We start from the raw sequence: 57,671 nt of genomic DNA on the forward strand, positions 1-57,671 counted from the left end.
CTGTCACTCTCCCGCTCGCGCTGTCGAGTTCCGGTGAAGATCAGGAAAAGAACCAGGACGCAGTTGCGGACTATGTTGTTGCTAATGTTGATCACGAAACGGATCAAGAAGCGCACTCAGACGAGCATGCGATCACTGATGAGATAAATCAGAAGCAAAATCATCATCAAAAAACAGAGCAAGCGCTAGAAAAAGAGCCAGCCATAGAGGAAGACTTAGCTGCAGAGCCAGAGCCAGAGCCAGAGCCCAAAGTTGGCTTTTTTGCCCGCTTAAAGCAGGGCTTATCTAAAACACGGCAAAATTTAGGTGGTGGGCTTTTCAGTTTATTTAGCGGTAAAAAAATTGATGAAGCGTTATTTGAAGAACTCGAAACCCATTTGTTGCTAGCCGATGTAGGTGTTGAAACCACGACAAAAATTATTACAGCGTTAACAGAGTCTGCATCGCGTCAGCAACTAAAAAATGCCGAAGCTTTATATGATTTATTAAAAGCTGAGCTGAAAAAAATTATTGAACCTGTTACCCAGCCCCTAGTGATCCCGTCATCTAATAGCCCTTATGTTATTTTAATGGTCGGCGTTAACGGGGTAGGTAAAACCACCACTATTGGTAAATTAGCTAAGCAATTTCAGGCCGAAGGTAAGTCGGTTATGTTGGCAGCAGGAGACACTTTCCGTGCTGCGGCCGTTGAACAATTACAAGTATGGGGTGATCGAAATGATGTGCCTGTCATTGCTCAACATACAGGTGCTGATAGTGCTTCGGTTATTTTTGATGCTATCAGTTCAGCTAAAGCGCGTGGTGTTGACGTGTTAATAGCCGACACAGCTGGGCGCTTACAAAATAAAAGCCATTTGATGGAAGAGCTGAAAAAAGTGGTACGAGTCATGAAAAAACTCGATGTTAATGCTCCCCATGAGGTAATGTTAACCCTAGATGCGGGTACCGGACAAAATGCCTTAAGCCAAACTAAACTTTTTAACGAAGCTGTGGGTTTAACTGGATTAGTATTAACAAAACTTGATGGTACTGCAAAGGGTGGTGTTGTTTTTGCTGTGGCAGATAAGCATGCTATTCCCATTCGCTATTTAGGTGTTGGTGAAAGTATTGATGATTTACGGCCATTTAATGGTAATGACTTTATTGACGCCTTGTTCACACGCGAAACACAAGAGTAATAAGACTTGATATGATCCGATTTAATAACGTTAGTAAAACCTACCCAGGAGGATTTTTAGCACTTAAAAAAGTGAGTTTCACTATTGCTCCTGGGGAAATGGCGTTTTTAACGGGTCACTCTGGCGCTGGTAAGAGTACTTTATTAAAACTCATGAGTGTGATGGAAAAGCCGACGGTTGGCAGTATTGAGATCAATGGTACTGAATTGTCTACCATTAAGTATGCACAAGTCCCTTATGTACGTCGCGGTATTGGTATGATTTTTCAGAGCCATAATTTGTTACCCGACCGCACTGTCTTTGATAACGTTGCGCTGCCTTTGATTATTGAAGGCTATAGCCACAAAGAAACTCGTAAGCGTGTTGAAGCGGCACTTGATAAAGTGCATTTAACCAGTAAATTAAAGTGCTTTCCTAATATGCTTTCGGGTGGTGAACAGCAACGTGTCGGCATTGCTCGGGCGATTGTTAATAAGCCACCCATATTACTAGCAGATGAACCTACGGGTAATTTAGACCCTAAGCTTTCATTAGATATTATTCGATTATTTGAAGAGTTTAATGATATGGGCATCAGTGTGTTAATTGCGACTCATGATTTAGGGTTAATTGCCCGCATGAGGTATCGCACACTGACTTTAAAGCAAGGTCATATGATCACCGACGGTATTGTTGATGGTTTACAAACGATAAGTGAACGTAATGGCAGCTAATGATACTCGCCACAATAATAGCCAGCATTTAAACTGGACTGGACGTATTACTGCCAGAGTTTTACGGCATTTACAGCAAGCCATAGGGAGCTTAGGTGACTTGTGGCGCACACCCTTTACTTCGGTGATGACCGTACTTGTTTTAGGTATTAGTTTAACCTTGCCTGCCACCTTACATTTGTTTGTAAAAAACACCCAAACGGTGACCGAACAATGGAATTCTGCCTCAGAAATCACCTTGTTTTTGCAGCTATCAACCTCGGACAAAGTCGCACAAAACCTTGTGCAACGTATTCAGCTTTACCCTGAAGTAGCCAATGTTGTTTATATTTCGGCTGAACAAGCGTTAACTGAGTTTAAAGTGAGTTCTGGTTTTGGCCAAGCATTGGAATATTTAGATGAAAACCCATTACCGGCAACCTTATTGGTAACGCCAATTAAACGTTTTAGCCAGGCACAAGCTGCCCATGAGTTATTACTTAAATTAGAACAAGAGCGCGCTGTTGATCAAGGTAAACTGGATTTGGAATGGCTGACTCGATTACAGGCCATAGCAGCTCTGATAGAAGACGTTGTTATCGGTATCGCCATATTATTGTGTTTATCCGTAGTCTTAATTATTGGCAATACCATTCGATTGGCCATACTTAACCAAAAAGATGCGATTGCTGTGATGAAATTAGTCGGCGCGACAGATGATTTTATTCAGCGGCCATTTTTATATGCGGGCATTTGGTACGGGTTACTCGGTGGTTTTGTCGCGAGTATTTGTGTCGCTATTTTAGCCAGCTATATTTCTGGCGCTTTACGCCAGTTAACCGATCTGTATCAAAGCCAATTCGTTTTGTCAGGCTTATCATTTAACGAATTAGCGATATTACAACTCACGGCAATTGGCTTAGGTTTATTAGGCAGTTTCATTTCTGTACGCCAACATATCCGAGCAATTGAGCCAACCGCAGATTAATGTCCTCTGTTTGTAGTTGCCTTTTTTACTCACCATCACCTTGTAACTTATACTAATTTTTATCTTGGTGACAAAGTTTAACAAATTATTCATGAAAAAATTGAAAGAGAGTATTGTTTCACTCTGTCTTCTAAGCTAGTGTTAGTTCATTAAAATCATGTTGATCTTTCATGCACCCTGCGCCGTATTATTTTCATTTACCACTAAAATGAGGATCTTGAGGTGGTTTGGGTATTTATGTTATTATCATCGACCAGATTAGATAGAGGAGTTATTAAATGAGTGAAGCAATGCAATCAATGGCGTTAACTGTGCCCAAAAGTGGCAGCATTGAAGCATACGTGCAATCAGCATATAGCATTCCGATGCTAACAGCTGAAAAGGAACGTGAATTAGCAACTCGTTTATATTCTGAAAATGATTTAAAAGCGGCGCAAGAGTTAATTATGTCGCACCTTCGTTTTGTTATTCATGTTGCTAAAGGCTATGCCGGCTACGGTTTACCACAAGCTGACTTGATTCAGGAAGGTAACATAGGTTTAATGAAAGCCGTTAAACGCTTTAATCCAGAAGTGGGTGTGCGCCTAGTATCATTTGCTGTGCATTGGATCAAAGCTGAAATTCATGAATTTGTGCTAAAAAATTGGCGTATCGTTAAAGTTGCCACGACCAAGGCACAACGAAAATTATTTTTTAACCTACGCAAAAATAAAAAGCGTTTAGGTTGGTTTAGTCACGATGAAGTCCATAATGTTGCTGAAACCTTAGGTGTAACCCCCAAAGATGTTTTGGAAATGGAATCTCGGATGAGTAATCAAGATCAAGCCTTCGAATTATCAACTGATGATGATGATAATGCTAGCGCCAGTACTTATTCTCCAGCGCAATATTTAGAAGATAAACAATCTGATCTTGCTACTGAAGTAGAAGATTCGAATTGGGAGCAGCACGCCAATAAAAGGTTAAGTAATGCTTTAGTCGGTCTTGACGAACGAAGCCAAGATATTATTCGTACTCGTTGGTTACATGACGAGAAAACTACCTTACAAGAGTTAGCGAATAAATATGAAATATCAGCAGAGCGCGTTCGACAATTAGAGAAAAATGCCTTAGCAAAGTTAAAAGGTGCCATGGCAGCCTAGTGCTAAAAAACATAATTTAAACCGGCTTTCTGCCGGTTTTTTTATGTGCAAAATAAACTGCCTGTCTTGGTTACATGGCTGTAAAGCATGATAATAGAAAACTCTTTATAGCGAAAACAAAATTATTGTGATTATAAAACAAACACTTAAATCTAGGTTAAGGGTGAGTTTTTAACATAAAGTAACATGATCGAAATAAAAGTTACAAAACTCTAACGTTACATTACAACTCTTCAACATTAAATAACAAACCTCACTGAACTTTTGTCGCAAAATTGCTCTAGGCGATAAAACGCCGCTTTATAAAAAAGCTAATCATCGATGTTTGGAGAATTTAATGTATTCGGAAAAATTTTTAAGCCATGCTATTCGCGTTGCTTTACTCGCAGGTACAACCAGCTCTTTAGTTGTTGCTGGTCAGGTCAGTGCTGCAGAAGAGCAAATGGCAAGTGTTGAACGTATCCAGGTAACAGGCTCACGTATTAACCGTACTGATATTGAAACAGCCAGCCCAATAACAGTAATATCGTCAGAATTTATTGCCCAAAGTGGTTACACCTCAGTAGCAGAAATATTATCAGCACAGCCTACTGCTGCAGGCATGAGTTTAGGTGCTACCACTAATAACGGCTCAGGCGGCACGGCAACAGTAAATTTACGTGGTATGGGTGTTGAACGCACTTTAGTACTATTAAATGGTCGCCGTATGGTGTCATCAGGCACAGGTGCTGATGCAGCCGTAGACTTGAATACCATACCCGTTGCCATGATCAAAAATATTGAAATTCTTAAAGATGGTGCGTCTGCTGTTTATGGTTCTGATGCCATTGCCGGTGTAGTTAATATTATTACTAAAAAAAACTTCGTTGGTACTGAGTTAACTGTTGAAGGCAGCCAAACTGATAAAGGTGACGCTACCAGTAAAGGTATTAGTATTTTACATGGCGTAGAGCTAGCTAACAGTAATTTAGTTTTAGGTTTACAGTATTCTGACCGTGGTGAAATTATTCAATCTGACCGTGACTTTGTTGAACCGGGTGCATCGTCATTTATTCCGCAAGGTTCTTTAGCGGGTCTAGTTGCAGATGCATCAGGTGGTTTTAAGTCAAGAGACACCTCATACGACTATACTGTTGATAGTTACGCACAAACACCTAATGAACTATTAAGCTTTTTTACAGCTTACAATACTGAGCTAGATTCAGATACTGAGCTCAATGTTGATTTAATGTATACACGCCGTGAATCTAATCAGCAATTAGCACCACAGCCAGCGAACTTAGATTTAGTCACCAATAAGTTGAATTCTATACATATTGACAACATTCAAGATGTTTTTGATGAACTTAATTCAGCTATCGATGATCCCGATGATCACCATATTATTGATGATAAAGTAAATTACCGACGTCGTATGATTGACGCGGGTCCACGTATTTACTCACAAAAAACTGATACTTATCGCGCGTCAATTGGCCTTAAAGGCTATTTAGAAAATGATGCTATGTGGGATGTTTCGGCAACATACGGTCGAAATGACTCGAAAGACAGTGTTCAAAATTCGATTCATGCCGGTAATATGGCAACCAGTATCTACCAAGACCAAAGCACTTGGTTCAGTGGCGAAGCATTTGATAAAAGTGTCTTAGTGTCTGAAGGCATTATATACAATGAGGAAAACGAAGGCGGCAATGAGCAATTCACTTTAGCTGCCGGTTATAGCGGCGTAACTGAAAGCGATATTGGTTATGCGCTGGGTTTTGAAACCCGTCATGAAAGTGGTTACTATACTCCTGATGAAGTCACTCAAAAAGGTGAAAGTACCGCAGCACAGCAATTTGCTACTGACGGTAACTATTCTGTGCAATCAGTTTACGGTGAAGTCTCAGTGCCAGTCACAGACGAGTTAACCTTTGAAGCCGCTTCGCGTTACGACCAGTATTCTACTTTTGGTGGTGAGATAACGTGGAAACTAGGTGCTACGTACCGAGTGAATGATTCTTTTATGGTGCGTTCAGTAGCCGCTACAGGATTTAGAGCACCGAGTGTAAGTGAATTATACGGTGGTGACAGCGGCTCTTATGACTACTTGAGTGACCCATGGGATAATGAGTTAGATCCACAAATTAAAGTCAATTACACCAGTGATGAAGACTTACAGCCGGAAGAAAGTGAGTCATTTACTTTTGGTGCTGTGTTGGAGTTAGCTGACAACCTTTCTACGACGATAGATTACTGGGCATTTGATATTACCAATGCCATTAGCCGCGTTGATGTTCAGCAAGAATTGAATGCCTGCTTTAATGGTGCTCAAGCTTCATGTACAGCGGTAAATATTACGGCTGGTGGTGATTTATCTGACCTAAGCGCTCAATTAACCAATATTGGCTCGCAAAAAACTTCAGGTGTTGATTGGAATGTCAGCTATAGCCATGACTTGTTTAAAGTTACTTTTGATACCACGTACTTAATTGAATTTGAACAAGACGACATAGACTACACCGGCACTATCGATGGCAATATTGGTGGTTATGCTGATATTAAGTCTAACTTATCGGTTTCTGGCTATGTCACTGAAGATTTAACCGTACTTTATAGTGCGCAGTTTATTCGTGGCATGGATGGTGAATATTACGGTGAGCAATTTGCCACTGATAATATTATCTACCATAACGTTTCTGCCTCATACTATATTAATGACCAATGGGCTGTTAATGGCGGCGTTAAAAACCTTTTTGATACTGAACCTGAGACAGTACTTGGCGGTAATGATATGGGCACAGTACCCAGTATCTATGATGTGGTAGGTCGAAACATGTTCATCAGTACCTCTTATAACTTTTAACTAACTCAAAGCCTAGGTTAATGATTTGGGTTATCTTAAAAAAGCGATGGCATAACCATCGCTTTTTTTATGTTATAGCTGATCAAGTAGTCTTCAATATTTTGGATCTATTTATGCTGGTTTATTAATAGCAGGCTTAAAAATAACGCTCACGATCAACAAAGATTTAAGGTTATCTGCTTAGTTATTACGGATAGTCAATCTGGCTATTCTTTATTTTTATTATCTAGGATAACTACTGCCACTAAACAGTCTACAATAACCGGTTTTTTAGTTTCAATATTAGGTCAGCAAAGTGGCATTTCTACCCTTAACAATCATTTCAAAAAACTTTGAATTCCAAAAGTCATAGTTGACTTTATTAAGTTGACAACCCCATACTTTGCTAAAGGTAACGAAGGAATACCCATAATGGAAACTTCACCGCAAAGTTATGAAATTATAGTTGATGGTAACATCGTTAATGTTAAAACTTTTGGCCCTTTTAACCAAGATAGTGCACAGACTTATCAACACGATATGCAAAATGTAATCAAACAGCTAAAAGGTAAATCCTGGGCAACCTTAGTTACCTATCAAGATAGTGGTATTTTTACCTCAGAAGCTGAAATAGTACTAACGGAATTAACCGTGTACAGGGCTAAGTTTGGCATGGTTGCCAACGCAAGTGTATTTTACAATAGTAAAGTTACCGATATACAACAGATGCAATTGTCACGGATTTATGAAGCAGCAAAAATACCTTTTCATGTTTTCAGTGAAATCGATAGTGCAAAAAATTGGTTAAACTATTTTTTGGAACACAGCGCACTAAAAAAATGGTAAAGGTCTAGCAATCAACACCTAGCGTGATTAATGGATTCGATTACTCCAGTCAAGAGATATTAAGCTGGTGTTTGAGTAGTTATCGATACAAAAACCAAACCCAATTCAAATCTGGTTAGTAGATGCTAATGTTCGCAGTGTGCCAAAAATGAATGTTCAGATACGAGTCGCCAGCGGCAGCAATAAGCTGTGAGCTGACATTAGCCAGAAATACTTACTAATGTCGTCTATGTACTTTTCTGACGTTTTTCATCTTGCTCTATATTTTACTTTTCAGTAAAAAAGCACAGGAAATAGACAGTAAATTCCAAAGTCAGCTTCAAATACTCACAGAATATGCACAGGAGCGAATGATACCAAGGGCAGTTTGTAGTTTAGAAAAAGGCTGAAAGTCTTGCTTTGAAGGGGAAGAGAATGGGGTGGCTAAAGGGACTTGAACCCTCGACAACCGGAATCACAATCCGGGGCTCTACCAACTGAGCTATAGCCACCACTGATATTACTGAAAGCGCCTAGTGGTAAGGCGCGAGGATTGTATTGCATTTTATAGTGACATGACAAGCAAAATATTGCCTTTCGACTCACTTTTGTTGAATTTTATGGTGCGGGTAAACAATTATCAGTTAGTATGATTGCTATTGAGTGCATTAGCGAAAAATTACGCTAGCGTCTAATGATTTTAGACGCGGTAAATAAGCGAATAGCGACACTTACTTATGTGGCTATTTTAAGTTTTACTGTTAACTTGCTACCATTAGGTAAGTCAGTAATTAGGATAACTATTATGTCATTAGAAAAAATTTCTGCCCAAATTTCAGATTCACAACCGGGTAGTGTGAAAAAAATGCCACCGGTTGAATTATGGGATCCTCCTTTTTGTGGTGATATTGATTTAGAAATAAAGTCAGATGGCAGTTGGTTTTACAACGGCACGGTATTTAAACGTTTGTCTTTGGTTAAGCTCTTTGCCTCAGTATTAAAAAAAGAAGATGAACGCTATTTTTTAGTCACGCCTGTCGAAAAGGTCGGCATCGTGGTTGCTGATGCGCCATTTATTTTAACGCAATGGCAATGGTTAGATGAGCAGAAAACAAGTATGCAAGTGACGACCAATTTAGACGACAGCTTTATTTTAAATGCTGAACATCCACTAGAAATTACCGAAGAGGGTAGTTTATATGTCACGGTCAGACGAAATTTGCAGGCAAAGGTGCATCGTAATGTTTATTATCAGTGGGTAGATTTAGCCCGTGAAGATAACGATGGTCACGGCGCAGAATTAGTGTTTTTCAGCGCCGAACATCGATTTAGTTTAGGCCAACTAGAGAGCTAACTTAAATCACCCGTGAAAAGCGCTGTTGGTTTAGATTTTGCTTCATATAGGCATCAAAAGTCATACAAATATTACGTATTAGCAACCTGGCTTTTTGCTCAACTCGAATTTCATTAAGAGTAATAATGACTAACCCGTCATTAATGAAGGTTTGCAGCAAGGGTAAGTCTTCAGCAAAATATTCATCAAAATTAATAGCAAACTGCTGGCTAATTTTATTTTTATCGATATAAAGATTACACATCAACTCGCGAATAACTTCTCCACGAATAATATCGTCTTGAGATAAGCTGACACCTTTTACCTGAGCGTGTGCTTGAGTTTCTATGGCTTGGTAATAGTGTTTTAGCACTTTGGTGTTTTGACTAAAGCTGTGGCCAATAGCACTAATTGACGACACCCCTAAACCGAGTAAGTCACAACCGCCTTTGGTGGTATAACCTTGAAAGTTTCGGTGTAGAGCACCGGACTTTTGGGCAATTGACAGCTCATCTTCAGGCTTAGCGAAGTGGTCCATACCGATGAAATCGTAGCCAAAATTACACAGCTTTTCAATGGCTAGCTTCATCAAAGAAAATTTTTCATCTGCGCTAGGCAACCATTCATCTTTGAGTTTACGTTGGGCGGCAAAGCGAGAGGGAATATGAGCGTAACTAAATAATGAAATACGGTCGACATCCATTTCATGGGCTTTGTTTAGCGTCCGAGTGAAGGTCTCTATAGTTTGATGGGGTAGGCCGTAGATCAAATCGATATTAATGGCTTTGAAGCCAACTTGTTTGGCATGGGCAATAAATTTTTCAATAAACTCGGTTGATTGTACGCGATTAATGCTTTGTTGAACTTTGTCATCTATGTCTTGCACGCCAATACTTAAACGATTGAAGCCTAAACTATAAAGGTGCTCAGCTAAGTTCATTTCAATTTCACGTGGGTCAATTTCAATACTCATTTCAACTTGCGCTGCAAAGGTAAACTGCGCTTTTAATTCAGCCACTAGTTGGCTAATTTGCTCGTGTCGTAAAAAGCTAGGTGTGCCACCGCCCCAATGTAATTGCTTAACGGTATAGTCTTTAAATAACGGTGCTCTAGAGGCAATTTCTTGTGCAAGAAACTCAAGATAGGTGTTGGCTTTATCGCGATGACGGGTGACAACTTTATTACAACCACAGTAATAGCAAAGGCTATGACAAAAAGGAATGTGTACATACAAAGACAATTCACGGTTCGGTGATGCGACTATCGCTTGTACTAAATTTTCATGGCTAAATTGCTCACGAAATTCCAATGCGGTTGGATATGAAGTATATCGAGGGCCATTAGTGTTATATTTTTTTAAGAGTGTGCTATCAAAAAATTGAGCTGCTTGCATCAGCATTCCAGTTTATCTATTTGGCGCTATTATAGATAAACTAGCCGCGCAAACATTGATCAAGCTCAACGCTGACGGCTTCATTGTCACTTAGGGTTATTTATCACGGGTTTGATTAATTGCTACCCTGGCTTAACGGTGCAATTTTAACGGTGCAAGTTTAGCGGTTAGTGGCAAGCTAACCGTTTTATTATTTGAAGCTAAGTTTGATAAAAGCTAAATTAAACCTAGGACTGGCTTAGCATGCTATTTCGTTCATTAGCATATTGGTGCAGTAGCTCGATATCTTGGCGAATATCTTCCGCCATTTCTGCCTCAAGTTTCATGCGTTCTAAGTCAAGTCTCATGCGAGACTGTTTATCAAGTTTTTTACGTGCCGCTAAAATAGGCATATGTTTTATCGCTTCATAAAACTTGAATACAGCTGGAAATTGTACATTTAAGTCTTGGCTTAACTTTAATGAATCTAGCAATACACTTAAGCGCCAGCAACCTTCTCCCATGTCGCATTGTTCTTCTTTCATCGCGCGCACAATAATAATAACACTGGCGATGATTTTTTTATCGTGCTGTTGCAGGGCTTGTTGCTGCTCTACTTTTTTCTGCTCTTGCTCAAGCTTTTGTTGTTTTAATTGGCGTAGCAGCCTAGTGGCTACTGCTGCTAATACACCAATAATAACGATGGCTAATAAAGCTAGGTATATCCAAGGGTTGGATAGCATTAAATACTCCTATTCAAATTTTGATAAATCACTCTTATCGAACTTGTCCCATAAGTCATCTTCAGAGTCTGACTTTTTAGAGGGTGCTACAATTTCATCTTCATCATCAAGACCTAGTGCTTGACTAATTTTTTCATGCTGCTCCATTAGCGTATTGAAATAGCTAATATCTTCTGATGTTAGTTCTAGGTCATCATCTTGCTTTTCAAGTATTTCAAGCAATCTAGGGTCTTGTTCAATACGGCTTAATTGCTCGGCTAATGACTCACTAGCTTCAACGACACGAATTGCGGCAATAGGTGAGTTGTCTTGAACCTTTTTAATGGCTTTAGTTTTGATCGGTGCAGTCACTTGTTTGCCTAAATCAATAGGTGTTTTGCTACCAATGCGGGGATCTTTGTTTTTGGCAGAGTTCTGACCATGAGCCATGACAGGGCTAGCCTCTTTTTGGCGATTACCCGGCTCTTTACCGTTTGTTTTCTTTGCTCTGCGAGGTGTTGGTGCGACTAATTTTTTGTTGTCATCTTTAACGATGCCAAGAGAACCGGTACCCGGTTTGCGTGATTTTTTAGTACGAGACATAGTAATAACTTAAAATAATAAACAATTGCTTTCATTTTACGACATTCTACGCTAAACAGCGATAGAAAGAAAAAAAGCGACGTTAATAACGTCGCTTTTTGGAAGAAATGTAGCATAAGCTAACATTTATAGTTCCGACTCTTAAGTGGCTGTCCTAGCCTTTTGTTACGATCCATGTGAATTTTATAATTTTCAATCTTATTGTTATTATTATTTTGTACACAATTTTATTTTTTTCGGTCATCCTGACACTTTTTGGTGCTATCCCTGATGCCCTTTCGGGCTAAATATTTCAGTACTCATCCTGAGCTTTAGTAAACAATCCATATTTTAAATAATATACTGCGTTAATTAACGCTTATTGCTTTCCGTGCAAATACTATCCATTTTGTTGAGTGCTATCTATGTAGCTGGCCATACTGTACGTGAGTTGAGTAAAGCTTCAAGCTATTTTTTCGCTTATTTATTGCACTAAAGTCTAATGCTTAGCAAGTCTTTGTTTTTGATTGTAATTTTTTGTTAATAAATGTAATTTTATTTTTTAACAGAGAATTACATGGGTTAATCTTTTATAAAAGTTGGCAAATAGCTATGTTTTTTCTCCCCCCTACTTACGAAACCTTTCGTTAGTAGGGGCTTGTAGCGCTGTTTTTATGCCTTAGTCGTCTAGTTGATGCAACCAAGCCGCATGTGTTGGCGCTTGTTTAGTTTGTGCCCATTCTTCAACCATTACTGCCGCTACCCGTTTAAGTTCTGCATATTGTTCTGTGGTACCGATATTGGCGGCTAATTCTAAGCGGTGGCCGTTAGGATCAAAGAAATAAATAGACTTAAATACACCATGATTAACTGGGCCTAAAACGTCTAGGCCGTGTGCTTGTAAATCGCTTTTTGCTGAAATTAAAGCATCAACATTTTCAACTTCTAATGCGATATGTTGTACCCATTCTGGGGTGTTTTCATCTCGGCCCATGTCAGGAGAATTGGGGATCTCAAAAAAGGCTAATACATTGCCCATACCCGCGTCTAAAAATATATGCATGTAGGGATCTGGCGCTTTTGTTGACGGCACCTCATTTTCGGCAATGGCGACAGTGAGTGCCATATTCAAATGTTTTTCATACCAATCGACGGTTTCTTTTGCGTCTTTACATCGATAAGCCACATGGTGCAAACGTTTTACATTAATCATAATATTATTACTTAAGTGAGTAGTTAAGCGAATGAGTTATTTTTTACCATAACTCGATAATGCGCCCTAATTTTCTGGCGAGTTTAGTCGCTAAATGTTGTCAGCAATTACGTACGCTTTAGTTTACAACACGGGTTTACAACACCTGTTTACAAAGCTCATTACCCATTCGGTAAAATATGCTGCCAACGTTTTACTAAGTTGTCATCAACCACTTTAAAAGCGATACCCGCTAATGGAGAGTCAGTAACTTTCAATGTTGAGCTTAGCAGTTGGTCATCACGAAAAAAATCACAGGTTAGCTCTCTGCCTGCCGGTAAATGATCAAATAGGGCTTGTATTGATTGCTCAGTCATTTTGATTTTATCTATCGCGATCAGCGTGTCGTTAACCGCTAAACCTGCTTTGGCTGCGGGTGAATTTTCCAGTACTTGCGTAATGGTTAAGCCAAAGCCTTGTACTTTATATTGTGCACCTAAATAACCCTGGTAATGCATTTCAGGCGTGGTTTCTACACTGTTTAATTTTTTGAATTTTTGTTTTTGCAGTTCTACGCCGTATGTTGCCAGTTCAGCGGTTAAATCAATACGCTCATTGCTGTATAAATGGTGCTTAAAGCTTGATGAAATATCTTCACCACAGAGCAAGTTAGCAATGTTAATAAAGTCAGCTTCACTGGTACCGATATTGGTGCGACCAAAGTGAATCCATAACTCTCGCATTAAGGTGTCTAAACTATGCTGGTTGTTTGATTTGCGGCGAATAATTAAGTCTAACCATAAAGCAATTAAAGCACCTTTGGTGTAATAACTAACAATGTTATTCACCGCATCTGGACCTTGTTGATAAAACTTGGTCCAAGCATCAAAACTTGAAGCCGTGACACTTTGTTTTAATTCACCACTACCGCGATAAACTCGTGTGGCTGTTTTCGCTAATATAGTTAAATAGTCTTCAAAGTTAATTAAGCCGGTACGATACAGTGAAAAGTCATCGTAGTAAGATGTTATCCCTTCAAAGGCCCATAACTGTTGGGTGTAACTTTCTTTTTGTAAGTTGTAAGGGACAAATTCTTTCGGTTTTATGCGACAAACATTCCAAGCATGAAAATATTCATGTGAACATAAGCTTAAGAAGCTTTTATAATCATCATTTAGCGCGGTTGCTGTTTGTTTTGGATTGGGTAAGTCGAAGCGACTGGCTTGTAAAATAGTAGAGTTTTTGTGTTCTAAGCCACCAAAACCATTCGCTTGTAAATGAGTGATAAACCAATATTCTTGAAAAGGTGCTTCACCAAATAAGCTAATGTGATGTTGGCATAACTTGCTAATATCAGCAGCCAAACGCTGAGTATCGCCATAGTGTTTACTGGTAAATACTAAATGGTGCACTACCCCTTCTACCGTAAATTCAGTGCTGTCAAAATCACCAATAGCGACTGGGCAGTCGATTAAGTGTTGGTAATTATCCGCAATATATTCACCAAATTGATATTTTGTCGTGGCTTTCGCTCGTGGTAAACCCGTCGCCACTCGCCATTGACTATGTTCAGCTAACGTTGAGGGATGAATGATGAGCTCACATGCTTGCTCGCTCAGCTCTTGTACTTGCAAAAAGGTTGAGCTGCCATTGAAAAATCCGCGCTGGCTATCTAGGTAAGCTGTGCGTACGGATAGGTCAAAAGCGAAAACTTGATAGCGCACTTGCACTTGGTCATTGCTGGCCTGCAATGACCAAGTTTGTTTATCAACTTTACTTAAGCTAATGGCTTGCTCATTGCTGTCAAAGGCGCAAATTTCGGTAATATTTTTGGCAAAATCACGGATCATGTAACTGCCGGGTAACCAGGCGGGTAAAGATAAAGTGTAGCTTTGGCCTGGGGTACTTTTAAATGACAATAAGACCTCAAATAAATGACTATTTGGGTTAAGAGGGGAAATTTGATATTGGATCATATTGGCGCACAAATGTTGACAAGATATTTGTGCTCCAATGTAGCAGAGTTAACTGAATAAAACAGCTTGAAAATAAGCCTTAGCGACTAGCTATTGCACTGGCGATTAACTTAAAATAACGGTTTTATCTTTATTGATGCAGATACGTTGCTCAGCATGCATTTTTACGGCATTACATAAGGCGATGGCTTCTAAGTCGTGGCCCAAATGAACCATGTGCTCAATGGTAAAAGCATGGTTAATTGGTTTTACTTCTTGAACAATAATCGGCCCTTCATCTAGGTCTGCAGTGACATAATGTGCCGTAGCGCCAATAATTTTAACACCACGTTTGTGCGCTTGATGATAAGGTTTTGCGCCTTTAAAACTGGGTAGAAAAGAGTGATGAATATTAATCGCTTGGCCACGTAAGCTCCGACAAAGCTCGTCTGACAATATTTGCATATAACGGGCAAGCACCAATAAGTTACCATTATACTGCTGATAAATAGCTAATAATGCCTGCTCTTGCTGTGCTTTATTATCTTTATTGACCGGCAAGTAATGAAAGGGAACATTATGCCATTGGGCCAGTGCCTGACAATCTTGATGGTTTGAGGTAATAGCGACAATATTGACCGGTAACACACCCGCTTTCCATTTGGTTAAGAGTGACACTAAGCAGTGATCATCTTTAGACACGGCAATAACGACATTAGGAAAATTCTCTTTTTCTCTAAGTTGATAATGCATATTTAACGGTTTTGCTAATAAATCAATAGCTTGTCTGAATGCTGAAAAACTGACAGTCAGTTCTCGATCATCAAAAGCAATGCGTGAAAAAAATGTATCTGTATAGGGATCACTGTATTGGCTAGTTTCAGTAATAAAGGCCCCGTGTTCGAATAAACTCTGGCTGACTTTTGCCAGTACACCTGAAGTATCAGGGCACTGCCAAGTAAGAATATAGTGATGAATTTTTTTCATGCGGTAGACGTTATTGTGGTTATATCTCAGCAGTTTGGCATTTTATTGTCATCTTGTTCAATACTTTTGTGCGATATGCTTATGCTATTTCAAACCGAATCGTCTTCGTCATCAAGTTTGGTTTTGTGTTGAATATAAAGTGCTTCAACCTTTTCTCTGGCCCAAGGGGTTTTTCTGAGAAACTTCAAGCTTGAGTTAATGCTAGGATCATCAGTAAAACATCGAATTTTTATTTCTTTACCGAGATAATCAAAACCAAAATGATCAACTAATTGGGTAACGATAATTTTTAACGTGACTCCGTGCAATGGGTTGTAGGGTTGGTGATCCATATTGTTGGCCTTAACAGTTTTAAGCACTATTCTATCATGACGTAGGCTAATGCCTACTGGATTAATGACACTATTAGTGACGAAAGAAAAATGTAGTGAAGAAAGAAAAATGGTGACGAAAGCAAAAAATAAAAAACGACGCTAAGGCGTCGTTTTTTAATCGTTAAGCCAAATTCAATGGCCTTAGTCTTGCGTCACTATTAATTCAAGTGAGCTGCCAATGCTTCGCTGCCACCAATATGTTGTCCGTCGATAAAAATTTGCGGTACTGTGTCTGCATGAGTTAGCGCTTTAAACATGGTTAAGTTAACATCTTTACCTACTTCTAACTCTTCAAATGTTAAGCCTTTTTCATTTAACAAGGCTTTTGCATTTTTGCAATGTGGGCAACCCGGCTTACTAAAAACCACAATCGCTGATGTTTGACAGGCTGACGGGTTAATATGATTTAGCATAGTGTCGGCGTCAGATACTTCAAATGGGTCACCTGGTAAATCAGGCTCAATAAACATTTTTTCAATGACGCCATTTTTAACTAACATCGCATAACGCCAGCTACGCTTACCAAAACCTATAGCGGCTTTATCAACTAACATGCCCATGCCATCCGTAAATTCGCCGTTGCCATCAGGAATAAAGCTAATGCTGTCTGCATTTTGGTGTTCTGCCCAAGCGTTCATCACGAAGGTGTCATTGACGGACATACAAATAATTTCGTCAACACCATTGTTAAACAGTTTGGGCGCCAATTCGTTATAACGTGGTAAATGTGAAGATGAACAGGTCGGTGTAAAAGCACCGGGTAGCGAAAAAACCACTACCGTTTTATCACTAAAAATTTCGTCACTAGTGCGCGTTGTCCACTCGTCATTGGCTCTTAATGTGAAAGTAACATTAGGGACTTTTTGTTGCTCTTTGTTTTTTAACATAATGGCTCCGTTTATAGTTTCTAAAATAATGTTGTCACTGACTATGTTGCTATTATTGAACAAGTCCAACTTTAAATAAAGTGATTAATAGTGCACTTCATGATTGATAAAATCGATTAATGAAATCAATGGATAAAAGTTGCCACTAATATTAAGCAATTTTAGCGACTGGCATCAATAGATTTAATCAGGCGGCTGTCATTATCTGCACGGGTCAATTTTCACTTATCAATTTGTACTGGTCAATTTGGCAAAGATGGCCTAAATGAATTCGATGCTATCAATAGAAATAATTTCCTGTTTTATCGGCAAAGTGGTAAATTAACCGCAATGAAGTTGTATATACAATTTGAGGGATTTAGATGTCAAACAGTTACACCTTAATTAAAGGCTCTGTGCCTTTACTCATCAGCATGCCACACAATGGCGAAGAAATACCCGCAGATATTGCGAAGATGATGACCGCTAAAGGGCGTGAAGTTGCCGATACTGACTGGCATATGGAGCGTTTATATGCCTTTGCAAAAGAGCTTGGCGCTTATATATTAATGCCTAAATATAACCGTTATGTGATTGACTTAAATCGTGATCCTGATGGTGTTGATTTATACCCAGGTGCAAATAATACTGAACTTTGTCCCACCACAGCATTTGATTTATCACCTTTATATCAAGCAGGCTGTGCACCGAGTGCTGAACAAATAGCGGCTCGCGTTGCCGATTATTGGCAACCTTACCATCAGGCCTTAAGCTCAACCATGCAAGCAATAAAAGCTGAATTTGGTCAAGCTGTTTTGCTTGAGGCACATTCTATTCGCTCGCATGTGCCTAGATTTTTTCAGGGACAATTACCTGATTTTAATTTTGGTAATGCCGATGGAAAAAGTTGTGCTCCTGAACTCATGGCCGCTTTAGCGGATCTAGATTACGCACCTTACACTATGGTTTGTAATGGTCGCTTTAAAGGCGGTTATATTACGCGGGCATTCGGTCAACCTAATAATAATTTTCATGCTATTCAATTAGAGCTTTCACAGCATACCTATATGAATGAGCAAGCCATGACTTATAACGAAAGCTTAGCCTTGCAAGTGCAGCCTAAACTTGCCGCCTTGGTTAATACGCTGATAAATTTTACTGCCATTAACACCATAAGCCAAAACGCCACTGAGTAAGGGAAGGTATCGATGAAACTTTTTGCTAAAAAAATCTTATTAGCTGATGGTTGGGCTAACGAGCAAACGTTGACGATTGAACAGGGCGTGATTACTGATATTACCGCCGGATATATCGCCGGCGCGGAACGTGCTAATGGTGTGGTTATACCGGGTATGGTCAATTGTCACTCTCATGCTTTTCAACGGGCTTTTGCCGGTTTTAGTGAACAAGGCAGCGAAGGTCAAGACAGTTTTTGGACTTGGCGTAATATTATGTATAAATTTTTGGGGCAATTAAGCTCAGAAGATGTTCAGGTAATTGCGCGCCAGCTTTATATTGAAATGTTGAAAATGGGTTACACCCGTGTTGCTGAGTTTCATTATCTTCATCATGATATTGACGGCCAAAATCATCAAAACCTCGCCATTATGGCGCAAGCTATTTTTGCCGCTGCTGAGCAATCGGGTATTGGTTTAACATTATTACCTGTGCTGTATAGATTCAGCGGCTTTGGCAGACAAGCCGCGACTGACGGACAAAAGCGCTTTATTAATTCAGTTGAGCAGTTTAATGACTTAGTCACTGATTGTTTTGCGCTCGCCAAATCACAAGCTAATTGCAATGTCGGTATTGCGCCACATTCTTTACGCGCGGTGGATAAAAATTCGCTCTTAGCGGCAGTGGCTCATGTGAGAGCTCTTGATGCGCAAGCGCCGATTCATATTCACATTGCCGAACAGCAAAAAGAGGTAACAGACTGTCTCGTTCATTATGGTCAACGGCCGGTGCAGTGGTTACTCAACAATGCCGATTTAGACCAGCATTGGTGTTTAATTCACGCCACACATATCGATGAACAAGAGCGCAAAGGTATTATTGCTAGCCAAGCAATAGCCGGAATTTGCCCAACCACAGAAGCTAATTTAGGTGATGGTATATTCCCGACCAGTGAATTTTTAATAGACAATGGCACCTTTGCTATTGGCTCAGACAGCCATATTTCGGTTAATCCAATCGAAGAATTACGCTGGCTTGAATATGCTCAACGCTTAAATAAGCAACAACGCGCCCTGTTAGCCAACAGCGAGCAAAAGTCTGTTGGGCTTAATTTATGGCAAAAAGCCGCCGCCGGAGGCGCGCAAAGCACTAACAGTAATACCGGCGCATTAGCTATGGGTAAGCAAGCTGATTTATTAGTCTTGGATGACAGCCAATTACGTTTATTTGCCCATGACGATATTCACTTACTCGACAGCGTTATTTTTGCCAGCCAAAGTAACCCGGTTTTAGATGTGATGGTCAATGGTCATTGGGTGATCCAAGGCGCAGAACATGCCTTAGAGCAAGCTAGTGCAGATAGTTTTGCGACCTTATTAGCTCGGCTTTCAGCTTAATTATTTCGCTTAACGTTAACTAGGCGATTAACTAGGCGATTAGCTTGGCTCGCAATCGTCTTGATCCCTTGGCTATGATAACAATATGACTGATTTTCTGATTATTGCTAGGGGTTAAAACAAGCGACTATGGGGTTATTTATTTAATCATCAGCCTAACGAGTGATTAAATAATAACCTTTCAATCCATTTTTTTTCATACGTTTATGTATCTGAATGTAAACTAGCCCCGCTAATTAATGCAACGGATATTAGCTAGCTGTTTGACCTCAAATTGAACATTTGTCCAAGTCGATAAGTGCAAGTCGATAAAAGCGCTACAGCAACTCATTATAATAAATTGCTATATTTGCTGATGGCTAGACACACTTTGGCTAAATTATCGCGCTGTAGTTTTGGCGTTTGTTTTTTACTTCGACAGTATTGCTCGTTAAACTTTTTTACCTGTTCACGGCTACTGGTGATTTCTGCCACGTAAGCTATTTCTTGGCTAGTGAAGTGACTAAAGTCACGCGATAAATCTTGATATATTTTATCGGACTTTAAACGTACTTTGGTGTCAGTCACCTCTGAAAAATAACTCAGCACAAGTTGTTTTTGCTCAAATAACCAGTGATTTAGTTTTTCATTGGGATAATAATGAAAATATAACGCGGCGGCCACGATCAAGATCAATAATTTTTTCATATCTTGCCTTATAATCATATCTGCGTACAAATAACCAGCAACTCGCTGCTGTTTTTTAACCAATCACCAATAGTATTATTGTTTTCTTGGGCTAAATGTCATGCTAATGACGCTAGAGTAATCAATTTGGTAGTAACAAAGCAATTTTATGCTATTTTTTTGATGGGTAATGAGTACGAATCCGTTATAATTATCCGGTATTACCGACATAAAGGATCCGCTTTGAAATCAAAAGATAAAAACATTAACGTTAGTCAGCATATTCCGATTAAAAATGTTCAAATTCATCAGCCCGCCAAAAGCGATACCTATAAACCTCGTGACCAAATCTATGTTCGCAAAGTAAAAGGTGTATTTCAAAAACTACGCAAAAAAATGAATTTTTTCTTTTTAGCGCTATTTGCGGGTTTACCTTGGTTACAATATGACGGCCACCAAGCGATTTTGTTTGATATTAGCGAACAACGTTTTACGCTATGGAGTGTCACGCTTTGGCCACAAGATCTCACGCTATTGGCCTGGCTCTTAATTCTTAGTGCTTTTTTACTGTTTTTTATTACCACCTTTTTAGGGCGAGTGTGGTGTGGTTACCTTTGCCCTCAAACGGTTTGGACCTTCATATTTATCTGGTTTGAAGAAAAAATAGAAGGCACCGCCAACCAACGTAAAAAACTCGACAGCCAAGCGATGGACATTAATAAGTTTTGGCGTAAAGCGCTAAAACACTTTTGTTGGGGCTTAATTTCTGTTTTAACCGCGCTAACCTTTGCCGGTTACTTTGCACCCATGCGTGAAGTGTTTGTTGATTTTTTCACTTTTAAGGCCTCGTTTGCCTTAGCCGCAACCGTATGGTTTTTTGCTTTTTGTACTTACGGTAACGCCGGCTGGATGCGAGAAATTATGTGTTTACATATGTGCCCGTATGCCCGCTTTCAATCCGCGATGTTTGATAAAGACACCTTAACCGTTTCTTACGATGCCAAACGTGGTGAAAACCGAGGTCCACGTACCAGAAAAGACGTACCAAAAGATATTGGTTTAGGTGATTGTATTGACTGTAATTTATGTGTTCAGGTTTGCCCTACCGGTATTGATATTCGTAATGGCTTACAATATGAATGTATCAATTGTGGCGCCTGTGTTGATGCCTGTGACGGTGTTATGGATCGCATGGGTTATGATAAAGGGTTAATTCGTCATGCCACTGAGCATGAGTTAGAAGGGAAAAAAGTGCACTTTGTCCGTGCTAAACTTATTGGTTATGCCATCGTATTATTTGTGATGACCAGCTTATTGGTGTTAGAAATGGTCAACAGAGTGCCCGTATCAATGGAAATTATTCGCGATAGAAATGAGTTAGCCAAAGAGAACTTTAATGGCGATATTGAGAATGTTTACACCCTAAAGATTCTCAATAAATCACAAAAAGATAATCGTTATCGCCTGTCAGTAAAGGGTATTAACAATACTAAATGGAACGGTGACCAAGAGGTACTTGTTAAAGCGGCTAAAGTCTATACTTTGCCGATCAGCCTTTCGGTCGCCCCTGAGGAATTAGAAGACTATATGACAGATATAAGTTTTGTGATTGAATTAGTATCTGAGACGGATGAGGTGAAGCTTGAACACGAAAGCCGCTTCTTTAATAAACGCTAATGTCAGTATTTGATTTTACCTCGCTGTCACCCGATTTAATTCTAGACGGTTTGGAAAGCACAGGTTTAACGGTTGATAGTGGTTTGTTGGCATTAAATAGTTATGAGAATCGTGTTTATCAATTTCATGACATGGCTAAAACCAAATATGTCACTAAGTTCTATCGGCCGCAACGCTGGACAGAAGCACAAATTAGGGAAGAGCATGATTTTTCTTTTGAATTAGACGCAAGCGAGCTGCCTTTGGTGGCACCAATGAAAATTGATGGCGAGTCTTTGTTTTCATACAAAGGCTATAAATTTGCAATATTTCCTTGTCGTGGTGGCCGAATTTTTGAGGTGGATAACTTAGACCAACTAGAGTGGATGGGCCGGTTTTTAGGCCGAATTCACGCTGTTGCTGCGCAGAAAATCTTTAGCGAACGGCCAACATTTAATAGTGAAGAAATGCTTCAGCAAGCACAGCTTATTATTGAAGGGTCTAACTTTGTTCCTGCCGGCTTAAGCTTACCTTTTTTCACTATTTTAGAACAAGTGATCACAGTTGCAAGTCAGCAATATCAACCTAGGTCGCAGATCCGTCTGCACGGTGATTGTCATGCCGGTAACATTTTGTGGACTGAGGTTGGGCCGCACTTTGTGGACCTTGATGATTGTCGTATGGGGCCTGCGGTGCAAGATATTTGGATGATGCTTAGTGGTGATCGCCAGCAGCAGTTATTACAACTTGATACCATATTAACTGGCTACAATGAATTTTATCGCTTTGAAGCCAATCAATTGCCTTTAATTGAATCATTGCGTACTATGCGAGTAGTTAATTATATGGCATGGCTATGTAAACGTTGGCAAGACCCTGCTTTTCCTCGTAACTTTCCGTGGTTTAATACTGAAAAATATTGGGAACAACAAATTTTGATGCTTAAAGAGCAAATGTCAGCATTACAGCAGCCACCGCTAAGTTTGCTAGGTTATTAAGCACGCATAGCGCTATTGATTTTGATTTATTAATAATTAGGAATTTTAATTTTATGAAGAAGTTAGTGAGCTTATTCGCTTTAATGTTATTACCCGTACTCTCATTTGCAGCAGATTATACTGAAGGTGAGCATTACACTAAAGTGAACGAAGACGTTTCGGCGAAATCTGAAGTACGTGAATTTTTCTCTTTTTATTGCGGACATTGTTTTAAATTTGAACCCTTTATGGCGACGTTAAAAACGTCTATACCCGCAGATGCTGACTTTGAAATGAACCATGTAGATTTCTTGCGTGCTGCGTCACCTAAAGTACAACAAATGCTAAGTAAAGCCGTTGTTGTTGCCCACCAAATGGGTTTAGAGAAGAAAGTTATTGGCGCACTGTTTAATTACATCCATATCCAAAAAGCGGTATTTACTTCAGAAAAAGATATCCGAAACGTTTTCGTACTAAACGGTGCTGATGGTGAAAAATTCGATAAGTTAATGAAAAGCTTTAGTGTGGTTAGCAAAGCCAATGCGATGAAGAAACAGCAAGACTATTTTGCTAATAAAGGTGCTTTAACCGCAGTACCTACTGTGATTGTTAATGGTAAATACCGTGTTGATCCAGCCGGCTTAGATAGAAACAATTTTGAACAAGATTATATCAAGCTAGTAAATCACTTATTAACCTTAAAGTAAGTTAATCCGTGCCGACATGGATGTAGTGACTGAGTTTTTGTCTGGCATAAAAAACTGACCGTTCATCCGGTAACTAAAAAAGAGGCTTTGGCCTCTTTTTTATTGCTTTGCTATTTATATCCTATGTTTTAGCCGTGAACGCTGTCATGCGAGTATCAAAAGCGTTGGCAAAGCGCAGTGCTGAGGCATCGTCCATATTAAAATAAAGCGAAGGCTCAATTAACTCGGCTTCCATTAAGGCAAAGGTGTTTTGATAGCGAACAAAGTCAATGCGCGCGTAGAGTAGTTCACCATGTAGCTTGCTGATAGCTCGCATTGTATTGTTTGCTGCTACCAATAAGGATGGTTCAGGCATCACCGATAATAAGCCACCACCATGCTCTTCTTGAACTCGAAAGTCACCTTGGGCGGGGGTTTTTAATATGGTGTGACTGTACTGGCCGTTAAAATAAAACAACGAAAATTCACCTTCTTGGCAAATAGCAGCCATAAAAGGCTGCACCATCAACTCTCGCTTTGCAAACGCTTGACTTAACTCAGCGACTTTATCTTGATAAGTGTCTTTTGTAAGCCAAAATGTATTATCAGCATTGGCACTGACTCGCGGTTTTAAGACTATTTGCTCGGTAGCAAAATGGCTGAAATATCCCGCCATATTGTCAGGGTCAAAAGCCTGTGGCCATAAGGTCGGTACAATAGTCACTTGTTCAGCGGCTAAGCTTTTTAAGTAGCTTTTATTAATATTCCACTGCACCACCTTCAAGCTGTTTTCTAACCGGGCGCTTGATTGATCAATAGCTGACAGTACCTTGAGAAAACTTTCCATGTCATCTTGGTAATCCCATGGGCTACGAATAATAACCGCGGTATAGTCTGACCAATTTACGCTGCTATCATGCCAGGAAATCACTTCGGTTTGCCAGCCTAAAGCCAGCATTGGCTGATCAATCAAACAATCATAAGCCTCAAAATTTTCCAAACTGTCCATGGATAAAATTGCGCATTTTTTCATAAAATCTACTGCCTCTGCTACATTGGTTAAAGGTTAAAGTGAATAAACTAAGGCTAGTTAGCAAAAATTTCTGCTGGAAACAATTGCCCATACATAGCTATTGGCATAACAAGCCACTGTTCTGATATTTGATTAAAGCTCAATAATTGCTGCTCAGTGGCATAAAAACTTAACTGCAATGGCAGTGGTTGGCCGGCAATGTCGAGCTTAACATCCAGCGAAAATTGTCGATCAACTATCGGGGCTTGGGCCATTGCCTGACCGCTACTTTGCTGCCAAGACATCATCATTTGTGCTAATGCTTGGCCGGAGATATTAGCCGGAGCTGCCCGCCAAGTGCGGCCTATCCGCTCAATAGTGAGCACATTACTTATATCGAGCGTTAAAATAATATTTTGCGATCCGACTAAAGCAATCTCTTGATCGCTAGTGACCTCAGTATTTTCATCTGGCGAGTGAATTTTTTTATTCGTGGCGTTAATCAATAAAATAAAGCCCATTACCATAATGATAATGACATTATTCCAGCCAGTTTTTGATAATCTGATCATCATGCCCCTCAGTACTGCCTATTATCTTCATCATACAAAAAAATTGAGCTCATTAGAATATAGCGTTACATTAATAACAATAATATCACCCCAAAATTAAGGCTTCGTATGAAACTAAAACCATTAAGTGCTGGAGTATTATTACTCTGTGGCTTATTCAGCGCAACCAGCACGTTTGCCAACCAAAGCAGTGAACAGTTTCAACAGTTACTCAATGAGCATTGGCAAAGGGCAAATCAAGAACAAGTGTTTTTTCGAAAAGACCCCGATGCCTTTCGCATGAAGGGTAAGTTACCTGAAATTTCAGCAAATGGCCGCGAACGTCGGTCAAAATACAATAATGAATTGCTAACGCGTATTGACGATATTGATGTTAATAAACTCTCAGGTGCTGATCAGATCAGCTATCGTTTATTTAAATATGAACGCGAAGCGGAAGCAAAAAGTTATCAATTTCAAGATCACCTTTATCCGTTAACTTATTATTCAGGCTTTCATAGTTACTTTGCCGGCGCTCCAGCCAACATGTCATTTTTAACCGAACAAGACTATAGTAATTATTTAATCAGTCTCGCGGATTATCCACGTTATAACCAAGCACATATAGTTGATTTAAAACAAGCCATTGCTTTAGGTCATACCCATTACTGTGAAAGCTTTAAAGGCTATGAAAAATCAATCAGTAAGCATTTAGTCGCTGATGTACAAAACAGTGTTTTTTATGCGCCTATGCTGAATATGCCAGCAGTCATTTCATCAACAGAGCAAGCGCAGTATCGCCAGCAAGTAAAAACCTTGATTAAAGAGACAGTTTTACCCGAGTACCAAGCTTTTTATGACTTTTTCACCAAAGAATATATGACCCACTGTCGGACCACTGCTGGTATTAGCAGTGTTGAGGGCGGCGAAGCATACTACCAATACTTAATCGAGTATTACACGACCACGGATTTATCGGCTGATGAAATTCATCAAATAGGTCTAGATGAAGTCAGTCGCATACGTACAGAGATGCAGCAAATTATTAAAGCTGTGGACTTTAAGGGTGAATTTAAAGATTTTATTGCGTTTTTGCGTAACGACCAGCAATTTTACACCGATAGTGCGATGGACATGCTGGAAAAAGCCAGCTATATCACCCGTAAAATGGCCGCACAATTACCGAAATGGTTTTCGGTATTACCTAGATCAACTTTTGACATTAAATCTAGTCCAAACGGTGGTGCCTATTATGTTGCCTCCGATGGCAGTGGTACCACATCAGGCACCTACTTTTTAGAGACTAAAAATTTAAACAGCCAACCTTTATATACTTTAGAGGCATTAACCTTCCATGAGGCAGAGCCCGGTCATCACTTTCAAAGTGCTATTGCGCAAGAAGTTGATATGGCTGAGTTTCGTAAAACTTTATACCACGCCGCCTATGGCGAAGGTTGGGGGCTATATTCTGAACGTTTAGGTAAGGAAATGGGCTTTTATCAAAACCCATACAGTGACTTTGGTCGCTTAACCTATGAAGCATGGCGTGCTTGTCGCTTAGTGGTCGATACTGGCATTCATGCTAAAGGTTGGACCCGTCAACAAGCGATCGATTATTTAGCCAAGAATACCGCTTTAAGCATGGCTGATGTTATTGGCCAGATTGACCGCTATATTACTTGGCCAGCGCAAGCCTTGTCATACAAAATTGGTGAAATCAAAATTCGTCAATTGCGGGCGAAAGCGGAACAAGCCTTAGGCGATAAGTTCGATATTAGAGCTTTTCATGACCAAATGCTGAAAAATGGTAGCTTACCCATGGCACTGCTTGAAGAGTTAACTATGGACTGGATAGCGCAGCAGTTGTAACGGCTAAGATATTTATATCATGCAAAAAAAAGAGCAACGCTATTAAGTAGTTGTTCTTTTTTTTTGCTCCATACCCTAGCTTAAGCAACATTGCCCAACCAACTAGTTTTCAAAGCTTAATGGTTATGATCATAGTTATTAAGCGCATACAATAACAACCACTTGCTAGCTATTGTCAGTGCTTCCAATTCAATTAACTCAGCTGTTGTGGACCTTAAGATCGACTTGACGCATTTTCATGTCAGCTGTTTAGTAGCTTAGTTTAGTAGCTTAGTTTAGTAACGCAGTTTAGTGGTGAGTAACTGGCATATCAGATAGGACTAAAGCCAATTTTCAGAGGGTAAAATAGGCATAAGGTTAAGGCGTAGGTTTGCGGTGCAAGTTAACGGAGTCATTTTCTATAGGCAATAAAAAACCCGGTATAAACCGGGTTTTTAAATAAGCCGTATCAATTACTTGATTTTAGCTTCTTTATACATAACATGCTGACGGATGCGAGGATCAAACTTTTTGATTTCCATCTTTTCAGGCATAGTTTTTTTGTTTTTGTCAGTAGTGTAAAAATGGCCAGTGCCAGCACTAGAAACTAAACGAATTTTATCGCGCATTGCAATTCCTTAAACTTTTTCGCCACGGGCACGGATATCAGTTAATACTGCATCAATACCGTTTTTATCGATAATACGCATTCCTTTCGGAGTTAAGCGTAATTTAACGAAACTATTTTCACTCTCAACCCAAAAACGGTGAGTTTGAAGGTTAGGTAAAAAACGACGACGAGTCGCGTTTCTTGCGTGCGAACGGTTGTTTCCAACCATTGGCTTTTTGCCTGTTACTTGGCAAACTTTAGACATATGAGTACTCCAAAATTAATTTCAGGTCGTGCTGTATTTCCCCAAGACCGTCGCCTCGGGATCCTGAAAAAGGTGGCATATTATAGTGAAAGTGAAAAATGAATGCCAGTATTAATCAACTTTAAAGTGAATAGTTTTGAAATATTATATAATTCAAAGGTTTAAGTTGAATAATTGATGTGACTTTAGTGTTTCATGAGTCATTATCAGCCGAATTGAATGTTAATAGCACATTTTTAGTCTATTTTAACCGCTAACTATTTACGTGATCATTCTTTTTGATCTTTTTTAGCCAGTGCATTAGTTAAAATGTCAATAATAGCTGACATGGCTATTTGGGTATTAAGTTGAGTATTAAGCGCCAATGCTTGTAGTTGTGCGATTGCTGTTTTACTCAAGGCCAATCTGCTAAGGCGAAAACGACGGCCGCTGCTTTGCAATCTTTTACTTGTCATGCCATGTATTCTTTGGCACTCAAAACAGCTTGCTGAAATACTCACACATCATTCAATCATTCGGCCATGTTCAGCATACGAATAACAATGACAACCCGCCACAATGATATGATCAAGTACTTTGATATCAATTAACGCCAGTGCTTGTTCTAGTCGACTGGTAATTTGATTATCGGCCATACTTGGCTCAGCAATACCCGACGGGTGATTGTGCGCAAGAATAACCGCTCCCGCTTGATATTTTAGTGCGGTCTCAACCACAATGCGTGGGTATACTGCAGCAGCATTAATGGTGCCGTGAAATAGCCGCTCAAACTTTATCACTTGATGCTGAGTATTTAAAAAGAGCACCGCGAATACTTCTCGGGTTTCATGGCGCAGTTCTGCTTTTAAAAAGTTTTGCGTGCTCAGTGAAGACGTTAACGATTGCCCCATTTGCATCTGTTCCGCTAAATAGCGTGTCGACATTTCTAAACATGCTTGTAACTGGACATATTTTGCAACACCTAAACCATGATGCTGGCAAAAGTCATCTAATCCCGCTTGATATATTTTCGAAATACTGCCAAAACTTTTTAATAAATTTCGTGCAAGGTCAACTACATGGCAACCTTGAACACCTGTGCGCAAGAATATTGCCAACAGTTCGGCATCACTTAAGCTTTTCGCGCCAAAGTGTAATAACTTCTCTCGTGGTTTTTCACGGTCTGGCCAGTCTTTTAACATAAGTGCATCCTTGCAAAGTGATTTGAATAAAAGTGCGATAATGCTATCTTATTGCCCATTGTCGTTATTAAGATTAGCAGTTTATGCAGATTCTTCAGGGTAAAAAAATCCTATTGGGTATCAGTGGTGGCATTGCCGCCTACAAAACGCCAGAGCTAGTGCGCCGATTAAAAGACCAAGGTGCTGATATTCGTGTCGTGATGACAGAGGGCGCTCAAGCCTTTATTACGCCATTAACCTTACAAGCAGTTTCCGCCAATGCGGTATCAAGTAGTTTATTAGATACGCAAGCTGAGTTGGCTATGGGCCATATCGAGCTAGCAAAATGGGCTGATTTTATTTTAATTGCACCCGCTACAGCCGACCTTATTGCTAAAATTGCCGCCGGATTGGCAAATGATTTGCTAACCACGCTTTGTTTAGCGACCGCAGCGCCAGTTGCTATTGCACCGGCAATGAACCAACAAATGTGGCATAACCCAGCAACACAAAAAAATATTAATACCTTAATGTCATGGCACTACCGCCTATTTGGTCCAGGTGCTGGCGAACAAGCCTGCGGTGATGTCGGCTTAGGCCGCATGTTAGACGTGCCTGAGTTAGTCGAATTAACTTGCCAAGCCATCGCAAAAATGAATAACCATGATACTGACTTAAATGAGCCAAAACCTTTAACTGGCCAGAAATGGTTAATTACCGCTGGGCCGACACGCGAAGCTATTGACCCTGTGCGTTATATTTCCAACCACAGCTCAGGAAAAATGGGTTTTGCTATTGCCAATGCAGCGCAAAGCCTTGGCGCAGAGGTCACCATCATCTCAGGGCCTGTTAGCTTAACAACACCACAAGGTTGCCAAAAAATAGCGGTAACGAGTGCCACAGAGATGCATCAACAGGCTATAGCACTTGCGCCTGATGCTGATGTTTTTGTCGCTTGTGCTGCTGTGGCTGACTATCGTATTGATCATATTGCCAGTGAAAAAATTAAAAAATCTCAAGATACCATGCAACTAAATTTGATCAAAAACCCTGATATTGTCGCTGATGTTGCTGCATTAGCGCATAAGCCTTTTACGGTTGGTTTCGCCGCTGAAACGCAAAATGTAGAGCATTATGCTCGTGATAAATTAGCCCGTAAAAATCTTGATATGATCGCCGCCAATAACGTCGCGGCTGCAGGTCAAGGCTTTAACAGTGACAATAATGCGTTAACGGTATTTACCGCTAGCGATAAAAAAGTTTTACCTTTAATGAGCAAAAATGAGCTTGCCAAACAATTAGTCCAACATATTCACCAAACATGGCAAGGTTCTCGATTAATAACTAGGTCGGGCGGCTAATTTCAGGCTTGAACTTCAAGCTTGAACATCAGCTAAATAACGCTATACAATCACGCTAATCTTTTAGTAGTAAACCCATCGGTATAATTTATTCATCCGTTTGGTCTGACTGTTGAAAATATAATAACAATAGAGAATCAGTTTTATGTCGGCAACTCAAAAACCTAATCGTAAACAACAAATTTTAGAATGTCTTGCGCATATGCTAGAAACCAGCGCAGGGCAGCGGATCACAACGGCAAAACTTGCCGCCGAAGTCGGTGTTTCTGAAGCAGCGCTTTATCGTCATTTTCCATCGAAAGCACGGATGTTTGAAGGCCTAATAGAATTTATTGAAGAATCTATTTTTTCTCGGGTAAACCTGATATTAACCGACCATAAAGAAGCCTTGATTCGTTGCCATCATATTTTGCATGTATTACTTATTTTTGCTGAGCGTAATCCCGGTATGTGCCGTATTCTTGCTGGTGATGCGTTAATGGGGGAGAATGAGCGTCTACGGGCTCGTGTGAATCAATTTTTTGAAAAGCTTGAGTCACAATTTAAGCAAGTTTTACGAGAGCGAAAGCTACGAGAAGGTAAAGGTTTCACCATTTCAGAGCAGGCTTTAGCCAACATTTTAATGGCTTATGCTGAAGGTAAAATTAATCAATATGTTCGCTCGGACTTTAGCAAGAAACCCAGTAACGATTTTAATGAGCAATGGCAATTTTTAATGGCTGATAAATAGGCCATTGCTGCACAAAACATCAAGCGATTTATTTTCGTTAGTAAGTAAAAATTTAAGGAAGGCTATTGAGCACGTTAGCACAACTAGAACCAAGCAAGTTATGGCAAGTTTTTGATAAAATTTGTAGCATTCCACACCCATCAAAACACGAGCAAAAAATATCGCTGTGGATCCAAAGCTGGGCAACTGAACTCGGGCTAAGTGTTAAAGAAGACGCCATTGGCAACCTCATTATTAAAAAACCCGCCACGGCAGGGATGGAAAATAAAAAGGGTGTTATTTTACAAGCTCATATGGATATGGTGCCACAGAAAAATGCGACTACTGATCATGATTTTCGTATCGACCCTATCAAGCCATACATAATTACCGAAGCTGATGGCGACTGGGTAACCGCTGAAGGTACAACACTAGGTGCAGATAACGGTATTGGCTTATCATCTGCGTTAGCGGTCCTGGCCAGTGACGATATTGTGCACGGCCCGCTAGAAGTTTTAGTCACCATTGATGAAGAAGCAGGCATGACGGGGGCTTTTGGTCTTAAAGCCGGTTGGTTAGACGGCGACTTGTTAATCAATACTGATTCAGAGCAAGAAGGTGAAGTGTACATGGGTTGCGCTGGCGGCATTGATGGTGAAGCTACTTTCGCTATTAGTAATGAAAGTGCGCCTGCAGATGTTGAATCATTTAACTTGTCAATTTCGGGTCTTAAAGGTGGGCACTCGGGTGTCGATATTCATACCGGTCGAGCCAACGCTAACCAAGTATTGGTGCGTTTTTTACTCGACGCTAGTAACACCTTAGGTTTGCGTTTAACGGAATTAAATGGCGGCAGTTTACGCAATGCTATTCCGCGCGAAGCCGATGCTAGTTTTGTTATTAGCCGTAATAAAATTGAGCCGTTAAAAGCCAAGCTAGCTGAGTATTTAGCAACAGTGCGCCAATCGCTAGGTGCTATCGAAACCCATATCGAGATGTTATTGATTTCGCCTGAAACCTTTGATGAATGTTGGACGCAAGCCAGCCAAAATACTATCTTACGTGCACTTAACGCTTGCCCTAATGGTGTGTTACGGATGAGCGATGACATTGAAGGCATTGTTGAAACCTCATTAAACTTAGGTGTTATGCGCAGCAAAGGTAATAAATTTGTCGCCATGACTTTGATCCGTAGCTTACATGACGACGGGCGCTTAGCCGCACAAACTATGGTGCAATCTGTGTTTGATCTCGCTGGCGCAAGTATTAAATTTTCTGGTGCTTACCCTGGTTGGAAACCTGATACTAGCTCAGCATTAATGCAAACTGTGCGTAACACTTATCAAACACTGTTTAATAAAGTACCTGAAATTATGGTTATTCATGCCGGTCTTGAATGTGGCTTATTCAAAACAGCTTATCCGCATTGGGATATGGTGTCATTTGGTCCAACGATCAAATTCCCTCACTCACCGGATGAAAAAGTACAAATAGCGACTGTTGAGCGCTATTGGCAGTTATTGTTAGCCGTATTAGCCAATATTCCAGAAAAGTCGTAAGTGCTGCTGTAGCGCGTTATTTTAGTGCGCTACAAGTCGCTTTTCTTTTTTATTTGCTACTGTAATTTACTCGATTTTAGCACTATTTGATTATTTTGGATAAAACCCGACCAGATCTGCAAAATGTTTGCTAGACTAAAGTCTAATGAACAACCCATTGTAAACAACCTAAAATAAGCTCGGCATCCTATAAATTTTATAAAGGAAATAACCATATGATTCAGCCAGAAAAAATTATAATAGCTGACGATCATCCATTATTTAGACAAGCATTATTAGGTACATTAAAATTAAAACTCACCCAAACACATTGGTTGGAAGCACAAACTATAGCAGAGCTAGAACAGCAACTGCGCGACAATACCGACAGTGATCTGCTATTACTAGATTTGCATATTCCCGGTGCTCATGGCTTTAATACCTTGATACATGTACGTAATCATTTTCCACAAATACCGGTTGTAGTAGTATCGGCTCATGAAGACCACGAAACCATACATAAATCTATGGGCTATGGCGCTTCAGGCTTTATTCCAAAGTCTACCCCCGTTGAAGATATTTATAATGCTATTCAACAAGTCTTATTAGGTAATGTTTGGACACCCGATGCGTACAGTGAGTCGTCACCGATGCAAGACAATAACAATATTGCAGAGCGTGTTGCTAGCTTGACTCAACAACAATATAGAATTTTAATGATGTTCGCCCAAGGCATGCTTAATAAACAAATTGCCTATGATTTAAATGTCTCAGAGGCGACCATCAAAGCGCATGCCACGGCAATATTTCGTAAACTTGATGTGCGTAACCGTACACAAGCGGTTATCGTTATTGCTCAACTTGATATTTCTGACGTGCAATTACAAGACTGTTAATGTGTAGTTACCTGAACTTTAAGCACGAAAATTGAATCATTAAAGTTGAATCACGAAAATTGAATCACGAAAGTTGAAAATAAGTAAGGTTATCAAGAGTCATTATTGCCAATACTTTTCTTGCATTTTTTTCGTTAACATCGAACTCATCATCGCTCTAAGCGCGGCAGGTTTTATCAATTTACGCATAAAACCAATATCTGCTACTAGGGCTTTTTCCTCTAGGTTACTATCTGTGGTGGCGGTAATTAACACCGCAGGCACGTAGTGTCGACTCAACTTTCTTAGCTCTGTAATTAACGCGATACCGTTAAAGTCAGCGTCGAGTTGATAGTCAACTAACAGTATTTCGATATCGTTTTTGTGCTCATCAAAAATTGACAGTGCTTGATGATATGAATCCGCGGCCAATACATTGCAACCCCATACTGATAATAGCTCAATCATACCACCTAAGACATCAGGGTCATTATCGATACACATCACCGTAACATCGCTTAAACCTAAATTAACCACAGGTTTTGCGACTACTGATTCTCGTTGTGCTCGAGTGCGTTCAACCCCAACGGTAAACTTACAACCCATATTCACTTGCGAACTCAGCGCTAAAGGGTGACCCAATAATTTAGCTAAGCTTTGGGTAATGTTTAGCCCTAAGCCTAAACCACCTGCTGATGAATTCTGCTGATTATCTAACTGGGTAAATTGCTCAAAGACCATGGTTTGTTTTTCTTCAGGAATACCTGGGCCATTATCCAGCACTTGTATATCAATAATATCTCCTTTCGCTCGTGCTCCTAACAATATCTTACCTGGACTGGCATAACGAAAGGCGTTACCAATTAAATTTTGCAATATTCGGCGTAATAAACTTCGATCTGAGCGTAACCACATTGAATTACAGCGTACTCGAAACTCCACTTCATGTTCCAAGGCACTGGCAGAAAACTCTTTGGCAAGATCATCAAATAAAGACTTCAATGAAAAAGAGCTAATATTGAGTTTTATGTTACCACTTTCAATCCGGGAAATTTCTGCCAGATCTGCCACTAGGTCATTGGCTACTTTTAAAGAGTGGTCAATATTGTCTACCTGTCGTTGTTGTGTTGCCGTTAAATTGCCTTGGCTAGCTAAAGCTGAGGTAAATAGCCGCGCCGCTTCTAATGGCTGCATTAAGTCATGACTACAAGCTTTTAAATATAAGCTTTTTTTAATATGCGATTGCTCCGCTTTTTCACGGGCTAAAGCTAAAGCATCGTTGGTTTGCTCTAATTTTTGTGTTCGCTCAAGCACCCGCGTTTCTAAATCCACATTGGCTTCAATTAAACCTCTCTCGGCTTGACGATAGACGGTAATATCAGAAAAGAGCATAACAAAGCCACCACCCGGTAGCGGATTACCTTCAATGCGTATAACCCTACCGTCACTATCTTCTCGTTCAGAGCTATGTGGACTGCCATTGCGTAAATGCATTAGGCGTTTACTGACTTGCTCATCAACCTTACCGACACCGCATAAACCTCGCAGTATGTTAAAGCGAATTAAATCACTGACGGGGCTACCTTGAAAAACCAGTTCACTGGGGTAGTTAAATAAATCAACATACTTTTTGTTCCAGGCCACAAGGTTTAGCTCACTATCAACAATGGAAATCCCTTCACTGGCATTTTCGATCGCACTTTGTAATAAATCTTGGCTATATTGTTGTCGTTGGCTCGACGCTTCTTCCACTAATACTGCGACTTCGTCTAAAGCAATATCACGACCATCTAACGCCGACGATAAGACTAAACGGGCAGACGATGCTCCCATAACACTCGCCAAAGTATTTTCAGTGTGCTGTAATAATTTTTGGTTATACGCCACATTGCTCATTTGTGTTTTGTCTGTTGAACACTGAAATTGTATAAAACTAGCGCTAGATTTCTCTTCACCCACAAAGCGTGAAAGTAATAGCTCAAGTTCTTGATAATTTATTTGTTTATTACGTTGTAACTGTAAAACTTTTGGCGCTTTGTATTCCATAAATAAGGATACTTGCATGCGCTCTTGCACACTTTGACGACTGACATGAGAAAGTAACCACATGGCAATGATGTTAGCTGATAATGACAACAGACTTGCCATCGAATTAGCCGGTAGAAAGCCTCCTTCAAAGGGGTTTGGATAAAGACCAAACTGTGGCAGAAAGTTGAGTGTTAACCAAGCACCAAAACCAATCACGATTCCGCCATAAACCGCAGTTAAAGTGGCTCTACGCCAATAAAAAGCGGCGACTAATGCGGGCGTTAATTGGGCAAAAGCACCAAAGGCTATTTCACCTAAAGAACTTAAGGTATCTGGCGAGGTCATCAAAAACACGCCATAGCCTAATAAAATAACAAATAAAATTAATATTTTACGAATAGTTAATAATCGTAAACGGAAATTATCATAATCTGTTTCATGGTGTTTATTTGCTCGATATAACCACGGAAAAACAATTTCATTACTGAGCATAGTACTCAAAGCAATAGAAGAAATGATTACCATAGAACTGGCAGCAGATATTGCGCCCAAAAAGGTTAACAAGGTTAACCAAGGTTGTTGCTGATACCAAGGTAGAAATAATACGTAAGCATCAGAGGGAACACTATCGCCCAATAATAACTGTCCTGCTAGCCCTAACGGCACCGCAAAAATTGCAAATATTAATAAGTAAAGTGGAAAAATTCGACGACTAAGCCAAGTATCTTTTTCATCTTTAAGTTCAACCACCATGACTTGAAATTGCCGTGGTAATGATAAAAATGCCGCCATAGTGATCACTAGCATAGCGAACATTGACATAATATTGGGAAAGTTCAGTTGTTGTTCAAGATTCAGGACAGTTGACGATCGACGCCAAATTTCCATGGGCGAATCAAAGAGCACGTAGGTAACAAAAATACCAACGGCAGCGAAGGCAAACAGCTTTACTAAAGATTCAAAGGCTATCGCGAGCATGACACCCGGATGACGTTCAGTCACATCGATATTACGCACACCAAATACTATGGTAAAGCCGGCTAAGACTAAACTAACGATTAAACCAAAATGCCAATTAGCTAAACTCTGCTCTGCTTGCAGCTGTTGAAAAGTATAAACAATGGCTTTTAATTGCAGCGCGATATAAGGCATGGTGCCCACTAACGCGACTATGGTCACTAAAATGGCTAAGTTATGTGATTTACCAAAGCGAGCGGCTAATAAATCAGCGATCGAAGTCAGATTTAATTTTAAACTAACGCTAATGATGCGTTGAATGAAAGGCCAAGCGAATATAAAGAGTAGTATAGGCCCTAAATATATTGGTAAATGTGAAATGAAATTACTCGACGCTTGTCCAGTAGTGCCTAAAAAACTCCACGACGTACAGTAAACGCCTAGGGTTAATGCATAAATTATCGCCTGGCTTTTGCGTAATAATTTATGACGGTATTTATCTCCAATATAGGCAATAAAAAACAGCAAACCTATATAAGCAAAACTTAAGCCTGCTAATTGCCAATTTGGAAACATAACATTTCTCTATAACTGATATTAATCATCTGATTATATGGATTTATTCAGAGATGTCATTAAACTTAAAGTTCAACGCTAATTTAATGTTTGAGTATAAAACTCCGCAATATATTGGCCACCTTTGATGTTAGCAATAATGCGTAATTTTTGCTTATCACCCTTGTTACTAATAGTATTGCGTAAAGGTGTTGGGCTCTGCCAGTAATATGCACTATCAATCATGCCTAAAGGGTAAGCACTGGCTTGGTTGTTACTATCAACTAAAAAAAATGTTGCACTATCGAGCGGAAAAGTTGAATTTAATGTTGTAGTGCCTGCTTTATCATAAATATTGACCTCAAATGTGCCTGATTTCAACACACACTTTTCATTGATCACATCACAAAGACCAAATGGCACCATATTAAATACTCTTTCTTGATCTGCTTTATTTTCGATATAAAAATCTGACGCAATGTAGCCACCCAAGATAAGAAACGGTGCCACTATTAATGCTGTTTTTGTATGACGATTCATGATTATCCTTATTTTCTCTAGTATTCAAATTTAAAGGTTATTTTACAACTGTGTATCTTACATCAGCTGGTTATCTAGCTTAAAGACATCCTTAACAATAAAAACTAAAGGCTCCACAAGTGGAGCCTTTATTTAATGGGTATTAAATACCATCACACGCTATTAGTGATCATGTGCTGTTGAAACGCCACCATGTGGTGTACGGAAGTTTTCAACCAATTGTTGGATATGAGCTGGAGCTGGACCTGTAAATCTTAATACTGTAAAGGCTACAGCAAAGTTAACAAATGCGCCGACTGAACCAAAGGCATTAGGTGAAATACCAAAGAACCAGTTAGGACCCATATCACCTAAGAAAGATGTACCTGGAATAAACATAAGGCCTTTGTGTTGGAACACATAAAGCATAGTTACACCGATACCTGAACACATACCCCATACTGCTGCGGTACCACTCATTTTCTTAGAAAATATACCCATCATTAGTGCTGGGAATATTGATGATGCAGCTAAACCAAAGGCTAGTGCAACCGTTCCTGCGGCAAAACCAGGCGGATTTAAACCCAACCAGCCAGCGACCAGAACCGATATTGTCATCACAACTCGACCTGCTAGTAACTCATTTTTCTCTGTTAAATCGGGCGTTAATATACCTTTCATTAAATCATGGGAAATTGATGAGGATATTGCTAACAGTAAACCGGCTGCAGTAGATAAAGCGGCAGCCAAACCACCAGCGGCAACTAATGCAATTACCCAGTTTGGTAAGTTTGCGATTGCAGGGTTAGCCAATACCATAATGTCACGGTCAACTTTAATCATTTCATTCGTTGTTTTATCAGCGTTGTATTGTATTTTACCATCGCCGTTTTTATCTTCGAATTGTAATAAACCAGTTTTTTCCCAGTCTTTAAACCACTGAGGACGTTCAGCATATTCCATATTTTGACCGGCTGCTGGCTCAATAGTGTTCATTAAGTTCAAACGAGCCATAGCGCCAACTGCTGGAGCAACTGTGTATAACAAAGCGATAAAAACTAAAGCATAACCTGCTGATTGACGTGCTGCTTTTACTGAAGGAACAGTGAAGAAGCGCATGATAACGTGAGGTAAACCTGCTGTACCAATCATCAGTGACAAGGTATATGCGAACATATTTACTGAGCCACCCATGTTATCAGTAGTGTATTCTTTAAAACCAAGATCAGTGACTACCATGTCCAGCTTATCAAGTAAGTAAACACCACTACCATCTGCCAAGGTAGAACCTAAGCCTAGTTGTGGAATTGGGTTACCTGTTAACTGTAAAGAAATAAACACTGCTGGAATGGTGTAAGCAAAAATCAATACACAATACTGAGCAATTTGCGTGTAAGTAATACCTTTCATACCACCAAGTACCGCATAAACCCAAACAACGAACATACCGATGTAAAGGCCATTATCATAATCAACTTCTAAGAAGCGAGAGAAAGCAACACCCACACCTTTCATTTGACCTATAATATAAGTTAATGAAGCGATGATTAAACAAACAACCGCTACAATACGTGCAGTTTTTGAATAATAACGATCAAAAATAAACTCAGGTACAGTAAATTTACCGTGTTTACGCATGTAAGGTGCAAGCAACATGGCGAGTAATACATAACCACCCGTCCAACCCATTAGGAATACAGAACCGCCATAACCTAAGAATGAGATCATACCCGCCATTGAAATGAATGACGCAGCACTCATCCAATCGGCACCGATGGCCATACCATTTTGCATTGGTGTAATACCACCACCAGCGACATAGAAATCACTCGTTGAAGCCGCACGTGCCCACCAAGCAATACCAAAGTAAACGGCGAAAGAACCGAACACGGCAATGTAAGTATAAAGTTTTAACTCATCCATTATGATTCCCCCACGTTATATTTTTTATCAAGGTCGTTCATTTTTTTAGTATACCAAAAAACTAAACCGACAAATGTGTAAATCGAACCTTGTTGTGCAAACCAGAAACCTAGCTTATACCCACCTAGACGTATCTCATTTAATGGTTCAACAAGCAGTAAACCAAAACCAAATGAAACTACGAACCAAATAACAAGACTTATAAATATTAGGCGCAGATTCTCTGACCAATATGTTGCATTACCTTCCATCATTCTCTCCTAGCAATTATTCCTATTAAACCTGTTTAGCTTAATAGGCACAGCGTTTTATGATTTTTATACGCTTTATACCCGTTGTTTAAAGTAATGTTGACTATTAATTCGACCAGCTAGCACAAGCAAACTTGGATAAATGAATACTTAACCTACTCCAGGCTACACACTAACAATCTTTTTTCGACTCTCATATTAAACTTTAGTCTAGAACACAGGTGAAATAGTTGACTTAAGGGTTACAATTCATCTAAATACACTAAGGATACTTATTGGAGATATTGCCATGGACTCAGCATTAACCGAAATCAGTGAATTTATACAAGCGATTCCTCCGATGGATTTATTGCCGAGTAATATCATCGAACAAGTCGTTAAAGAGATCAGTATTTGTTATGTGCGTAGGGGGCAGTCGCTACCTCCAGAGGGTATTGTAGAAGCGAACCTCTACATATTACGCAAAGGTGCATTAAGTTATGTCACTGAAAATGATGAGTTATTGGGGAAATATAGTGAAGGCGATATTTGTACCGCTTTTTGCCTAAATAATGATGACAAGGCCAAAGTTACCTCTGATGAAGATACTTTGCTTTACAGCATCAACTACCATAACTTTCACCAGCTGGTCAGTGAATATCCCGATGTACTGGCATTTTTTCAGCAAACATCTGAGCAACGCCTCAATAAAAAAATGCTGCAAGTTAATGAAGACGCTATTTTAAATTCTTCATTACTTAATAGCTCAATCGCTCACTTTTGTCATGACCCTGTTTTTACCGTAAGTCCTGACACGAGTATTCAACAAGCGGCTATTTTGATGACAGAACAAGGTTTTTCATGTTTGGTTATTGTACAAAATGATCAGTTACTCGGCATAGTCACCGACAAAGACATTCGTCGGCGCTGTGTGGCGCAAGGCTTAAGTATTGAGCAACCGGTTAGCGTAATCATGACCGATGACATGGCGACAATCGATATTAAAAGTACCGCCTATGACGCGTTAATGATGATGACACAAAAGCATATTCATCATTTACCTGTCACTGCAGATAGCCAACTCAAAGGCATGGTTACTGTCACTGATTTAATGAATAATGAAGGGCAAAATGCCATTAACATTACCAGCATTATTCATAAAGCAAAATCGGTCGACGAACTCATCGAAATCAGTAGCATGATACCCAAACTGCAAATCCGGATGGCAAAACTAGGCACTACCGCTGACCATGTTGGTAAAAGTATTAGTGCCATTACCATGGCGTTTACCATTCGATTAATTGAAATGGCGGAAAAATTATTAGGCCCACCACCTGTGCCTTACGCCTGGTTGGCTGCAGGCTCGCAAGGAAGACAAGAGCAATTTGCTCACTCAGATCAAGACAACGCCTTGATCATTTCAAACGACATGCAACCACAGCATGGCTACTGGTTTAAAGATCTTGCTACTTTTGTTTCTGACGGCTTAGCCGCTTGTGGTTTTATTTACTGCCCTGGCAATGTCATGGCGACAAACCCTCAGTGGTGTCAAACACAAAAAAAATGGTCACAATATTTTGCCCAGTGGATTAACACACCAGACCCAAAAGCCTTAATGCATTGCAGCACTTTTTTTGACTTAATCACGGTTTATGGCGAGAGTAATTTACTCGAGCAAGTGCGAGTGAAAATGTTAAAAAAAACCCAAAGTAGCACATTATTTATTGCACACTTATCGCGTAACGCTTTAAATTTAAGGCCACCATTAGGTTTTTTCCGTGATTTTGTCTTAATTCAAGATGGCGAAAATAAAGCGACACTAGATTTAAAACACAACGGTATTGCCCCAATAGTTGATCTGGCCCGTATTTATGCACTATCTGAGGGGATTTCTTCGGTCAATACCATAGAGCGATTAAAGCAAGCCGCAGGCACACCTTCATTAACCAAAGCATCAGCAGCAAACCTTATTGATGCCTATGAATTTTTAAGTATGCTGCGCATGATGCACCAAGCCAACAAATTACAAAAAGGACAACAGCCTAATAACTACTTGTCACCTAAAGATATATCTAAACTCGAGCGTGAACACTTAAAAGATGCCTTTAAAGTGATCAAAACCATGCAAGACAGCCGTCAGTCAACTTATTAACGATAGCCATTTATTATGTTAAACCATCATCCATTAACTCGTTGGCTATTCGGTTACGAAGCACAACGTAAACGTATGCTAAAAAGGGCGCCTGAAGGGCCATTGCGTGATTTTCTCAGCGTACCCTTTCCACCGCTTTACACTCCGTTGAACTGTATTCCAATTTTAGCGGTAGATTTTGAAACCACAGGTTTAGATGCGGTGCAAGATAAGTTACTCAGTGTCGGTTGCGTAGAATTAAACCATAATCAAATAAAGCTTGGCAGCAGTTATCACCAAATTATTAACGCTAAAGGCAGCTTAAAGGCCAATAACGTTACTATTCATCAAATTACTGACGATCAAAAAGACCAAGGGCAGCCCTTAGCTGAGGTCATAGAACAATTACTTAAGCGCCTTGCCGGCAAAGTTATGTTAGTACACTTTGCCCGTATTGAACGACAGTTTTTGCGACAAGCCTGCCTTGAACTTTATGGTATGGCGCCACCATTTCCTATTATAGACACCTTAGTGGTCGCTAAAAGAAGACTCGATAAAAGAGATGTGGCCTACGACCCTTCTGAATTAAGATTGTTAGCCTTACGAGAAAAGTACGACCTGCCTGAGCACTATGCCCACAATGCACTCAATGACGCTATCGCAACAGCTGAATTGTTGTTAGCGCAGTTAAGCGAAAGAAGTAAGGGTTTGTCACTGCAGCAATTGATTTTATAAGTTGAGCATTAACCTATTTGCTAGAGAAATAGCCACTACTATTGAAATACTTAAGGTGCTGCACAATAACTTTGCCACACCATGGCGCCTATACCGGCTGCATTTTAATAGACAGATTTTGCACGCCGAGCAAGACTATGTGGCTAAGTTATTTTAGCCAAATGCAGAAAATAGCTTGGTCTATGGTCAAACTATGAGATAATTATGGCCGCAATCACATACCTATGGTCAATTATGAAACTTTTAGTTCGCAACCTTTCTCGTACGACAACCGAACAGGAACTCCGTATTTTATTTTCTGCTCATGGCACTGTCACTGAATGTAACTTAGTTTTAGACCAAGAAACGGCCAAATCAAAAGGTTTTGCTTTTGTTGTAATGCCTGATGAAAAAGAAGCAAAACTAGCCTTGTCTAATCTACATGAAACCAAAATCGCAAAAAATAAAATTCGTGTGAAAATCGCGCAATAATTTTAGCCAAACAATAGAAAAAAAAAGCCAGCTAGATGCTGGCTTTTTTGTCACTAAATAAAACTAAAGCTCGTTAGTACTTGCAGAGTGACCATGCAGCTATTATGACGATATTTTTTCATCTGTTAGCTTGTGCTGTTTTTCATAGCTTAGTGATTTAATCTGCCATTTTAATAACGCTTAATAGCTCAGTTGAGCTTGTAAGTGTAACTCTATGTAATCTTTTGTAAATTCAGTCAATTAAGGTTTATTATTAAAATACTTTAATTTAGAATGATCGTTCACTCTAAATTTAAAAGGTATTTAACATGCAGTGTTCCCGCACCGTTTTATTTGTATTATCAAGCCTCATAGGTTCCGTTGCTTTAACGGGTTGTGATATCGCTGCCGAGCAGTCACAAGTTTTAGCACCTCAAGCTGTGCCAGTAGGTGTGGTGACATTAAAAAGCCAATCATTAACGCTTAAAAAAGAATTACCTGGTCGCATTAGTGCCTTTCAAATCGCTGATATTCGTCCTCAGGTAAGTGGTATAGTGCAATCGCGTTTATTTACTGAAGGCAAGCGAGTTGAGCAAGGCCAAGCGCTTTATCAAATTAATCCTGCCACATTTAAAGCCGAACTAGCGGCGAGCGAAGCCGCTGTGGCGAAAGCGCAAGCCAGTATTGCAAGCAGTAAAGCTAAAGCTTCTCGCTATAGCGAGCTATTAAAAATTAAAGCAGTAAGTCAGCAAGACTTTGATGAAGCTGATGCGTCATACAAACAAGCGAAAGCTGAATTACTAACCGCTAAGGCACAGCAACAAAGTGCGCAAATTAATCTTGATTATAGCCATGTCTCGTCACCCATTAGCGGACAAATCAGTAAGTCGAGTGTCACTGTAGGTGCTTTAGTCAGTGCCAATCAAACAACTGCGCTTGCAACAGTGACTCAGCTTGACCCAATCTATGTCGATTTAACGCAATCAAGCAATGAACTAACCAAGCTTAAAAAAGCGATAGCGTCAGGTGCTTTGACGGTTGACTCGACAAGTCAAACAGACGTTGAACTCATCATGGAAGATGGTGCAACTTATGCTCATAAAGGCACATTACAGTTTTCTGAAGTAACCGTAGACCCAAGTACGGGCTCGGTAACCCTGCGCGCTAAATTTCCTAACCCGGAAAAATTATTATTGCCAGGCATGTATGCCCGCGCTTCTATCATTGAAGGCGTAAAAGCCAACGCTATTTTAGTTCCTCAGCGTGGCGTAAGTCGAAATACTAAAGGCGAGCCAACAGCAATGGTGGTCAGTAAAGACAATAAAGTTGAAAGCCGTATTTTAGCTGTTGATAGAACAGTGGGTTCAAATTGGTTAGTAACAAGTGGATTGGCTGATGGCGACAAATTGATTGTTGAAGGTTTGCAAAAAATTCGTCCCGGTGCCCCAGTTGTTTCATCTGAAGTTGGCTCATCTGCTGCAGCATCTTCTGTAAATAAAGCGCAATAACGGAGCATTGTAATGTCACGATTTTTTATTGATAGACCTATATTTGCATGGGTACTTGCTATCGTGGTGATGCTTGCGGGTATTTTAGCTATTCAAAATTTGCCTATCGCACAGTATCCATCGATCGCGCCACCTGCTGTTAGTATTACAGCAACTTACCCAGGCGCCTCTGCACGTACGCTTGAAGATACAGTAACACAAGTTATTGAGCAGAAAATGAAAGGGCTTGATGGCTTGCTTTATATGTCGTCCACGTCTGAGTCTAGCGGCTCTGCTACGTTGACGCTTTCATTTAGTGCCGACACTGACCCTGATATTGCTCAGGTTCAGGTGCAAAATAAATTGGCAACCGCAACACCATTGCTACCAGAAGCAGTGCAAAGACAAGGTGTTGTCGTTGCTAAATCAGCTCGAAACTTTTTAATGGTTTACGCTTTCGTCTCGAAAGATGGCAGCATGAGCAATATTGATATTGGTGATTATGTTTCATCGAATGTGCAAGATATTGTCTCGCGCGTAGAAGGTGTGGGTGAAGTGCAATTGTTTGGCTCTCAATATGCCATGCGCATTTGGTTAGACCCAGCAAAACTTGAAAGCTATAAACTAACACCAGCCGATATTAGTGCCTCTATATCAGAGCAAAATGCCCAAGTATCAGCAGGTCAATTAGGTGCTATGCCCGCTATTGCTGGCCAACAACTCAACGCGACAGTAACCGCACAAAGTCGATTACAAACACCGGCACAATTTGAAGAAATTTTAGTTAAAAACAGTAGCGATGGCTCTGTTGTGCGCCTTAAAGACGTAGCGAGTGTCGAACTCGGTGGTGAAAGCTACCGTGTAGTTGCCCGTTATGATGGTCAACCTGCCTCAGGTCTAGGTATTAAACTCGCCAGTGGCGCCAACGCACTTGATACGGCTGATGGTATTAAAGCCGCGATAAATGAGCTTGAACAATTCTTTCCTGAAGGATTAGAAGCCGTTGTTCCTTACGACACAACACCCTTTGTTTCTTTATCAATAGAAAAAGTTATTCACACTTTAATTGAAGCCGTTGTTTTAGTATTTATTGTCATGTATCTATTTTTACAAAACTTCCGCGCGACACTCATTCCAACCATTGCGGTACCTGTAGTGCTGCTTGGTACGTTCGGTATTCTATATACTTTTGGCTATTCAATAAATACGATGACCATGTTTGCGATGGTATTGGCTATTGGTTTATTAGTTGATGACGCCATCGTCGTGGTAGAGAACGTAGAACGATTGATGACCGAAGAAAAACTATCGGCGGTTGAAGCAACACGCAAATCAATGGATGAAATAAAAGGTGCTTTAGTCGGTATCGCTATGGTGCTTTCAGCGGTATTCATTCCGATGGCATTTTTTAGTGGTTCTACCGGTATTATCTATCGCCAATTTTCAATTACGCTAGTCTCTGCGATGGGGCTTTCGGTATTAGTTGCACTTATTTTAACGCCAGCACTGTGTGCTTCGTTATTAAAACCAAGTCATGTACACGACAACAGGTCACTAATCGGTAAATTTTTCTCTGGCTTTAACCGTGGTTTTGATAAAACTAACGCCGGTGCGCAAGGCTTTGTTAGCCGAATGATCCAAAACTCTAAACGTTACTTGCTTATTTATGCTGTGATTGTTGGTGGTATGGTCTACGTGTTTTCAAACTTACCGACTGCATTTTTACCTGATGAAGACCAAGGTATTTTGTTTAACCAAGTTTCATTACCCGCAGGCTCTACAACACAACAAACGTTAGAGGTAGTTAAGAAAGTAGAAGATCACTTCTTGAACGACCAATCTGAAGCCGTTAATGGTATTTTCACGGTAACAGGTTTTAGTTTCGCCGGTTCAGGGCAAAATTCAGCGATTGCCTTTGTAAATCTTAAGCATTGGGATGAACGCCAACGTGACGATTTATCGGTACAAGGTGTTGCGGGTAAAGCGATGGGATATTTTTCTACGATAAAAGAAGCCTTTGTCTTTGCTTTCCCACCGCCAGCGATTATGGAACTAGGTACTGCCAACGGCTTTAATATCTTTTTGCAAGACCGTGTTGGTCTTGGCCATGACGCGCTGCTAGCCGCTCGAAATCAGTTATTAGGCTTGGCAAGTCAAAGCCCAATCTTAGCGGGCGTTCGTCCTAACGGCCAAGAAGACATGCCAGAGTTACAACTTGATACTGATTTAGCGAAAGCTGAAGCACTTGGCGTTTCGCAAAGTGCTATTAACAGCACGCTTTCAACAGCATGGGGTAGTAGTTATGTAAATGACTTTATTGACCGTGGTCGCGTGAAAAAAGTGTATATGCAAGGTAATGCAAAATCTCGTATGGTGCCAGAAGATTTAAATAAATGGTATGTACGTAACAAGAATGGTGACATGGTGCCTTTCTCGGCATTTTCTAGCACTTACTGGACCTACGGCTCACCACGTTTAGAGCGTTATAATGGTTTTTCAGCAATGGAAATTCAAGGTAGTGCAGCGCCCGGCTATAGTACGGGCCAAGCAATGGATGAAATGGAGCGTTTAGTTAAACAGCTGCCAAATGGTATTGCATCTGAGTGGACAGGTATCTCGTTCCAAGAGCGTTCAAGTAGTGGGCAAGCTCCTTTACTTTATGGTCTTTCATTACTGTTTGTATTTTTATGTTTAGCGGCATTATATGAAAGTTGGTCGGTTCCATTCGCTATCATGTTAATTGTGCCTTTGGGAATATTTGGTGCAATTATGGCGGCTTTTTTCGGCGGTTTATCAAACGATATTTACTTACAAGTAGGCTTGTTGACTACCATAGGTTTAGCCTCTAAAAATGCGGTATTAATTGTTGAATTTGCCATTCATAAAATGGATGAGGGCTTAGGCCTAGTTGATGCCGCTGTCGCCGCAGTACGCCTTCGTTTACGTCCTATCTTGATGACCTCTATGGCCTTTATTTGTGGTGTTTTACCTCTAGCTATTGCATCAAGTGCTGGCTCGGGTGCGCAAAACGCCTTAGGTATTTCAATTATTGGCGGCACACTTGCCTCATCAATTTTGGTGGTGGTATTTGTCCCGATGTTCTTTGTCTTAGTGCGTCGTATCTTCCCTGGTAAAGTTAACGATTCTATCAAGGAGAGCGCAGAATGAATTTAAAAAATCGTTCTTTTAACGCTGGTAACGTCCACAAGCGCCAGCTGAAAACCCTGACGGTAAGTGCTATTACGTTAGTTGTTTTGAGTGCTTGCCAATTAGCACCTGAGCAAAATAAACTTGCACTACCGGTACCTGATGCCTATGCATCAGGTACCAATCAAGCACAAGTTACGCCACTAAAATGGCAAGAGTTTTTTAACGACAAAAGCCTGCAAGCATTAATTGCACAAAGTCTTGAGCATAATAAAAATCTCCAAATTGCCATGCTTAATGTCCAGCGTGTACGTGGGCTTTATCAAATTGAAGACTCAGCGTTATATCCATCGTTAGATTTTAATAGCTCGGGTACTCGCCAACGTTTACCCGCTGATTTATCAGCAGGAAACAAGGCGACAATAAGCTCACAATATGGCGCAACAGTAGGTATAACCTCCTATGAGCTTGATATTTGGGGTAAGGTAGGTAATCAATCAGCACAAGCCTTACAAACCTTATATTCTACTGAGCTTAGCCAATACAGCACGCAAGTGACGTTAGTGGCTGAACTGGCTAATGCCTGGCTTAACTATGCTGCCGATCAGCAATTATTAACGCTTTCTAGAGAAACCTTGAATTCTCAGCAAGAGTCTCTGTCGCTGACACAAAAAAGCTTTGATTTAGGCGCAGCCTCAAAACTTACGCTTGAGCAACTTAAAAGTACCGTCGCTACCGCAAAAATTGATATCGCAAAAATTGATATCGCAAAATATAAGCGCTTATTAAAACGTGACAAAAATGCTTTAGACTTACTTGTAGGTAAACCAGTCGCGAGTGATTTTCTGCCAAGTAAGTCACTGAATTCGCTGCTTACCTTACCAGAAATACCGGTTGGCTTGCCGTCTGACTTATTAACACAACGGCCAGACATTAAAGCCGCAGAACATCAACTATTAGCAGCAAATGCCAATATTGGTATTGCTCGTGCCGCTTTTTATCCAAGTATTAGCTTAACGGCAAATGCCGGCTCGGCTTCAAGTGATTTAAACAGCTTATTTGATTCAGGCTCTGGATCATGGAGTTTTGTACCTTCGATTCGCTTACCTATTTTTAATATGGGTCGTAACCAAGCGGGGTTAGATGTCGCTAAAGCTGAGCAAGCAATTGCCTTGGTGACTTATCAGCAAAAAATTCAGCAAGCGTTTCGTGAGGTGGCTGATATACTGGCCGATAGAGAAGGTTATCAAGCGCAATTAACCGCACTTGATATGTTGCTACAAAGTCGTCAATCGACCTTTGATTTATCTCAAGCACGTTATAACAAAGGGGTGGATAGTTACTTACAAGTTCTTGATGCACAAAGAACCTGGTATAACGCTCAGCAGCAAAATATTATGGGTCAACAAGCTTTACTTGCTAGTCAAATTAGCTTGTACAAAGTCGTTGGCGGTGGCTGGGAACAAAGTGCTAAAACTGGTCAACCTGAGTAATTTTATCAGGGTACATAATTATTATGTACCCTGATAAAACCCAGTGGTAAATTCATTTTTGAAATGTAAAAACGCTTAATTAAACACTATTTTCGTACCGGTAGTCCGGTAATGGAGTTTCGTATGAAAACCAAAAGACATTCAGATCCTGCGCTTGCTCAAGCACGCAGAGAGCAAGTGCTTAGCGCTGCAGCTGATTGTTTCCGCCGTAAAGGTTATCACGGTGCAGGTATGGCTGAAATATCTCGCACAGCGGGAATGAGTGCTGGGCATATTTATAATTATTTTGATAGTAAAGAAGCCATTATAGAAAGTATTATTGAAAAAGATATGGAAGAAATGTTCTCTATCTTTCAGCAGTTTGAAGACCATCCCAGTGATGTGTTAACCGCACTGTTAGATGGCTTAAATATTGGTGTGCAAAGGCACATGGATACTGGTTCATGCGTTGTTGATTTAGATATGATGGCTGAAGCGGGCAGAAACCATAAAGTCGCAACGCTATTGCGCGACGCAGATGCACAAGCAAGAAATCGTATGAGGCAACTATTAACCAGTGAAAGAAGTCTGTTAAAAGATCATTCTGAACAAGAACTTGAAAGCCGTATAAATGTTATATTTTCGGTGATGGCCGGGTTATTACTAAGAAAAGTTCTTTACCCAGAGCTCACTGAAGAAACCGTATTAATAGCACTTCGACCCGCCATGAAAACATTACTTATGCCATTTGAGTAGCAACAGTAGGGCTTAAAGCTAGCCAACGGATTTGGCTTTTTTTTGTCTATAAGATGATTTTAAGATTTTTATTAATCAAGAAACAATGGTTCTTCCTCCCTTGATTAACCAAGCCATACCGGAAAATTACTGAGTTTATTGCTTAGCTTTACAGAATTTATCTTCGGCTAATTTGTCAGTGTAGCATGGGGGTAATGCCTTGATAAATAAGCGCTTATCGCCATGTTTTGCGACTTAACCACTATGCATCAAGTACTAAGCTAGTGAATTATTTGTCCCTATGATTGCTCATACTGAATATCACTAACGTACCAAATTTTTTCACCTGTTGGCGTCTTCACTACCACTTCGTCATCAACGGCTTTTTTTAAGCAAGCGCGTGAAATAGGGGAGTCGATTGAAGAAAAATCGTTGCGGCCATAGATCTCTTCTGGGCCGACAATACGAAACTTTAGCGTTTCATTATCGTCATTGTTTAAACTCACCCAAGCCCCAAAAAATACTTTACCTTCTTGCTGTGGTCCGTAATCAACAATTTTTAGCTCTTCAAGTATTTTGCGTAGATAGCGCACACGGCGGTCTATTTCACGTAGGCGTTTTTTGTTGTACTGATAGTCAGCATTTTCACTGCGATCACCTAAGCTTGCCGCCCACGATACTTTACGAGTTGTTTCAGGACGGTCTTCACGCCAAAGCTTATTTAACTCTTGCTGTAATAAAACATAACCCGCTCGGGTAATTAATTTTGTTTTCATAACTTGTACTATCGTTTCAATAACTGGCGATGAAGAGTGGTTAGCTGCACATAATGCAAAAAATCAAACACTCATTTACCCGTCATAATATCGTGAAACACCTGGCTAGGCTAGTGATACCAATTAGCCTAACTTATGAAGCCATTGAGTATAATTATTGTTTGATAACAAGCGAGTGTATGAACAGCAAGCTAGTGTTGATGAAACAAAAAAGGGCACTAAGTTATTGAGTTTGCTATGGCTTTAAAATGAAAAATACCGCGAGGTTACGCGGTATTTTAGCTTACTTTTTCTCAAGTGGTGTGGGCTAGGTTTGCTTTGGAATGATCTGAATTTCAACCCGGCGATTAAGTGCGCGGCCATTAGCTTTCATGTTATCAGCCACGGCTCGAGATTCACCATAACCTATGGTTTTTAAACGACTAGCAACAATATCCTGATTGGTTAGATATTGTTTAACACTGCCGGCACGTTGCTCAGATAAATTTTGATTAAACTCTGCTCCACCTTGGCTATCAGTATGGCCTTCAATGCTCAACAAGGTTTTCTCATATTTATTTAACACCCGTGCGATATCGTCTAGCGTGCTATAAAACCCAGAAGTAATATAAGCTTGGCCAATGGCAAAAGTGATATTGGCCGGCATAATTAAACGTAAGTTATCACCTTCGCGCACCACTTCAATACCTGAGCCGGATAACTCGTCACGAAATTCTTGCTCCTGTTTATCCATATAATCGCCAATAGCCACGCCTGCAAGTGCACCAATGGCAGCGCCCCAAACAGCACGTTTATTTTTATGGTTACTGGTCGACTTACCGATAATAGCGCCAGTAATTGCGCCAATAGCGGCACCTTTTTCTTTATTGCTGCTTGCACAACCACTAAACGCTAACGAAAGAGCCACTAAACTGATGATGGATTTTTTTAATTGCATAAATACGACCTTAAGGAGAATAATACGATTTGAAATAACTTGTTTTATCATACCAAGGAAAAATGAATGGCAGATGAACAAGTGTGGCGATAAGCTTTAACTTAAGTGATTGTATCAATTTTACCTGTATAAATAACATGTTAAAGCTTAACTCTTTTCATCGCAGTGCCTATATTTACAAAATTTTGGGTTATTGGCGTAATGCTGGAGTGATGACCGAACTGCCTAATACGGCTAAAAACAGGAGGTTTGAGAGGAGCCTAAATATAAAAACACCACGGCTAGCGTGATGTTTTATTTAAATAACTGATGATGTTAACGTTCAAAGTAGGCGTATAAGATGTAGGTATAAAGTTAGCTTTATACCTTACATAGCCCTATTGAAATACCGCATCAACAGCGATCACTTCAACATTTTTACTAGGTAACTTGAGTTTATAGCTTTCGATAATTTTATCGCTGGCTAATAACTCAGCTGGTTTTTCAGCGTTATATTTCAATGATGAAACTTGCTCTGACAACAAGCGTTTTTTCATATCTTGGCCGTCACCTGAAATAAAGACATAGTGAATATTATCAGTTTGTAAGTTTTCTTTAATCACTCGATTGACATCGGCTAAGGATAATTTAGCAAATTGCCCACGTACATAGTTAACAAATTCATCGGTTTGATAAAACTCACTATCAAGAGCATAACCTAATTGCTGATCTTGGCTCGCTACTAGTTGTGGCGCATAGTTAGTTAAATAATTACGCGTTGCTTGAAAGTCTTTTTCGCTCATACCCTTTTCAATTAGTTTGTCTAATTCGTATAACGCGGCCCGTGTCGCAAAATGGGCATCATTATTTGAACGTAATGGTCGCAGCCATACTTGAAAAATTTGACTAGAACGGCCTAAGTTTGCATCTGGCTTAGTTTGGTACATGCCACGCGGGAAATATTCGATATAGGAATAATCACCGTAGTTCATACCACGTGCTTGGCGTATTTGTTGATACAAGTAGCTATTTGAACTTCTGTGTTCACCAAAATATGAACGCACTAACCATAGCGCGGCCCAATCTTGGTCATTACGCATAGTATCAATTGGAAAACCGAATGAAACCGCGGTTGATTGCGCATTTTTTTCAACTATGGTCGCATGATGGCCTTTTAACACCGGCGCTTTTGCAATGCTTAAACGTTTTTCATCACCCACAGGTAAGGTCGCAAAATCACTCAATAATTGGCTTTTTAAATCACTTGGCAGTGCGCCCGTTATACCCACATGCAATTTAGCCTGCGTAAGTTGTGCGTGATAAAAAGCCTGCACATCATCAAGGGTAATCGCTGCTAAATCAGATAAGTCGCCGCTATTATAATGCGCGTAAGCGTGACCTTGATAAAGTTCGCTATAAAGCACTTCTTTACCTAACTCTTCATCATTAGACGATTTAAGTCCTGATTCAATACCGTCAATTAACTCTTTTTTCAGACGTTTAAAGTCATCTTCGCGCCAGCCTGGGTTCAGTAATTGGTCGCTGATTAATTGATACCAAGGTTGTGCATTGTCTTTATGCACACGACCCGTAAACGAGATCATTTCTTTATCTAGCTGAGACGAAAACTGTCCAGCTAACGGATATAAACCTTGTTGTATTTCTTTATAGCTACGCGTTTGTGAGCCACCTTGGGTCAACATACTTGCCATTAATGCCGCAACGCCTTTTTTACCTGCGGGATCAGCCGCGGCACCGGTATAAAACAAAAAGTTAACATCAATCAATGGTGAGTCATTGGTATTATCTAATAGCGCAAATTGTGCTTTACTCGCTGGCGTTTTTTTCACTTCACGTTTTGTCACCGCCGCGTTTAAATCAACTTCTTGCTCAAACCCCGTCACCTTATCTAATGCCGATAACGTAACCGTCGTGCGGTTATCATCAATAAAATATTTATTAGCGATACGCTTAATATCGTCAGCGGAGATATTATCGAAGCTGTTATAAAGGTGATTAATCGTTTCAGGGTCGCGATCAAAGTGCATGTAGCTTGCTAGGGTTGAAGCAATTGACTCTGAAGAGTCTAAGCTATTGACGAAACTATATTTTAAGTTCGATTTTAAATTATCAAGCTTTTCTGTTGAGACTAATTCAGTGCGCGCTTGCGCGTAAGTTTGATTGATGGCATTACGCACAATCGCTAAATCTTTTTCTTCGTTCACTTTAATAAAAACGTGACGTAAACCGGCATCTTTTGTCGCGGGATTGTAGTTAAACATTTGGCTGGCCAACTGCTTGTCAACCACGAGTTCTTGATACAAGGCTGAGTTATTGGAAAAGTATAATTCAGAGATTAAATCTAATGCCGCGCGATCTTTTTTCTTGGGTTGCCAATCAGCCCCTTTATATGACACTAATAACCAATGGCCTGGTAAACCGTCAAATTTTTCATGGACATATTTCGCCGCTTGTTGTTTTGGCTCTGGCGTAATGTCATTAACAAAATTACCTCTTTGCCAATTACCCCAATGTTTTTCTACCATTGCCATAGTCGCTGCGGGCTCGACATCGCCAACAATCACTAACGAAACATATTCCGGCTTATAAAACTGTTTAAAGAACTTTTTGCCATAAGCAACTTGCTCAGGCATAGCTTCTACGTCTTCAAAAAAACCCATGGTAGTATGTTTATAAGTATGGCTGTCAAAGGCCTCTTTGCGCACAGCAGCGAGTAATTTACGCACAGGGCTGGCATTATTTTTTAAGTATTCACCTTTAACCGTTAATGCTTCAGTTTTAAATTGTGCTTCGGTGTAAGTCAGGTTTTTAAAATGATCTGCTTGAATCTCTAATACTTTATCTAGGTGATCTTTAGAGAAATCTAAATGATAGTTAGTGTAATCGTTGGTGGTGTAGGCACCATTATCAACACCGGCATTTTTAAATAAATCAGCATAAACTGCTTGTGGGAATTTTTCTGAGCCTTTGAACATCATGTGTTCGAAAAAATGTGCAAAGCCGGTTTTACCCACTTCGTCTTCATCACGAGAGCCAACTGAAACTGGAATTTGCACAGAAACCAGATCAGGATAATCGGTTTTTACAATCAGCACGCGTAAGCCATTGTCTAATTCTTTAAAAACATAATTTTGACTGAATACTTTGTTGCTATTCGTGGCAACGGCGGCACTTTGTGCTGTTGAATTTTGGTGAGTTTGGGTGGCTATACAAGCCGAAAGCGTCAAGCTGGCCACAATGGCCACTGCTAAATATTTTATTTTCATTATCAATCCCTTTATTGTTATGCTGATATCTTATGAAATTGATGATGTTTTTTCACTATTTTCAGCATAAATTTAGCCAATAGTCTGTAACAAAATACATACATCATCAATGCCACCAAACAAATTAAGCCGCAATGCCGTCGCGACAAAAAGAGAACTGAGCATGATGAATAATACTTTTATAGATAAAACCGTTATCATTACTGGCGCCTCTGCCGGTGTGGGTGCTGCAACGGCAAGAACTTTTGCCCACCTAGGGGCGAATTTAGTCTTAGTAGCTCGTGGACAAACCGCATTAGATAAAATTACTGAAGAGCTAGCAAGGACAACATCGGTCATCAATATTGCCATGGATATTAACGACCCCACAGCCAATGAAAGCTTGCTGGTAAAAGCAGCGCAGGCTTTTGGCTCGGTTGATGTCTTGATCAACAATGCTGGTTTTCATCAACGTGGTGAGGTAGAAAGTAACCACGCAAATGATCTAGCCAAAATGGTTGATGTTAATTTACGTGCGCCGATTCAATTGTCTTGCTTAATCTTGCCATATTTACGCAAAGCGGGTGGCGGTGCAATAGTTAATGTTGGCTCGCTAGCCGGTAGAACGCCGTTGCAGGGCGCGGCAACTTACGCGGCAACAAAAGCAGGCTTGCGAGCATTTACTTACTCGTTAGCCGATGAGCTAAAAGGGACAGGGATTTATGTTGGCGTGGTTTCACCTGGGCCTATTGATACTGGTTTTATTATGTCAGAAATAGATCAGGTAGAAGACATAGTATTCTCACAAGCCATGAGTAGTGCCCAACAAGTTGCCGATGCTATTGTTAGTATTGCCCGTGGTGAAGCAACCGAAATATCCTTACCCAGAGCCAGTGGTTGGTTAACAACCGTGTCTTATCTTTTCCCGACACTGCGAAGAGTATTACGACCAGCACTTTATCGCAAAGGCCGCAAAGCGAAAGAGCAGTACAAGCAAGGTAACACTAAGCTTTAACACTAAGCCTTAGTATTAGGCCTTAATATAAAATGGTAATACTAAACCGTAACAGCGATTGAAATAATTCAGCCCTAATCAGTCGTGCTATTTATCTACGTTGACGTCTTATTTAATGAAAGTAGTGTTATTGAGCGAGTAAGCGGGTTAACACTGGCGTTTGGCAGACATCAAGTACCGCCGGTGGTTTTTTAAAAAAGAAAGCATCGTCACGTTTAATACGCTCAGTTAATTTAGTGGCAAACAATTTACTTTCGGTATTTTTCACCGCTAAATGAATTTGTTGTTCTGCGGGGACATCTGCCATCATTTGCATCGATACAATGGGCGTATAGTCAGCACTGGCTACTTCAGTCTCACCCTCTATGGTGGCGGTGCGTGTTATCGCTTGCACATGATTCATGCCATAAATAACGCGACCAAATATGCTCATAATACGATCTAAATATCTTGGTGCTTGACCATTAGTAATATAAAAATGACTAGAGCCTGAATTGGCATCGTTACCACGTGCCATGGCAATAATGCCCGGACAATGCGTTAACCAAGCACTAGCTTCGCTAGGATTATAAGCCAGTGCAAAACCGTCTTTAAAACCCGTTTGCTCGGCAAATAAATCCTTGTTTTGCACTAAGGTAAATTGCCAGTTTTTATTGGTTGGCCATTCGCCTTCAAGTGCTAACAAAGGTATTGAACTATCAAGGTTGCTGTCTTCCTCGGGGCCAGCCTGAGCAACAAAACCATCAATAACCCGATAAAACTTGTTGCCATCGTAATGCCCAGCCTGGGTTAAACGCATAAATTGTTCAACATGCCTTGGCGAGAATTGTGGCGCTAACTCAATCACGACCTCACCGTAAGGTAAGCTTAATAACACCATGTTTTCAATAGCGACTGTTCGCCACTCATCTTGATTATTAGCCGGTTGGCCAGCGATGGGTGTTATTTTGCTTTCTTTAATCTCTTGTTTGGCCTGTACTGTGGTACTTAATATTAGGGTACTTAATATGATGAGACTTAACGACAAAGTTAAGTGGTAAAAAATTATCAGCGGGCTTAAAAGCAGGTTACAAAATTTCATGAAATCCCTTTTTCATTTTTTGTCTAACATTAGATAAGGTTATCTAATCATGTGATTGATTGTTTAATATTTCACCATAAATTGCAAACCAAAAGATAAAATTTACCGCTAGTCTTTAGCAAAAATAATATCAAATAAATGAATTATTGGCGCAACAGCAGGCAATTGATACCATATAGCAAAATTAGCAATAGCCAGAGGACTCATTATCTGCCCATTTAAAAGGGTTAAAATAAAAAATGACTGTGTTATAAAAGTGATAAAATTTATAACTAGCATAGCGAGTTACTAAAATTTATATTTTGTATTGAGCTATTTTTCTTGATGAAAAGTAGCCGACGTAATTAATCAAATAGTTATAACTGACCTTAACATTGACGGAGTTTTTGTGAATAAAAGTTTTATCACCAACTTTTTAGCCCTAATCGCTATTATTATTGGCTATATTGTCAGCAACAATATTATTTTTACCCTAGGTTTATTTGCCTTGTCGGGTGCAGTAACCAATTGGCTTGCTATACACATGTTGTTCGAACGCGTGCCTTTTTTATACGGCTCAGGGGTTATTCCCGCGCGCTTTGAAGACTTTAAAATTGCCATTCGTGCTTTAATGATGGAGCAATTTTTTACCGAAGAAAATATTGACCGTTTTTTAGCCGGTAACGACAACCCGGCCACGGCCATTAATCTTGCTCCCGTTATTAATAAAGTCGATTTATCACCGGCCTT

General features: G+C 40.1%; 49 protein-coding genes and 1 tRNA gene (1 of these 50 running past the window's edge). 26 read left to right on the plus strand and 24 right to left on the minus strand.

The window, feature by feature from the left end; genetic code table 11:
- The 6 genes from ftsY to H4J65_RS05115 form a co-directional block, all read left to right on the plus strand.
- A partial coding sequence (ftsY, locus tag H4J65_RS05090; RefSeq protein ID WP_259367534.1) for a signal recognition particle-docking protein FtsY occupies window positions 1-1,178 on the plus strand: 1,178 nt, incomplete at its 5' end.
- Window positions 1,179-1,189: 11 nt separating this feature from the next.
- Window positions 1,190-1,891, plus strand: coding sequence for a cell division ATP-binding protein FtsE (ftsE, locus tag H4J65_RS05095; RefSeq protein WP_182137086.1), 702 nt, complete (start codon window positions 1,190-1,192; stop codon window positions 1,889-1,891).
- Window positions 1,881-2,858: a permease-like cell division protein FtsX gene (gene ftsX / locus H4J65_RS05100; protein WP_182196308.1), complete on the plus strand. Its 978-nt coding sequence runs from the start codon at window positions 1,881-1,883 to the stop codon at window positions 2,856-2,858. Before ftsE ends, ftsX begins: the two co-directional genes overlap by 11 nt.
- Window positions 2,859-3,136: 278 nt before the next feature.
- Window positions 3,137-4,000, plus strand: a complete 864-nt coding sequence (gene rpoH, locus H4J65_RS05105) for an RNA polymerase sigma factor RpoH (protein ID WP_182137088.1) — start codon at window positions 3,137-3,139, stop codon at window positions 3,998-4,000.
- A 337-nt stretch (window positions 4,001-4,337) separates the two neighbouring features.
- Window positions 4,338-6,845: a TonB-dependent siderophore receptor gene (locus H4J65_RS05110; protein ID WP_182184138.1), complete on the plus strand. Its 2,508-nt coding sequence runs from the start codon at window positions 4,338-4,340 to the stop codon at window positions 6,843-6,845.
- A 411-nt stretch (window positions 6,846-7,256) separates the two neighbouring features.
- Complete coding sequence (locus H4J65_RS05115) at window positions 7,257-7,670, plus strand: hypothetical protein (protein WP_182137090.1); 414 nt, start codon at window positions 7,257-7,259, stop codon at window positions 7,668-7,670.
- Between the two features lie 415 nt (window positions 7,671-8,085).
- On the opposite strand, the gene H4J65_RS05120 is transcribed toward H4J65_RS05115, so the two are convergent.
- Window positions 8,086-8,161 (minus strand) — tRNA-His (locus H4J65_RS05120).
- A gap of 293 nt (window positions 8,162-8,454) precedes the next feature.
- On the opposite strand from H4J65_RS05120, the gene H4J65_RS05125 reads away from it, so the two are divergent.
- Window positions 8,455-9,003: a DUF1285 domain-containing protein gene (locus H4J65_RS05125; protein ID WP_182137091.1), complete on the plus strand. Its 549-nt coding sequence runs from the start codon at window positions 8,455-8,457 to the stop codon at window positions 9,001-9,003.
- A gap of 1 nt (window position 9,004) precedes the next feature.
- Here the strand turns inward: H4J65_RS05125 and hemN are convergent, their stop codons facing one another.
- From hemN to H4J65_RS05165, 8 genes are all read right to left on the minus strand, one after another.
- Entirely contained in the window at window positions 9,005-10,375 is a 1,371-nt protein-coding gene (hemN, locus tag H4J65_RS05130) for an oxygen-independent coproporphyrinogen III oxidase (protein WP_182196312.1), read from the minus strand.
- A 227-nt stretch (window positions 10,376-10,602) separates the two neighbouring features.
- Entirely contained in the window at window positions 10,603-11,097 is a 495-nt protein-coding gene (locus tag H4J65_RS05135; protein ID WP_182196316.1) for a DUF2489 domain-containing protein, read from the minus strand.
- Between the two features lie 9 nt (window positions 11,098-11,106).
- A complete protein-coding gene (gene yihI / locus H4J65_RS05140; RefSeq protein ID WP_182137094.1) occupies window positions 11,107-11,679 on the minus strand; it encodes a Der GTPase-activating protein YihI in 573 nt (190 codons plus the stop codon).
- 658 nt (window positions 11,680-12,337) lie between these two features.
- Window positions 12,338-12,871 carry a VOC family protein gene (locus H4J65_RS05145; protein WP_182137095.1) on the minus strand — a complete coding sequence of 178 codons (534 nt, stop codon included), beginning with the start codon at window positions 12,869-12,871 and terminating at the stop codon, window positions 12,338-12,340.
- A 161-nt stretch (window positions 12,872-13,032) separates the two neighbouring features.
- Window positions 13,033-14,826, minus strand: coding sequence for a M61 family metallopeptidase (locus tag H4J65_RS05150; protein WP_182196320.1), 1,794 nt, complete (start codon window positions 14,824-14,826; stop codon window positions 13,033-13,035).
- A gap of 105 nt (window positions 14,827-14,931) precedes the next feature.
- Window positions 14,932-15,792: a formyltetrahydrofolate deformylase gene (purU, locus tag H4J65_RS05155; RefSeq protein WP_182137097.1), complete on the minus strand. Its 861-nt coding sequence runs from the start codon at window positions 15,790-15,792 to the stop codon at window positions 14,932-14,934.
- An 89-nt stretch (window positions 15,793-15,881) separates the two neighbouring features.
- Window positions 15,882-16,124: a VF530 family DNA-binding protein gene (locus H4J65_RS05160; protein WP_182196323.1), complete on the minus strand. Its 243-nt coding sequence runs from the start codon at window positions 16,122-16,124 to the stop codon at window positions 15,882-15,884.
- A gap of 200 nt (window positions 16,125-16,324) precedes the next feature.
- Window positions 16,325-17,053, minus strand: a complete 729-nt coding sequence (locus tag H4J65_RS05165) for a glutathione peroxidase (protein WP_182196327.1) — start codon at window positions 17,051-17,053, stop codon at window positions 16,325-16,327.
- Between the two features lie 362 nt (window positions 17,054-17,415).
- Here H4J65_RS05165 and hutG point away from each other — a divergent pair, with 362 nt between their 5' ends.
- Together hutG and H4J65_RS05175 are read left to right on the plus strand one after the other, a co-directional pair.
- On the plus strand, window positions 17,416-18,228 hold the full coding sequence (hutG, locus tag H4J65_RS05170; RefSeq protein WP_182196331.1) for an N-formylglutamate deformylase: 813 nt from the start codon (window positions 17,416-17,418) through the stop codon (window positions 18,226-18,228).
- 12 nt (window positions 18,229-18,240) lie between these two features.
- Entirely contained in the window at window positions 18,241-19,605 is a 1,365-nt protein-coding gene (locus H4J65_RS05175) for a formimidoylglutamate deiminase (protein WP_182196335.1), read from the plus strand.
- A gap of 330 nt (window positions 19,606-19,935) precedes the next feature.
- On the opposite strand, the gene H4J65_RS05180 is transcribed toward H4J65_RS05175, so the two are convergent.
- Window positions 19,936-20,292 (minus strand): hypothetical protein, encoded by a 357-nt coding sequence (locus H4J65_RS05180; protein WP_182196338.1) that lies wholly within the window; start codon window positions 20,290-20,292, stop codon window positions 19,936-19,938.
- Window positions 20,293-20,514: 222 nt separating this feature from the next.
- Here H4J65_RS05180 and ccoG point away from each other — a divergent pair, with 222 nt between their 5' ends.
- Genes ccoG through H4J65_RS05195 form a run of 3 tightly spaced genes read left to right on the plus strand, consistent with a single transcriptional unit; the run spans window position 20,515 to window position 23,611 of the window.
- Complete coding sequence (ccoG, locus tag H4J65_RS05185; RefSeq protein WP_259367535.1) at window positions 20,515-21,948, plus strand: cytochrome c oxidase accessory protein CcoG; 1,434 nt, start codon at window positions 20,515-20,517, stop codon at window positions 21,946-21,948.
- Window positions 21,948-22,925, plus strand: coding sequence for a serine/threonine protein kinase (locus tag H4J65_RS05190; protein WP_182196354.1), 978 nt, complete (start codon window positions 21,948-21,950; stop codon window positions 22,923-22,925). Before ccoG ends, H4J65_RS05190 begins: the two co-directional genes overlap by 1 nt.
- 53 nt (window positions 22,926-22,978) lie before the next feature.
- Window positions 22,979-23,611, plus strand: a complete 633-nt coding sequence (locus H4J65_RS05195; RefSeq protein ID WP_182196358.1) for a thiol:disulfide interchange protein DsbA/DsbL — start codon at window positions 22,979-22,981, stop codon at window positions 23,609-23,611.
- Window positions 23,612-23,732: 121 nt separating this feature from the next.
- On the opposite strand, the gene H4J65_RS05200 is transcribed toward H4J65_RS05195, so the two are convergent.
- Both H4J65_RS05200 and H4J65_RS05205 read right to left on the minus strand, forming a co-directional pair.
- Window positions 23,733-24,623 carry a RimK family alpha-L-glutamate ligase gene (locus H4J65_RS05200; protein ID WP_182196361.1) on the minus strand — a complete coding sequence of 297 codons (891 nt, stop codon included), beginning with the start codon at window positions 24,621-24,623 and terminating at the stop codon, window positions 23,733-23,735.
- Window positions 24,624-24,676: 53 nt separating this feature from the next.
- The gene (locus H4J65_RS05205; protein WP_182150458.1) at window positions 24,677-25,177 is read right to left on the minus strand and encodes a hypothetical protein; all 501 of its coding nucleotides are present in this window, start codon (window positions 25,175-25,177) and stop codon (window positions 24,677-24,679) included.
- Window positions 25,178-25,282: 105 nt separating this feature from the next.
- On the opposite strand from H4J65_RS05205, the gene H4J65_RS05210 reads away from it, so the two are divergent.
- Window positions 25,283-27,022 carry a DUF885 family protein gene (locus H4J65_RS05210; RefSeq protein ID WP_182196364.1) on the plus strand — a complete coding sequence of 580 codons (1,740 nt, stop codon included), beginning with the start codon at window positions 25,283-25,285 and terminating at the stop codon, window positions 27,020-27,022.
- Window positions 27,023-27,474: 452 nt separating this feature from the next.
- Here the strand turns inward: H4J65_RS05210 and rpmG are convergent, their stop codons facing one another.
- The 4 genes from rpmG to radC form a co-directional block, all read right to left on the minus strand.
- Window positions 27,475-27,630, minus strand: a complete 156-nt coding sequence (rpmG, locus tag H4J65_RS05215; protein ID WP_070375415.1) for a 50S ribosomal protein L33 — start codon at window positions 27,628-27,630, stop codon at window positions 27,475-27,477.
- Between the two features lie 9 nt (window positions 27,631-27,639).
- The gene (gene rpmB, locus H4J65_RS05220) at window positions 27,640-27,876 is read right to left on the minus strand and encodes a 50S ribosomal protein L28 (protein WP_146877856.1); all 237 of its coding nucleotides are present in this window, start codon (window positions 27,874-27,876) and stop codon (window positions 27,640-27,642) included.
- 269 nt (window positions 27,877-28,145) lie between these two features.
- A complete protein-coding gene (locus tag H4J65_RS05225) occupies window positions 28,146-28,331 on the minus strand; it encodes a hypothetical protein (protein ID WP_182196369.1) in 186 nt (61 codons plus the stop codon).
- 48 nt (window positions 28,332-28,379) lie between these two features.
- The gene (radC, locus tag H4J65_RS05230; protein WP_182137109.1) at window positions 28,380-29,057 is read right to left on the minus strand and encodes a DNA repair protein RadC; all 678 of its coding nucleotides are present in this window, start codon (window positions 29,055-29,057) and stop codon (window positions 28,380-28,382) included.
- 83 nt (window positions 29,058-29,140) lie between these two features.
- On the opposite strand from radC, the gene coaBC reads away from it, so the two are divergent.
- The 4 genes from coaBC (at window position 29,141) to H4J65_RS05250 (ending at window position 33,540) form a co-directional block, all read left to right on the plus strand.
- Complete coding sequence (gene coaBC, locus H4J65_RS05235) at window positions 29,141-30,397, plus strand: bifunctional phosphopantothenoylcysteine decarboxylase/phosphopantothenate--cysteine ligase CoaBC (protein ID WP_182196374.1); 1,257 nt, start codon at window positions 29,141-29,143, stop codon at window positions 30,395-30,397.
- A 145-nt stretch (window positions 30,398-30,542) separates the two neighbouring features.
- Window positions 30,543-31,127, plus strand: a complete 585-nt coding sequence (gene slmA, locus H4J65_RS05240; RefSeq protein WP_182186534.1) for a nucleoid occlusion factor SlmA — start codon at window positions 30,543-30,545, stop codon at window positions 31,125-31,127.
- Between the two features lie 65 nt (window positions 31,128-31,192).
- Window positions 31,193-32,665 carry an aminoacyl-histidine dipeptidase gene (locus H4J65_RS05245; protein WP_182196379.1) on the plus strand — a complete coding sequence of 491 codons (1,473 nt, stop codon included), beginning with the start codon at window positions 31,193-31,195 and terminating at the stop codon, window positions 32,663-32,665.
- 215 nt (window positions 32,666-32,880) lie between these two features.
- On the plus strand, window positions 32,881-33,540 hold the full coding sequence (locus H4J65_RS05250; protein ID WP_182186530.1) for a response regulator transcription factor: 660 nt from the start codon (window positions 32,881-32,883) through the stop codon (window positions 33,538-33,540).
- Between the two features lie 102 nt (window positions 33,541-33,642).
- Here H4J65_RS05250 and H4J65_RS05255 read toward each other — a convergent pair whose 3' ends face one another.
- The 4 genes from H4J65_RS05255 to H4J65_RS05270 form a co-directional block, all read right to left on the minus strand.
- The gene (locus tag H4J65_RS05255) at window positions 33,643-37,080 is read right to left on the minus strand and encodes a PAS-domain containing protein (protein ID WP_182196401.1); all 3,438 of its coding nucleotides are present in this window, start codon (window positions 37,078-37,080) and stop codon (window positions 33,643-33,645) included.
- A gap of 78 nt (window positions 37,081-37,158) precedes the next feature.
- A complete protein-coding gene (locus tag H4J65_RS05260; protein WP_182137115.1) occupies window positions 37,159-37,599 on the minus strand; it encodes a hypothetical protein in 441 nt (146 codons plus the stop codon).
- A gap of 162 nt (window positions 37,600-37,761) precedes the next feature.
- The gene (locus tag H4J65_RS05265) at window positions 37,762-39,501 is read right to left on the minus strand and encodes a sodium:solute symporter family protein (protein WP_182137116.1); all 1,740 of its coding nucleotides are present in this window, start codon (window positions 39,499-39,501) and stop codon (window positions 37,762-37,764) included.
- Window positions 39,501-39,752: a DUF4212 domain-containing protein gene (locus H4J65_RS05270; RefSeq protein ID WP_182137117.1), complete on the minus strand. Its 252-nt coding sequence runs from the start codon at window positions 39,750-39,752 to the stop codon at window positions 39,501-39,503. Before H4J65_RS05270 ends, H4J65_RS05265 begins: the two co-directional genes overlap by 1 nt.
- 289 nt (window positions 39,753-40,041) lie before the next feature.
- Between H4J65_RS05270 and H4J65_RS05275 the strand changes: the two genes are divergently transcribed.
- The 7 genes from H4J65_RS05275 (at window position 40,042) to H4J65_RS05305 (ending at window position 49,909) form a co-directional block, all read left to right on the plus strand.
- Window positions 40,042-41,883, plus strand: coding sequence for a putative nucleotidyltransferase substrate binding domain-containing protein (locus tag H4J65_RS05275; RefSeq protein ID WP_182186526.1), 1,842 nt, complete (start codon window positions 40,042-40,044; stop codon window positions 41,881-41,883).
- A 15-nt stretch (window positions 41,884-41,898) separates the two neighbouring features.
- Window positions 41,899-42,597, plus strand: coding sequence for an exonuclease domain-containing protein (locus H4J65_RS05280; protein WP_182196405.1), 699 nt, complete (start codon window positions 41,899-41,901; stop codon window positions 42,595-42,597).
- A 234-nt stretch (window positions 42,598-42,831) separates the two neighbouring features.
- Complete coding sequence (locus H4J65_RS05285) at window positions 42,832-43,068, plus strand: RNA-binding protein (protein ID WP_146877867.1); 237 nt, start codon at window positions 42,832-42,834, stop codon at window positions 43,066-43,068.
- Between the two features lie 308 nt (window positions 43,069-43,376).
- Complete coding sequence (locus H4J65_RS05290) at window positions 43,377-44,555, plus strand: efflux RND transporter periplasmic adaptor subunit (RefSeq protein ID WP_182137120.1); 1,179 nt, start codon at window positions 43,377-43,379, stop codon at window positions 44,553-44,555.
- A 12-nt stretch (window positions 44,556-44,567) separates the two neighbouring features.
- A complete protein-coding gene (locus H4J65_RS05295; protein WP_182196409.1) occupies window positions 44,568-47,702 on the plus strand; it encodes an efflux RND transporter permease subunit in 3,135 nt (1,044 codons plus the stop codon).
- A complete protein-coding gene (locus H4J65_RS05300) occupies window positions 47,699-49,174 on the plus strand; it encodes an efflux transporter outer membrane subunit (RefSeq protein ID WP_182196413.1) in 1,476 nt (491 codons plus the stop codon). Before H4J65_RS05295 ends, H4J65_RS05300 begins: the two co-directional genes overlap by 4 nt.
- A 123-nt stretch (window positions 49,175-49,297) precedes the next feature.
- Window positions 49,298-49,909, plus strand: coding sequence for a TetR/AcrR family transcriptional regulator (locus tag H4J65_RS05305; RefSeq protein ID WP_182137123.1), 612 nt, complete (start codon window positions 49,298-49,300; stop codon window positions 49,907-49,909).
- Window positions 49,910-50,187: 278 nt separating this feature from the next.
- Here H4J65_RS05305 and greB read toward each other — a convergent pair whose 3' ends face one another.
- From greB to H4J65_RS05320, 3 genes are all read right to left on the minus strand, one after another.
- Window positions 50,188-50,664 carry a transcription elongation factor GreB gene (greB, locus tag H4J65_RS05310; RefSeq protein WP_182186517.1) on the minus strand — a complete coding sequence of 159 codons (477 nt, stop codon included), beginning with the start codon at window positions 50,662-50,664 and terminating at the stop codon, window positions 50,188-50,190.
- Between the two features lie 307 nt (window positions 50,665-50,971).
- A complete protein-coding gene (locus H4J65_RS05315; RefSeq protein WP_182196418.1) occupies window positions 50,972-51,601 on the minus strand; it encodes an OmpA family protein in 630 nt (209 codons plus the stop codon).
- 377 nt (window positions 51,602-51,978) lie between these two features.
- Window positions 51,979-54,867 carry a pitrilysin family protein gene (locus H4J65_RS05320; protein ID WP_182196422.1) on the minus strand — a complete coding sequence of 963 codons (2,889 nt, stop codon included), beginning with the start codon at window positions 54,865-54,867 and terminating at the stop codon, window positions 51,979-51,981.
- Window positions 54,868-55,030: 163 nt separating this feature from the next.
- Between H4J65_RS05320 and H4J65_RS05325 the strand changes: the two genes are divergently transcribed.
- On the plus strand, window positions 55,031-55,861 hold the full coding sequence (locus H4J65_RS05325) for an SDR family oxidoreductase (RefSeq protein ID WP_259363426.1): 831 nt from the start codon (window positions 55,031-55,033) through the stop codon (window positions 55,859-55,861).
- A gap of 127 nt (window positions 55,862-55,988) precedes the next feature.
- Here the strand turns inward: H4J65_RS05325 and H4J65_RS05330 are convergent, their stop codons facing one another.
- Window positions 55,989-56,942, minus strand: a complete 954-nt coding sequence (locus H4J65_RS05330; RefSeq protein ID WP_182186510.1) for a peptidylprolyl isomerase — start codon at window positions 56,940-56,942, stop codon at window positions 55,989-55,991.
- A 388-nt stretch (window positions 56,943-57,330) separates the two neighbouring features.
- Between H4J65_RS05330 and H4J65_RS05335 the strand changes: the two genes are divergently transcribed.
- Window positions 57,331-57,671 carry the 5' end (the start) of a DUF445 domain-containing protein gene (locus H4J65_RS05335; RefSeq protein WP_182137128.1) on the plus strand. 370 nt of this gene lie beyond the right edge of the window, so the window shows 341 of its 711 coding nt (coding positions 1-341); the start codon lies at window positions 57,331-57,333; the stop codon falls past the right edge of the window.

The sequence above is a fragment of the Colwellia sp. MB02u-9 genome (genome assembly GCF_014077085.1).
GTDB lineage: Bacteria > Pseudomonadota > Gammaproteobacteria > Enterobacterales > Alteromonadaceae > Cognaticolwellia.

Excerpts from the sequence above, each read along its gene's own strand:
- H4J65_RS05285 (WP_146877867.1), top strand. The coding sequence starts at position 42,832 with ATGAAACTTTTAGTTCGCAACCTTTCTCGTACGACAACCGAACAGGAA.
- H4J65_RS05320 (WP_182196422.1), bottom strand. The coding sequence starts at position 54,867 with ATGAAAATAAAATATTTAGCAGTGGCCATTGTGGCCAGCTTGACGCTT.
- H4J65_RS05325 (WP_259363426.1), top strand. The coding sequence starts at position 55,031 with ATGATGAATAATACTTTTATAGATAAAACCGTTATCATTACTGGCGCC.
- H4J65_RS05115 (WP_182137090.1), top strand. The coding sequence starts at position 7,257 with ATGGAAACTTCACCGCAAAGTTATGAAATTATAGTTGATGGTAACATC.
- purU (WP_182137097.1), bottom strand. The coding sequence starts at position 15,792 with ATGAAAAAAATTCATCACTATATTCTTACTTGGCAGTGCCCTGATACT.
- coaBC (WP_182196374.1), top strand. The coding sequence starts at position 29,141 with ATGCAGATTCTTCAGGGTAAAAAAATCCTATTGGGTATCAGTGGTGGC.
- rpmB (WP_146877856.1), bottom strand. The coding sequence starts at position 27,876 with ATGTCTAAAGTTTGCCAAGTAACAGGCAAAAAGCCAATGGTTGGAAAC.
- H4J65_RS05125 (WP_182137091.1), top strand. The coding sequence starts at position 8,455 with ATGTCATTAGAAAAAATTTCTGCCCAAATTTCAGATTCACAACCGGGT.
- H4J65_RS05330 (WP_182186510.1), bottom strand. The coding sequence starts at position 56,942 with ATGAAATTTTGTAACCTGCTTTTAAGCCCGCTGATAATTTTTTACCAC.
- H4J65_RS05255 (WP_182196401.1), bottom strand. The coding sequence starts at position 37,080 with ATGTTTCCAAATTGGCAATTAGCAGGCTTAAGTTTTGCTTATATAGGT.
- H4J65_RS05280 (WP_182196405.1), top strand. The coding sequence starts at position 41,899 with ATGTTAAACCATCATCCATTAACTCGTTGGCTATTCGGTTACGAAGCA.
- hutG (WP_182196331.1), top strand. The coding sequence starts at position 17,416 with ATGTCAAACAGTTACACCTTAATTAAAGGCTCTGTGCCTTTACTCATC.
- H4J65_RS05295 (WP_182196409.1), top strand. The coding sequence starts at position 44,568 with ATGTCACGATTTTTTATTGATAGACCTATATTTGCATGGGTACTTGCT.
- H4J65_RS05135 (WP_182196316.1), bottom strand. The coding sequence starts at position 11,097 with ATGCTATCCAACCCTTGGATATACCTAGCTTTATTAGCCATCGTTATT.
- H4J65_RS05190 (WP_182196354.1), top strand. The coding sequence starts at position 21,948 with ATGTCAGTATTTGATTTTACCTCGCTGTCACCCGATTTAATTCTAGAC.
- H4J65_RS05205 (WP_182150458.1), bottom strand. The coding sequence starts at position 25,177 with ATGATGATCAGATTATCAAAAACTGGCTGGAATAATGTCATTATCATT.
- ftsX (WP_182196308.1), top strand. The coding sequence starts at position 1,881 with ATGGCAGCTAATGATACTCGCCACAATAATAGCCAGCATTTAAACTGG.
- H4J65_RS05300 (WP_182196413.1), top strand. The coding sequence starts at position 47,699 with ATGAATTTAAAAAATCGTTCTTTTAACGCTGGTAACGTCCACAAGCGC.
- rpmG (WP_070375415.1), bottom strand. The coding sequence starts at position 27,630 with ATGCGCGATAAAATTCGTTTAGTTTCTAGTGCTGGCACTGGCCATTTT.
- H4J65_RS05195 (WP_182196358.1), top strand. The coding sequence starts at position 22,979 with ATGAAGAAGTTAGTGAGCTTATTCGCTTTAATGTTATTACCCGTACTC.
- rpoH (WP_182137088.1), top strand. The coding sequence starts at position 3,137 with ATGAGTGAAGCAATGCAATCAATGGCGTTAACTGTGCCCAAAAGTGGC.
- H4J65_RS05165 (WP_182196327.1), bottom strand. The coding sequence starts at position 17,053 with ATGTTAAAAAACAAAGAGCAACAAAAAGTCCCTAATGTTACTTTCACA.
- H4J65_RS05175 (WP_182196335.1), top strand. The coding sequence starts at position 18,241 with ATGAAACTTTTTGCTAAAAAAATCTTATTAGCTGATGGTTGGGCTAAC.
- H4J65_RS05265 (WP_182137116.1), bottom strand. The coding sequence starts at position 39,501 with ATGGATGAGTTAAAACTTTATACTTACATTGCCGTGTTCGGTTCTTTC.
- slmA (WP_182186534.1), top strand. The coding sequence starts at position 30,543 with ATGTCGGCAACTCAAAAACCTAATCGTAAACAACAAATTTTAGAATGT.
- greB (WP_182186517.1), bottom strand. The coding sequence starts at position 50,664 with ATGAAAACAAAATTAATTACCCGAGCGGGTTATGTTTTATTACAGCAA.
- H4J65_RS05210 (WP_182196364.1), top strand. The coding sequence starts at position 25,283 with ATGAAACTAAAACCATTAAGTGCTGGAGTATTATTACTCTGTGGCTTA.
- radC (WP_182137109.1), bottom strand. The coding sequence starts at position 29,057 with ATGTTAAAAGACTGGCCAGACCGTGAAAAACCACGAGAGAAGTTATTA.
- H4J65_RS05260 (WP_182137115.1), bottom strand. The coding sequence starts at position 37,599 with ATGAATCGTCATACAAAAACAGCATTAATAGTGGCACCGTTTCTTATC.
- H4J65_RS05290 (WP_182137120.1), top strand. The coding sequence starts at position 43,377 with ATGCAGTGTTCCCGCACCGTTTTATTTGTATTATCAAGCCTCATAGGT.
- H4J65_RS05200 (WP_182196361.1), bottom strand. The coding sequence starts at position 24,623 with ATGAAAAAATGCGCAATTTTATCCATGGACAGTTTGGAAAATTTTGAG.
- hemN (WP_182196312.1), bottom strand. The coding sequence starts at position 10,375 with ATGCAAGCAGCTCAATTTTTTGATAGCACACTCTTAAAAAAATATAAC.
- H4J65_RS05250 (WP_182186530.1), top strand. The coding sequence starts at position 32,881 with ATGATTCAGCCAGAAAAAATTATAATAGCTGACGATCATCCATTATTT.
- H4J65_RS05315 (WP_182196418.1), bottom strand. The coding sequence starts at position 51,601 with ATGCAATTAAAAAAATCCATCATCAGTTTAGTGGCTCTTTCGTTAGCG.
- H4J65_RS05160 (WP_182196323.1), bottom strand. The coding sequence starts at position 16,124 with ATGGATCACCAACCCTACAACCCATTGCACGGAGTCACGTTAAAAATT.
- H4J65_RS05270 (WP_182137117.1), bottom strand. The coding sequence starts at position 39,752 with ATGGAAGGTAATGCAACATATTGGTCAGAGAATCTGCGCCTAATATTT.
- yihI (WP_182137094.1), bottom strand. The coding sequence starts at position 11,679 with ATGTCTCGTACTAAAAAATCACGCAAACCGGGTACCGGTTCTCTTGGC.
- ftsE (WP_182137086.1), top strand. The coding sequence starts at position 1,190 with ATGATCCGATTTAATAACGTTAGTAAAACCTACCCAGGAGGATTTTTA.
- H4J65_RS05150 (WP_182196320.1), bottom strand. The coding sequence starts at position 14,826 with ATGATCCAATATCAAATTTCCCCTCTTAACCCAAATAGTCATTTATTT.
- H4J65_RS05225 (WP_182196369.1), bottom strand. The coding sequence starts at position 28,331 with ATGACAAGTAAAAGATTGCAAAGCAGCGGCCGTCGTTTTCGCCTTAGC.
- H4J65_RS05305 (WP_182137123.1), top strand. The coding sequence starts at position 49,298 with ATGAAAACCAAAAGACATTCAGATCCTGCGCTTGCTCAAGCACGCAGA.
- H4J65_RS05180 (WP_182196338.1), bottom strand. The coding sequence starts at position 20,292 with ATGAAAAAATTATTGATCTTGATCGTGGCCGCCGCGTTATATTTTCAT.
- H4J65_RS05275 (WP_182186526.1), top strand. The coding sequence starts at position 40,042 with ATGGACTCAGCATTAACCGAAATCAGTGAATTTATACAAGCGATTCCT.
- H4J65_RS05145 (WP_182137095.1), bottom strand. The coding sequence starts at position 12,871 with ATGATTAATGTAAAACGTTTGCACCATGTGGCTTATCGATGTAAAGAC.
- H4J65_RS05110 (WP_182184138.1), top strand. The coding sequence starts at position 4,338 with ATGTATTCGGAAAAATTTTTAAGCCATGCTATTCGCGTTGCTTTACTC.